At 73.7% G+C, this 56,078-nt stretch carries 55 protein-coding genes and 1 pseudogene (1 of these 56 running past the window's edge); 26 read left to right on the forward strand and 30 right to left on the reverse strand.

Going from position 1 to position 56,078, the window contains the following annotated elements:
• Positions 1-222 (forward strand): annotated as a pseudogene (locus tag B085_RS41955) (ABC transporter ATP-binding protein); the annotation flags it as partial.
• Between the two features lie 324 nt (positions 223-546).
• On the opposite strand, the gene B085_RS41960 reads toward B085_RS41955, so the two are convergent.
• Entirely contained in the window at positions 547-1,734 is a 1,188-nt protein-coding gene (locus B085_RS41960) for a PucR family transcriptional regulator (RefSeq protein ID WP_158689714.1), read from the reverse strand.
• Positions 1,735-1,972: 238 nt separating this feature from the next.
• On the opposite strand from B085_RS41960, the gene B085_RS41965 reads away from it, so the two are divergent.
• Positions 1,973-2,587, forward strand: a complete 615-nt coding sequence (locus B085_RS41965) for a TetR/AcrR family transcriptional regulator (RefSeq protein WP_018558531.1) — start codon at positions 1,973-1,975, stop codon at positions 2,585-2,587.
• Positions 2,588-3,019: 432 nt separating this feature from the next.
• Positions 3,020-4,222, forward strand: a complete 1,203-nt coding sequence (locus B085_RS0110540; RefSeq protein ID WP_018558532.1) for a sensor histidine kinase — start codon at positions 3,020-3,022, stop codon at positions 4,220-4,222.
• A gap of 123 nt (positions 4,223-4,345) precedes the next feature.
• On the opposite strand, the gene B085_RS0110545 is transcribed toward B085_RS0110540, so the two are convergent.
• Genes B085_RS0110545 through B085_RS0110560 form a run of 4 tightly spaced genes read right to left on the reverse strand, consistent with a single transcriptional unit; the run spans position 4,346 to position 7,975 of the window.
• A complete protein-coding gene (locus tag B085_RS0110545; RefSeq protein ID WP_018558533.1) occupies positions 4,346-5,584 on the reverse strand; it encodes an ABC transporter permease in 1,239 nt (412 codons plus the stop codon).
• Positions 5,584-6,369 carry an ABC transporter ATP-binding protein gene (locus tag B085_RS0110550; protein ID WP_018558534.1) on the reverse strand — a complete coding sequence of 262 codons (786 nt, stop codon included), beginning with the start codon at positions 6,367-6,369 and terminating at the stop codon, positions 5,584-5,586. The genes B085_RS0110545 and B085_RS0110550 overlap by 1 nt, the downstream gene beginning before the upstream one ends.
• Positions 6,366-7,433, reverse strand: coding sequence for a peptidoglycan-binding protein (locus B085_RS0110555; RefSeq protein ID WP_018558535.1), 1,068 nt, complete (start codon positions 7,431-7,433; stop codon positions 6,366-6,368). The genes B085_RS0110550 and B085_RS0110555 overlap by 4 nt, the downstream gene beginning before the upstream one ends.
• Complete coding sequence (locus B085_RS0110560; protein WP_158689715.1) at positions 7,430-7,975, reverse strand: hypothetical protein; 546 nt, start codon at positions 7,973-7,975, stop codon at positions 7,430-7,432. The genes B085_RS0110555 and B085_RS0110560 overlap by 4 nt, the downstream gene beginning before the upstream one ends.
• A gap of 304 nt (positions 7,976-8,279) precedes the next feature.
• Between B085_RS0110560 and B085_RS0110565 the strand changes: the two genes are divergently transcribed.
• Positions 8,280-9,452 (forward strand): sensor histidine kinase, encoded by a 1,173-nt coding sequence (locus B085_RS0110565; RefSeq protein WP_018558537.1) that lies wholly within the window; start codon positions 8,280-8,282, stop codon positions 9,450-9,452.
• Positions 9,453-9,538: 86 nt separating this feature from the next.
• On the opposite strand, the gene B085_RS41970 is transcribed toward B085_RS0110565, so the two are convergent.
• Together B085_RS41970 and B085_RS0110575 are read right to left on the reverse strand one after the other, a co-directional pair.
• The gene (locus B085_RS41970; RefSeq protein WP_158689716.1) at positions 9,539-11,542 is read right to left on the reverse strand and encodes a SpoIIE family protein phosphatase; all 2,004 of its coding nucleotides are present in this window, start codon (positions 11,540-11,542) and stop codon (positions 9,539-9,541) included.
• Between the two features lie 254 nt (positions 11,543-11,796).
• Positions 11,797-12,453, reverse strand: coding sequence for a response regulator transcription factor (locus B085_RS0110575; RefSeq protein ID WP_026250890.1), 657 nt, complete (start codon positions 12,451-12,453; stop codon positions 11,797-11,799).
• A 342-nt stretch (positions 12,454-12,795) separates the two neighbouring features.
• On the opposite strand from B085_RS0110575, the gene B085_RS0110580 reads away from it, so the two are divergent.
• Complete coding sequence (locus B085_RS0110580; RefSeq protein WP_026250891.1) at positions 12,796-13,608, forward strand: DUF3152 domain-containing protein; 813 nt, start codon at positions 12,796-12,798, stop codon at positions 13,606-13,608.
• Here the strand turns inward: B085_RS0110580 and B085_RS0110585 are convergent.
• A complete protein-coding gene (locus B085_RS0110585; RefSeq protein WP_018558541.1) occupies positions 13,560-14,054 on the reverse strand; it encodes a tautomerase family protein in 495 nt (164 codons plus the stop codon). The genes B085_RS0110580 and B085_RS0110585 overlap by 49 nt on opposite strands.
• Before the next feature lie 52 nt (positions 14,055-14,106).
• A complete protein-coding gene (locus tag B085_RS0110590) occupies positions 14,107-14,895 on the reverse strand; it encodes an acetoacetate decarboxylase family protein (protein ID WP_018558542.1) in 789 nt (262 codons plus the stop codon).
• A gap of 298 nt (positions 14,896-15,193) precedes the next feature.
• Here B085_RS0110590 and B085_RS0110595 point away from each other — a divergent pair, with 298 nt between their 5' ends.
• A complete protein-coding gene (locus B085_RS0110595; RefSeq protein WP_037731558.1) occupies positions 15,194-15,715 on the forward strand; it encodes a DUF1990 family protein in 522 nt (173 codons plus the stop codon).
• A gap of 76 nt (positions 15,716-15,791) precedes the next feature.
• Positions 15,792-17,162, forward strand: a complete 1,371-nt coding sequence (locus B085_RS0110600) for a GNAT family N-acetyltransferase (RefSeq protein ID WP_018558544.1) — start codon at positions 15,792-15,794, stop codon at positions 17,160-17,162.
• Here B085_RS0110600 and B085_RS0110605 read toward each other — a convergent pair.
• Entirely contained in the window at positions 17,116-18,291 is a 1,176-nt protein-coding gene (locus tag B085_RS0110605; protein WP_018558545.1) for a trans-sulfuration enzyme family protein, read from the reverse strand. The genes B085_RS0110600 and B085_RS0110605 overlap by 47 nt on opposite strands.
• Before the next feature lie 59 nt (positions 18,292-18,350).
• Here B085_RS0110605 and B085_RS0110610 point away from each other — a divergent pair, with 59 nt between their 5' ends.
• The 5 genes from B085_RS0110610 to B085_RS0110630 all read left to right on the forward strand — a co-directional run bounded on the left by B085_RS0110610 (position 18,351) and on the right by B085_RS0110630 (position 22,316).
• Positions 18,351-18,833 (forward strand): Lrp/AsnC family transcriptional regulator, encoded by a 483-nt coding sequence (locus B085_RS0110610; protein WP_026250893.1) that lies wholly within the window; start codon positions 18,351-18,353, stop codon positions 18,831-18,833.
• 48 nt (positions 18,834-18,881) lie between these two features.
• Positions 18,882-20,558, forward strand: coding sequence for a DUF885 domain-containing protein (locus B085_RS0110615; protein WP_026250894.1), 1,677 nt, complete (start codon positions 18,882-18,884; stop codon positions 20,556-20,558).
• A gap of 73 nt (positions 20,559-20,631) precedes the next feature.
• Positions 20,632-20,928, forward strand: coding sequence for an ATP-grasp domain-containing protein (locus B085_RS51875; RefSeq protein ID WP_018558548.1), 297 nt, complete (start codon positions 20,632-20,634; stop codon positions 20,926-20,928).
• Entirely contained in the window at positions 20,925-21,467 is a 543-nt protein-coding gene (locus tag B085_RS0110625) for a GNAT family N-acetyltransferase (protein ID WP_018558549.1), read from the forward strand. The genes B085_RS51875 and B085_RS0110625 overlap by 4 nt, the downstream gene beginning before the upstream one ends.
• Before the next feature lie 42 nt (positions 21,468-21,509).
• Positions 21,510-22,316, forward strand: a complete 807-nt coding sequence (locus B085_RS0110630) for an ATP-grasp domain-containing protein (protein ID WP_018558550.1) — start codon at positions 21,510-21,512, stop codon at positions 22,314-22,316.
• Between the two features lie 18 nt (positions 22,317-22,334).
• On the opposite strand, the gene B085_RS0110635 is transcribed toward B085_RS0110630, so the two are convergent.
• Positions 22,335-22,889, reverse strand: coding sequence for a rhodanese-like domain-containing protein (locus B085_RS0110635; protein ID WP_018558551.1), 555 nt, complete (start codon positions 22,887-22,889; stop codon positions 22,335-22,337).
• A 103-nt stretch (positions 22,890-22,992) separates the two neighbouring features.
• Here B085_RS0110635 and B085_RS0110640 point away from each other — a divergent pair, with 103 nt between their 5' ends.
• Positions 22,993-23,442, forward strand: coding sequence for an Lrp/AsnC family transcriptional regulator (locus tag B085_RS0110640; RefSeq protein ID WP_018558552.1), 450 nt, complete (start codon positions 22,993-22,995; stop codon positions 23,440-23,442).
• Here the strand turns inward: B085_RS0110640 and B085_RS0110645 are convergent.
• Together B085_RS0110645 and B085_RS0110650 are read right to left on the reverse strand one after the other, a co-directional pair.
• Complete coding sequence (locus B085_RS0110645) at positions 23,407-26,409, reverse strand: AAA family ATPase (RefSeq protein WP_018558553.1); 3,003 nt, start codon at positions 26,407-26,409, stop codon at positions 23,407-23,409. The genes B085_RS0110640 and B085_RS0110645 overlap by 36 nt on opposite strands.
• Complete coding sequence (locus tag B085_RS0110650) at positions 26,409-27,569, reverse strand: exonuclease SbcCD subunit D (RefSeq protein WP_018558554.1); 1,161 nt, start codon at positions 27,567-27,569, stop codon at positions 26,409-26,411. The genes B085_RS0110645 and B085_RS0110650 overlap by 1 nt, the downstream gene beginning before the upstream one ends.
• A gap of 191 nt (positions 27,570-27,760) precedes the next feature.
• Here B085_RS0110650 and B085_RS0110655 point away from each other — a divergent pair, with 191 nt between their 5' ends.
• Positions 27,761-29,401, forward strand: a complete 1,641-nt coding sequence (locus tag B085_RS0110655) for a serine/threonine-protein kinase (RefSeq protein ID WP_199789188.1) — start codon at positions 27,761-27,763, stop codon at positions 29,399-29,401.
• Between the two features lie 106 nt (positions 29,402-29,507).
• Here the strand turns inward: B085_RS0110655 and B085_RS0110660 are convergent, their stop codons facing one another.
• A complete protein-coding gene (locus B085_RS0110660) occupies positions 29,508-30,137 on the reverse strand; it encodes a YigZ family protein (RefSeq protein ID WP_018558556.1) in 630 nt (209 codons plus the stop codon).
• An 86-nt stretch (positions 30,138-30,223) separates the two neighbouring features.
• On the opposite strand from B085_RS0110660, the gene B085_RS0110665 reads away from it, so the two are divergent.
• Together B085_RS0110665 and B085_RS41975 are read left to right on the forward strand one after the other, a co-directional pair.
• A complete protein-coding gene (locus tag B085_RS0110665; RefSeq protein ID WP_018558557.1) occupies positions 30,224-30,631 on the forward strand; it encodes a CoA-binding protein in 408 nt (135 codons plus the stop codon).
• 64 nt (positions 30,632-30,695) lie between these two features.
• A complete protein-coding gene (locus tag B085_RS41975) occupies positions 30,696-31,226 on the forward strand; it encodes a GNAT family N-acetyltransferase (protein WP_018558558.1) in 531 nt (176 codons plus the stop codon).
• Here B085_RS41975 and B085_RS0110675 read toward each other — a convergent pair.
• Both B085_RS0110675 and B085_RS0110680 read right to left on the reverse strand, forming a co-directional pair.
• Complete coding sequence (locus B085_RS0110675; RefSeq protein WP_018558559.1) at positions 31,201-32,025, reverse strand: GNAT family N-acetyltransferase; 825 nt, start codon at positions 32,023-32,025, stop codon at positions 31,201-31,203. The genes B085_RS41975 and B085_RS0110675 overlap by 26 nt on opposite strands.
• Positions 32,022-32,579: a YbaK/EbsC family protein gene (locus B085_RS0110680; RefSeq protein WP_026250897.1), complete on the reverse strand. Its 558-nt coding sequence runs from the start codon at positions 32,577-32,579 to the stop codon at positions 32,022-32,024. Before B085_RS0110680 ends, B085_RS0110675 begins: the two co-directional genes overlap by 4 nt.
• A gap of 114 nt (positions 32,580-32,693) precedes the next feature.
• Here B085_RS0110680 and B085_RS0110685 point away from each other — a divergent pair, with 114 nt between their 5' ends.
• Positions 32,694-33,266, forward strand: a complete 573-nt coding sequence (locus tag B085_RS0110685; RefSeq protein ID WP_026250898.1) for a helix-turn-helix domain-containing protein — start codon at positions 32,694-32,696, stop codon at positions 33,264-33,266.
• A gap of 18 nt (positions 33,267-33,284) precedes the next feature.
• Here B085_RS0110685 and B085_RS0110690 read toward each other — a convergent pair whose 3' ends face one another.
• The 3 genes from B085_RS0110690 to B085_RS0110700 all read right to left on the reverse strand — a co-directional run bounded on the left by B085_RS0110690 (position 33,285) and on the right by B085_RS0110700 (position 36,184).
• On the reverse strand, positions 33,285-34,358 hold the full coding sequence (locus B085_RS0110690; protein WP_018558562.1) for an NAD(P)/FAD-dependent oxidoreductase: 1,074 nt from the start codon (positions 34,356-34,358) through the stop codon (positions 33,285-33,287).
• Between the two features lie 88 nt (positions 34,359-34,446).
• The gene (locus B085_RS0110695; RefSeq protein ID WP_018558563.1) at positions 34,447-35,223 is read right to left on the reverse strand and encodes an acyltransferase; all 777 of its coding nucleotides are present in this window, start codon (positions 35,221-35,223) and stop codon (positions 34,447-34,449) included.
• Positions 35,224-35,263: 40 nt separating this feature from the next.
• The gene (locus tag B085_RS0110700) at positions 35,264-36,184 is read right to left on the reverse strand and encodes a pseudouridine-5'-phosphate glycosidase (protein WP_018558564.1); all 921 of its coding nucleotides are present in this window, start codon (positions 36,182-36,184) and stop codon (positions 35,264-35,266) included.
• A 56-nt stretch (positions 36,185-36,240) separates the two neighbouring features.
• Here B085_RS0110700 and B085_RS0110705 point away from each other — a divergent pair, with 56 nt between their 5' ends.
• Positions 36,241-36,774: a gamma carbonic anhydrase family protein gene (locus B085_RS0110705; RefSeq protein ID WP_026250900.1), complete on the forward strand. Its 534-nt coding sequence runs from the start codon at positions 36,241-36,243 to the stop codon at positions 36,772-36,774.
• Between the two features lie 19 nt (positions 36,775-36,793).
• On the opposite strand, the gene B085_RS0110710 is transcribed toward B085_RS0110705, so the two are convergent.
• From B085_RS0110710 to B085_RS0110720, 3 genes are all read right to left on the reverse strand, one after another.
• Positions 36,794-37,453: a DedA family protein gene (locus B085_RS0110710; protein WP_018558566.1), complete on the reverse strand. Its 660-nt coding sequence runs from the start codon at positions 37,451-37,453 to the stop codon at positions 36,794-36,796.
• Positions 37,454-37,566: 113 nt separating this feature from the next.
• Positions 37,567-37,770, reverse strand: a complete 204-nt coding sequence (locus B085_RS0110715) for a hypothetical protein (protein ID WP_018558567.1) — start codon at positions 37,768-37,770, stop codon at positions 37,567-37,569.
• 167 nt (positions 37,771-37,937) lie between these two features.
• Positions 37,938-38,357: a DUF4442 domain-containing protein gene (locus B085_RS0110720; protein ID WP_051102028.1), complete on the reverse strand. Its 420-nt coding sequence runs from the start codon at positions 38,355-38,357 to the stop codon at positions 37,938-37,940.
• 106 nt (positions 38,358-38,463) lie between these two features.
• Between B085_RS0110720 and B085_RS45545 the strand changes: the two genes are divergently transcribed.
• Entirely contained in the window at positions 38,464-39,429 is a 966-nt protein-coding gene (locus tag B085_RS45545; protein ID WP_158689717.1) for a hypothetical protein, read from the forward strand.
• A 96-nt stretch (positions 39,430-39,525) separates the two neighbouring features.
• Complete coding sequence (locus B085_RS41985) at positions 39,526-40,860, forward strand: MFS transporter (RefSeq protein ID WP_018558570.1); 1,335 nt, start codon at positions 39,526-39,528, stop codon at positions 40,858-40,860.
• On the opposite strand, the gene B085_RS0110735 is transcribed toward B085_RS41985, so the two are convergent.
• The 4 genes from B085_RS0110735 to B085_RS0110755 form a co-directional block, all read right to left on the reverse strand.
• The gene (locus B085_RS0110735; RefSeq protein ID WP_026250901.1) at positions 40,800-41,654 is read right to left on the reverse strand and encodes a spermidine synthase; all 855 of its coding nucleotides are present in this window, start codon (positions 41,652-41,654) and stop codon (positions 40,800-40,802) included. The genes B085_RS41985 and B085_RS0110735 overlap by 61 nt on opposite strands.
• 128 nt (positions 41,655-41,782) lie before the next feature.
• The gene (tuf, locus tag B085_RS0110740) at positions 41,783-42,955 is read right to left on the reverse strand and encodes an elongation factor Tu (RefSeq protein ID WP_018558572.1); all 1,173 of its coding nucleotides are present in this window, start codon (positions 42,953-42,955) and stop codon (positions 41,783-41,785) included.
• Positions 42,956-43,472: 517 nt separating this feature from the next.
• A complete protein-coding gene (locus tag B085_RS0110750) occupies positions 43,473-44,120 on the reverse strand; it encodes a class I SAM-dependent methyltransferase (protein ID WP_018558574.1) in 648 nt (215 codons plus the stop codon).
• Positions 44,117-44,824 (reverse strand): DNA alkylation repair protein, encoded by a 708-nt coding sequence (locus B085_RS0110755; RefSeq protein ID WP_018558575.1) that lies wholly within the window; start codon positions 44,822-44,824, stop codon positions 44,117-44,119. The genes B085_RS0110750 and B085_RS0110755 overlap by 4 nt, the downstream gene beginning before the upstream one ends.
• A 56-nt stretch (positions 44,825-44,880) precedes the next feature.
• On the opposite strand from B085_RS0110755, the gene B085_RS41990 reads away from it, so the two are divergent.
• From B085_RS41990 to B085_RS0110775, 4 genes are all read left to right on the forward strand, one after another.
• Positions 44,881-45,549: a TVP38/TMEM64 family protein gene (locus tag B085_RS41990; protein WP_018558576.1), complete on the forward strand. Its 669-nt coding sequence runs from the start codon at positions 44,881-44,883 to the stop codon at positions 45,547-45,549.
• Positions 45,550-45,730: 181 nt separating this feature from the next.
• Entirely contained in the window at positions 45,731-46,570 is an 840-nt protein-coding gene (locus B085_RS0110765; RefSeq protein WP_018558577.1) for an oxidoreductase, read from the forward strand.
• 393 nt (positions 46,571-46,963) lie between these two features.
• Complete coding sequence (locus B085_RS0110770; protein ID WP_018558578.1) at positions 46,964-48,136, forward strand: sensor histidine kinase; 1,173 nt, start codon at positions 46,964-46,966, stop codon at positions 48,134-48,136.
• On the forward strand, positions 48,124-48,798 hold the full coding sequence (locus tag B085_RS0110775; RefSeq protein ID WP_018558579.1) for a response regulator transcription factor: 675 nt from the start codon (positions 48,124-48,126) through the stop codon (positions 48,796-48,798). Before B085_RS0110770 ends, B085_RS0110775 begins: the two co-directional genes overlap by 13 nt.
• 7 nt (positions 48,799-48,805) lie before the next feature.
• Here the strand turns inward: B085_RS0110775 and B085_RS0110780 are convergent, their stop codons facing one another.
• Positions 48,806-49,369, reverse strand: a complete 564-nt coding sequence (locus B085_RS0110780; protein ID WP_018558580.1) for a TetR family transcriptional regulator — start codon at positions 49,367-49,369, stop codon at positions 48,806-48,808.
• A 170-nt stretch (positions 49,370-49,539) separates the two neighbouring features.
• On the opposite strand from B085_RS0110780, the gene B085_RS0110785 reads away from it, so the two are divergent.
• Complete coding sequence (locus B085_RS0110785; protein ID WP_018558581.1) at positions 49,540-50,568, forward strand: aldo/keto reductase; 1,029 nt, start codon at positions 49,540-49,542, stop codon at positions 50,566-50,568.
• A 49-nt stretch (positions 50,569-50,617) separates the two neighbouring features.
• On the opposite strand, the gene B085_RS0110790 is transcribed toward B085_RS0110785, so the two are convergent.
• From B085_RS0110790 to B085_RS0110800, 3 genes are all read right to left on the reverse strand, one after another.
• Entirely contained in the window at positions 50,618-51,232 is a 615-nt protein-coding gene (locus B085_RS0110790; protein ID WP_018558582.1) for a flavin reductase family protein, read from the reverse strand.
• 257 nt (positions 51,233-51,489) lie between these two features.
• Complete coding sequence (locus B085_RS0110795) at positions 51,490-54,147, reverse strand: right-handed parallel beta-helix repeat-containing protein (RefSeq protein WP_199789189.1); 2,658 nt, start codon at positions 54,145-54,147, stop codon at positions 51,490-51,492.
• Positions 54,148-54,238: 91 nt separating this feature from the next.
• Positions 54,239-55,237 carry an aldo/keto reductase gene (locus B085_RS0110800; RefSeq protein WP_026250903.1) on the reverse strand — a complete coding sequence of 333 codons (999 nt, stop codon included), beginning with the start codon at positions 55,235-55,237 and terminating at the stop codon, positions 54,239-54,241.
• A 153-nt stretch (positions 55,238-55,390) separates the two neighbouring features.
• Between B085_RS0110800 and B085_RS0110805 the strand changes: the two genes are divergently transcribed.
• Positions 55,391-56,078 carry the 5' portion of an alcohol dehydrogenase catalytic domain-containing protein gene (locus B085_RS0110805; protein WP_018558586.1) on the forward strand. Its footprint extends 332 nt past the window's final position, so the window shows 688 of its 1,020 coding nt (coding positions 1-688); the start codon lies at positions 55,391-55,393; its stop codon lies beyond the right edge, outside the window.

The following is a 56,078-nucleotide window of genomic DNA, read 5'->3' on the forward strand; positions in this document are numbered from 1 at the left end:
GCCATCGCCCGCGCCCTGGCCAACCGGCCCGCCCTGATCATCGCCGACGAACCCACCGGCCAACTCGACGCCGACACCGGCCGCGCCGTCATGGAACTCCTGCGCGCCGTCGTCCACAGCGAAGGCGTCACCGCCCTCGTCGCCACCCACGACCCCCAACTCCTCGCCCTCGCCGACCGCGTCCTCGAACTCCGAGACGGCCACATCCTCACCACCGACTGACACCCGGCCGGAGAGGGAACGAGCCGCCTCTACGGCATGGTCGTGAGGCTGAGGGGCGGCGCGTTTCGCATGCCGCCGGGCGTTGACTGAGAGCAAGGCCGGACCTTCCGAGGACAGCGGGACCGAGAAGGCGGGCCGACCACCGGACATACCGATGCGACCCGCCCTTCACGAGTGCGCGTGCTTCCCGGCGCACTTCGTCCGAACCTAAGCAGGGCGTATGTGAGCAGGGCGTGAGCGACGAACGACCTGCCCAGCTCAGCCGCGGTGCGCGCCGCTGGACCAGGGCGCGGGGTTCAGGGCCCGGGGTTCAGGGCCCGGGGTTCAGGGCGCTGGGTTCTCCGGCGGGTACAGCACGATGGCGGCGAGGGAACGGGCCAGACCGTCCCAGCTGCGGGGGTCCCAGCCTGTGTGGTGGTGCCAGCGATCCAGCCGGTAGGACACGGTGTTGGGGTGCAGATGCAGGACCGCCGCGCTCGCGCTGATCGAGAAGCCGTTGTGCGCGAAGGCCAGGACGGCATCGGCGAGACGTGGATGGCTGCGCGGCACCGTGGAACGCACGAGAGGAGCCAACCGGTCGCGCTGGGGCAGGAGGGTGGCGATGAGCCACTTGTCGTCGAAGGACACGGGGCGTCCCCGCTCCCGCGCGACCACCAGCGCCCGTTCGGCGTCGCCGATGCTCTCCGCGGCGCCCGGCAGCCCGGCCCTGGGCATGCCGATCCCCACAACCGGATCAACTCCCGGAGGCAGCAGGTCCCCTGCGTCCGCGATGACCACGCCCTGCACCAGGATCACGACGCGCTCGCCGTGGATCACCGCGTGCAGCGTGCCGCCGTCCGTGCGAAGCTTCCGCCGCAGAAGGTCGAAGTGGCTGTCGGACCAGGCTTCGACGGGGGCGCACGCGGCCTGGAAGGAGGCGTGCGGATCGAAGTCCAGCGCCCGCGCCATGCACAGACCGTCCTCGCCCTGGGCACCGCCGGCGTGGAGGGCCTCGATGAACCGGTGCCGGAGTTCGACGAGGGCCGATTCCCGGACCCGGCTCGTCTCGGAGTAGCCGTCGGCCACGGCGCCGCACATGTGCTGCACCCACGCCCAGGTCCGGTCCACCGATTCGAGCAGGGCGAGCAGGGCCGCCGTGTTCCGGCCGCCGGCCTCGCGGCGCAGCCTGCCCCACAGATGCCGGTAGCCGATGTGGAAGCCCGTGATGACCGCTTCCATGGGGACGAACTGCCGGGCCCGCCTTCGTCCGAGTTCCCGCGCGGCCTCGATCTCGCGTCCGGTGGGCGGCCGTTCCTCCTGAAGGGAGGCGAGGAACGCCTGGTACTGCTCCAGCACCGTGTTCTCGTGGTCGGCGCGCGGCATCGCTTCGAACCATCCCACTTGGCCGCGGATGTCGTCCACGATGGCGGGCACCAGCACCTCCGTCTCCCGAACCGCCCACCGGTAGAGGGCGGAGAGCTCCGCGGCAACCGCGTCATCAGTGCTCGGGTGATCCGCTTGTCGTGCGCTCACGAGAATCCTGACCCTTCGAACGGATGACGTTTTCCACGGTACCGCAGCGCCACACGTTCCCTCCCCGCAGCGGAAATGCGCAATCCGTCTCCGATTCTCCGCGTGAATCCGTCCGGAGAATCCGAGGGACCGAGAAACAATCCCGGTATTCGGGCCGGGGCCCTGAGCACGGCCCCCGCGCACCACGGCTGCGGCGCGTGTCCTTGACGCCAAACGAAACGATACGTATCGTCCTTGTATGGCACTGGCATTCTCCTCAGGGCCGCCGGCCGGCGGGCCGCGGTCCGCCGCGAAGATCCTCGACGCGGCACGGGACGTCCTGTCGGCACAGGGCTACCCGGCACTGACCATCGAAGCCGTCGCGGCCGCCGCGGGCGTCGGCAAGTCGACCATCTACCGCTGGTGGCCGAACAAGGAAGCCCTGATCGCCGACGCGCTCGCCGAGATCTTCCGCGCCGAGGAGATCCCCGACCTCGGCGACACCCACGCGGAACTGCGCCACGCGGTCGACATGACCATCGACAACTACACCAACGAGGACATCGCGGCCTCCCTGCCCGCCCTCGCGGCGGGCCTGCTCCCCCACCCCGAGCTGATGTCCCGCTTCCGCGAGACCTTCCTCCACCGCAAACGGGAGAACATCGCCGCCGCACTGCGCCGCGGCGTGCAGCGCGGCGACCTCCCCCACGACCTCGACACCGACCTCGTCCAGGACGTCTGGGCCGGCACCATCCTCTACCGGCGCCTGATGACCGACACCCCCACCGACACCGCTCTCGCCGAGCACCTCACGCGGCTCGTCACCGAGAACGGCTCCGGCTTCGCCGCGCGCGCGAGCAGATCCTCCACGTGAGCCCGGCCCGATGCCGACGCGCCCCGAAGCCGGGGGCTCCCGAGGCCCTGTGATTTCCACAGGAACAGGTGCCAGGATTCCTCGCTCCTCCCTCTATCCCCGGTACGGGAGGTGCGAAAAAATGAGGTGGAAGCCCTTTTCCACCTGACTGCCGGTTTCCCCCTGGGACTGGCGGCCGGGAATTTCGGCTTCCCCCTGTCGCGATACCGCCGGTGGCTTTCACCGTCGCGACGGCCGCCTTTCCGGATTCGCGTCGGCACGCTCGGCCGTCCGTCGGTCCTGGCGATCGGGTTCTCCGCCCGATCCACCGGTGCGACCGATTCCGGAAGGGCACGCCAGAGAAGTCGAACCGGGAGCAGGTGCATGTCCCCCCTTCCTCCGCGGCCTCAACCCGGCTCGGACGATCCCGGCCGGCGCCCCCGGCCGGAACCCGTGAACGTTGCCACCCGCTGGCTCGCCGAACACCGGGGGAGCATGCGCCTCCGGCTCACCTGCATCTTCGGCGTGATGTTCTTCCTGGCCGTCGCTGTGGTGCTGGGTGTCACGGTGCTGCTGGTGCACCGCTTCCGGCAGGCCCACCCCGACGTGTCCGTCCCCCCCTACCTCAAGGTTCGTCCGGCACTCACCCCCGAGCAGCTGGCACAGGTCCAGGAGCAGGCCCGTTGGCTCGCGGTGGCCCAGGGTATGAACACCCGCGCCGACATGATGTGGATGCTGAAGTGGGGATCGCTCGTGGCCGCCGCGGTGGGGGCCGCGGCCACCGCGGCGGGCTGGGTGGCGGCCGGCCGGCTGCTGCGACCGCTGACGCACATCACCGGAACCGCCGAGCGCGTCGCCGAGCGCACGCTGCACCAGCGGATCGCGCTGAAGGCCGGCCCCGGCGAGGTCAGGAGACTGGCCGACTCCTTCGACCGGATGCTGGCGAGACTCGACGAGTCCTTCGCCGGTCGGGGCCGCTTCATCGCCGACGCGGCACACGAACTCAAGACCCCGCTCGTCATCAACCGCACCCTTGTGGAAGTCGCCATGAACCGGCGCAACGCCCCTATGGAACTGCGCGATCTGGCCGAGGACCTGCTCGCGGTCAACGCCCGCCACGAGCGGCTGATCGACGCCTTGCTGGCCCTGGCCCGCTCCGAGAACGGCACCGTGGAACGCCTGCCCTGCGATCTGGCCGAGGCGGCCGCCTCGGTCATCGAGGCCTCGGCCCGAGCGGCCGAAGAGGCCGCGGTGACGGTCCGGGCGGATCTGCGTCCCGCGCCACTGCACGGAGACCCGCTGCTGCTGGAGCAGGTGGCCCGGAACCTCGTCGACAACGCCGTCCGCTACAACGTCCCCGGCGGCACGGTCGGCGTCCTCACGGCACAGGTTCCCGGCGGGGTGCGGCTCACCGTCACCAACACGGGGCCCGTCGTCGACGCTCATGAGGTGCCCGTCCTGTTCCAGCCCTTCCGCCGGCTGACCGACCGGGTCGGCGCGGCCAAGGGCAGCGGTCTCGGCCTGTCGATCGTCCGGGCCGTCGCCCACGCCCACGGCGGAGACGTGGGCGCCGCACCCCGTCCCGGCGGCGGCATCACCGTGACCGTGACCTTGCCGACGCGGGTCCCGGGCAGCAGCACGGGAGCCCACGTGTGACGGCTCATCGAACCTCCGCATGCCTTGGCTCCCGCCCTCCACCGGGCCGGCGCGCCCGGCCGGGCTCCATCGTTCGGCTCACCCGTCCGGCCTCGCGGGAGCCTTCCGTCTCGGGCTCGGCTGTCACGTGCCCGCCAGTGCCTCGGTCGGTGACAGGCGCGCCGCACGGACGGACGGGTACAGGCCCGCCAGGCCGCCGATGACCAACGTGGCGGCGGTTCCTCCGGCGGAGACCCAGACCGGTACCGTCGTGGGCCATCCCTGGGTCGTCGCGTACACACCGGTCACGATGATGCCGAGGAGTACGCCGGCCACCCCGCCGAGTGCGGACAACAGGAGCGACTCCGCGAGGAACTGCAGTCGGATCTGCCCCTGGGTGGCGCCCAGGGCGCGGCGCAGGCCGATCTCGGTGCGGCGCTCCAGCACGGAGATGACCATGGTGTTGGCCACTCCGATCCCGCCCACCAGGAGCGCGACCGAACCCAGGCCCAGCAGCAGCCCCGTGAAGGCCCGCTCGGACGCGGTCTTGGCTACAAGGGCGTCGGAGGGTCTCGAGACGGACACGAGTTCCGGGTGCTCGGGGTTGGCCGTGGGGGCGAGAACCCCGTGCACGGCGGTGACCGCGTCGTCCCGGACCCGGGCGTAGACGGTCGTCGGGTGGCCGTCGAAGCCCAGCCCTGCTCGGGCGACGTCCCAGCCGACGAGCGCGCCCCGGTCGAGTTCGGGCGCGAGACGGGCTGGGGCGAGAATGCCCACCACCGTGAAGCGGCCGCCGCCCAGCACGACCTGAACGCCGTTCGGGCCGTCCGCGGTCGATGCGCCGCGCAACCGGTGGATTCCCAGGGTGTCGGCGGTGCCGGCGCCGAGGACCACCACGGGCAGTTCGCTCTGCGCCGCGTTGGGCCAGCTTCCGACGGCCAAGGGGACGTGGAGTGCTTCGGGCAGCCCCTGAGTCGCCGCGTACACGGCGATGCTGCCGCTGAGCGCCGTGGGGATGTGCTCGTTGCGGTACACGCCGGCGCGCGGCAGCCGGGCGACCGCGGCGACCGACTCCACGGGGCCGACCCTGCGGATCATGGCCGGGGCCGTGTCCGGGAGCGCCACTGTCCGCCCGGAAGCGTGGTCCTTGCCCGGACCCACGGTGAGCAGGTTCGTTCCCAGGGCGGCCAGCTCCTGGTCGAGTGCGGTGCGGCTGGAACTGGAGATCCCGACGACGGCGATCATCGCCGCGATGCCGATGGCGATGCCGAGTGCGGACAGGACCGCCCGCACGGGTCGGTACCGCAGTCCGGTCCCGCCGACTCGCAGAACGTCGCGGGGCCGCAGTCTGAACGGAGTCAGCGGGGGGCGGGTCATCTGCATCACTGAGGTACCTCCGTGGCGGTGGGGCTGCCGAAGTCGCCGTCATCGGCGCAGGCTTCCCGGCCGGTGAGCCGTCGGTCCCCTCGCGAGGCCGAACCGCCCGGGCCGGTCGCACGATCACTGACGATGACGCCGTCCCGGAACTCGATCCTGCGCGGCAGCCGCGCCGCGACCTCGGCGTCGTGGGTGATCAGCACCAGGGCCGTGCCGGAGGTGTGCAGCTCGTCGAGGAGCCCCATCACCGCTGCGCCGGAGGCCGTGTCGAGGTTTCCGGTCGGTTCGTCGGCGAGCAGCAGCGGAGGCTCACCGACGATGGCGCGGGCTATCGCCGCCCTCTGCCGTTCGCCTCCGGACAGTTCGTGCGGACGGTGGTCGGTGCGATGACCGAGCCCGACCCGGGACAGGGCGGTCAAGGCACGACGGTTCCGTTCCCTCGGCGGCACGCCGCCGTAGAGCAGGCCGTCGGCCACCGCCTCGACGATCGGGAATCCGGCGGGCAGGTGGAACTGCTGGAAGATGAACCCTATGTACCTGGCGCGCAGCGCGGACAGGCGGCGGTCGCTGAGCTGGGACACCTCGTGCCCGGCGATGGCGACCCGGCCCGAGGTGGGCCGGTCCAGTGTGCCGATGAGGTTGAGCATCGTGGACTTCCCGGATCCCGACGGACCGACGACGGCCACCGCTTCACCCGGCCCCACCGTCAGGCTGACGCCCCGTACGGCGGCGACGCCTCCGGCGTAGCTGCGGCTCACCCCGTCCAGGACCACGACGGGTTCGGCGCTCATCGTGCGGCTCCGACCCTGGTGCCGGGAGACAGCCCGTCTCCGCTCACCTCGACGCGTCCGTCGACGAACAGCCCGAGACGTACGGCGACGACGTGGCTCCTTCCGTTCCCGTCCAGTACCTCCACCCCGTAGCCGCCGCCTGCCAGCGCCAGGACCGCAGACACCGGGACGGTAAGGACCTTCTCGTGCCGTCCGGCGAGGTACCGGCCTGTCAGGCCGCCGGCGCCGCCACCGGTCACAGCCGAGGGACGGGTCAGCGAGGCGGCGACGTCCTGGACTTGTTGGCCGCTCTCGTCGGTGTGCGGAATGCCGACCGTGGTGACCGTGGCGTCGCTGCTCTTGCCGTCGGCAGCGGACACCTTCAGGCGTACGCCTTTGACGGCCAGCTCGGAGTCCTCGGCCGGGACGGCGAATCTGGCCCGCGGGGTGGTGCCGGTCACCGTCAGCAGGTCGGGTACGGCGGCGCCACCGACCGTGGCGCCTCGCCGGGCGACTCTGCGCGGCCCGTCCGCGTACACCACGTCACCGAGGCCGATCTTCCCGGACTCCGGTACACCCAGGGCCTTCTGCCAGCGTTTGACGGCCGCCTCGACGCCTTCGGTGTACGTCTCGCCGGGCGTGAAGCCCCCGTAGCCCAGGGCAGCGAGGTTGGTGGTGAACGCCAGGACGTCCTCACCCTTCACACCTCGCGCCAGCTCCCGGTAGGCGGGAAGGTCGCTGTAGAGCAGCACAACGGGGCGGTCGTCGATCCGGGCCAGCTCATCACCGCGGCGCAGCACGGTGCCAGGCGCGGGCAGCCAGGTGACGGTGCCCTGCGCGTGCCCGGTCAGGGGCCGGGCGGCGCCGTAGGTCACGGTGCCCTCGACCGTGATCCAGCGCTCCATGGTCTTCCGTGTCACCTCCGCGGTCGCCGGAGGGGACGCGGCGGGTTCGGAACTCGTGGAGCGGCCTCCGAGATGTCCCAGCGAGGCGGCACCGGCCAGCGCGACCACAGCCGCGCCGGCCGCACCGCCCGCGGCGAGCCGTGCGCGGCGTCCCCTGCCCGGCTCCTTGCGCCGGCTCATCCGGCGACGCCGTCGTTCTCGGACTGCGGGTACAGCTTGTAGCACGCCTCCTGGGCCTTCTTGGCCTTCGGATCGAGCTTGAGGTTGTACGTCGAGTCGGCGGGCTGCTCGCCGGTCTCCGGGTCGGGATCGGGGTAGTCGGAGGCCCCGTGCTCACGCATGCACACGGCGTACTGCTTTAGCAGCCCGATCTCCTCCGCGTTCCACAGTGGTCCCGTGTTCTCGTCCGCCGGCCACTTCGAATCGCACGCCTTGAAGCCGGGGTCCGTGATGGGCAGGGCACGCCCGTCGGCCATGGAGACGATCCCGTGTTCATCGTTCGGGTCGGGGTCCTTGACATCGAATCCGTGCTCGCGGAGGCATTCCACCACAGGCTTGTAGCGGGCCAGGTCATCGCCTGCCGAGGGGCTGACGCTCGACGTACCGTCGGGCACGTTCGCCACCTGCGCGCCGTTCGCGTCACCACCGCCGCATCCCGTCAGGGTCGCCACGGTGGCGACGACAAGCGCCGAGGTGCCGAACACCTTTGTGATCGTTGCCATTGCTCGCATTGCTGTTTCTCCCATGACCGATGACGGACGGCGGCCCAGGCGTGACCCGCGAAGTCCCCGGTCACGCCGCCGGTGCCATCCGAGCAGGTCGCGGGTGAGCCGGGGGTGAGCACTCGTGCTCACCCCCGGCTCACCCGCGAGCGCGGACACTGGGGCGGTGACAGCCGATCCAGAGCGAAGGCGGGCAGACGGGATGCGCCCTCCCACGGCACGACGGCGGTCGACCTCGCCCGGCCCTCCGCCCGCCCCGAGGCCCGGCCGGTCCGCGCCCGACGGCGCCCGCCGCCGACGGCCGATGCCGCTCCCCGTCCGATGGATCGCCGCGCACCGCGGCAGTCTTCGGCTGCGGCTGACGGCGGTGTTCGGCCTGATGTTCTTCATCGCGGGTTCGGCCGTACTGGCGGCCACGGTGCTGCTGGTCGTCCGCTACTGGCACTTCAACTACGCCACTCCGTCGCCGCGGGTGAACCGGCACGACATGAACGCGGACATGCTGTGGATGCTCAAGTGGGGATCGCTGGTCGTCACGCTCGTCGGTGTCTCGGCCACCGCCGCGGGCTGGGTGGTGGCGGGACGCCTGCTGCGCCCGCTCACCGACATCACGCACACCGCCGAGCGGATAGCCGGGCGCACGCTGCACCGGCGCATCTCCCTCGACGCACCGCCCGGCGAGGTCAAGACCCTCGCCGACTCCTTCGACCGCATGCTGGAACGTCTGGACGAGTCGTTCGCCGGTCAGGGCCGCTTCATCGCCAACGCGGCGCACGAGCTGAAGACACCGCTCGCGGTCAACCGCACGCTCGTCGAAGTGGCCATGAACCGCCGCGACGTCACGGCACCCCTGCGCCACCTCGGTGAGGACCTGCTGAAGGTCAACGCCCGCCAGGAGCGTCTGATCGACGCCCTCCTCGCGCTCGCCCGCTCGGACAACGGCACCGCGGAGCACCTGCCCACCGACCTCGGCCGGGTCGCCGAGGAGGTCGTCGACGCCGCCGCGGCAACGGCACGGGAGGCCGGCATCGCCCTGTCCTGCGATCTCGACGCCGCGCCGCTGCACGGTGACCCCACCCTGCTGGAGCAGCTCGCGCGGAACCTCGTCGACAACGCCGTCCGCTACAACCACCACGGCGGCGCCGTCCGCGTCACCACCCGCTCCACCCCCGAAGCGGCGGTGCTGGCCGTCACCAACACCGGGCCCACGATCGGTCCGCACGAGGTGCCCACCCTCTTCGAGCCCTTCCGCAGGCTCACCGACCGCGTCGGTTCCGCCAAGGGAAGCGGCCTGGGCCTGTCCATCGTCCAGGCGATCGCCCACACGCACGGCGGCGAGGCCGACGCCACCCCGCGCCCGGAGGGCGGGTTGACCGTCACCGTCACCCTCCCCCATCGACAGGTCCGGGACCAGGAGGACCAGCCCGCTCCGGCCGGACGGCCCGATCCGGGACTCGGACAGGCCGGGCAGGCGTGAGCCGTCTCCGGCAGGACTGCCCGAACGGCCGTCAGGCGGCCGTCATGCGGCCGTCAGGCGGCCGTCAGGCGGCCGTCATGCGGCCGTCATGCGGCCGTCAGCATCTGCTCGGCCCAGATCGTCTTGCCCACGTCCTCGTAACGGGTGCCCCAGCGGTCGGCGAGGGAGGCGATCAGGAACACCCCGCGGCCGTCCTCGTCCTGCAGGCGGGCGTGACGCAGACGGGGGGTCGTGTCGGCGTCGTCCGCGACCTCCACGGTCAGCACGCGGTCTCGTATGAGGCGGAGCCTGATGTCTCCTTCGGCGTGCTCGATCACATTGGTGGCGAGTTCGCTGACGATCAGCTCCGTGAGAGGGGAGTACTCCTCAAGTCCCCACTGCGCCAGCCGGTCCCGGGCGGCCCGGCGTGCCTCTGGCACGGAGACCGCCCGGGCGGGGAGGGACCAGGAAGCGACACTGCCGGCGTCGATGGACCGGGTTCTGGCCACCAGCAGCGCCGCACCGTCCTGGGGAGTGCTGCCGCGCAGGACCTGGTACGACACCTGGTCACAGACCTCGTCCGGGTCCGCGAGGGGTCGGGCCACCGTGCTGCGGAGCCGGTCGACGCGGTCCCTGGCCTCCGACGGATGGCGGTCGGCGCTGCCGTCCGAGTAGAGCGACAGCAGACTGCCCGGTGCCGGCTCCACGCTGACCATCTCGTGCGGCTCGCCCTTGCCCAGAGCCGCTCCCCGGGGCACTTCGAACGTAGCGACGACGCCCTCGGGGCTGGTGATGAGCGGGCTGTCATGACCGGCGGACGCAGCCGTGCAACGGAGGGTGACCGGGTCGTAGGTCATGTACAGGCAGGACGCGGTGAACGGCGGGCGTGCACGGTGGAGTGTGGCCGGGTCCGCTTCCTGCTCGTCGGCGAGTCGCTGGGCGACGTCGTCGAGATGTGCCAGCAACTCGTCCGGCGGCAGGTCCATCGCGGCCAGGGTGGAGGCGGCCGTCCGCAGACGGGCCATGGCCACGGACGCCTGCAGGTCCTCTCCCGGTACGTATCCGATGATCAGACCCACCCGGCAGCTCGACAGCGGGAGCACCTCGAACCAGTGGGCGCCGTAACGGCCGACCCGGTAGCAGTGGGAGGCTTCCACGGCGGTGAGCCGCGGTGTCTCGCGGGGCAGCAGGGTGCGTTGGAGTGCCGTCGCGACCACGTGCTCGCGGGTGAAGCGGCGCGCGTTGTCGATGCAGACCGCCGTGCAGGACGCGAGCTGCGCCGCCAGCGACAGATCGTCCTCGCCGAAGGGCTCGAGGGTGGAGCGGGTCCGGTAGAAGCCCGCCAGGCCCAGGACCAGGCCGTGCACGGTGAGCGGTGCCACGATCATCGAGTGCGCCCCGGAACGGACGATGAACTCGGCCCGCATGCGGTCGTGCACCAGCCAGGCACCCGACTCCTTGGCCAGGTCGACCAGCCGCGGCCGCAGGTCCGCCAGAGCCCGCGTATAGGGCGTGTGGGAGGTGAACTGGCTGGCGCCGCCCACCGGATAGGCCCCGTACTGCCCCTCGTGGGAGGCGAAGGCGGCACGCCGCATCGGAAGGTGTGTCGTGACGGGCCCTATGGGGGCGTCGCCGTCGAACACGGACTCCGCCAGGTCGACGGCGACGGCGTCGGCGAAGCCGGGGACCGCCATGTCTGCCAGTTCCTGGGCGGTGCGACCCGCGTCGAGTGTGGTGCCGATCCTGGACCGGGCCACGGCCATCAGATCCGTCGCCTTCTGCCTGCGGACCTGCTCGGTGACATCGTCGACCATCGCCGCTACGGCGCCCGGCACGGGACCGTCGCACCGCAGCGGGTAGCCGGTGACGGAGTACAGGTGACGGTTGCCGGGGTCGTCGGCCGGGACCGCGGCGACGGTACGCTCCCGGACCACGTCATGGGTGTCCAGGACCTCGCGCATGATCGGCGACAGTGCGATCCGGGTGTCCAGATCACCCAGGCGCGCTCCGACCACTTGCGCCTCGGGCAGGCCCCGCAGGGTGAGGAGGGCGGCGTTGGAGCGCAGGACGCGCAGATCCGGACCGTACACCTCGAGGCCTGCTCGGGCCATGCCGAACAGTTCCTTCTCGAACGCCTCCGCTTCCCGTTCCGAGGGCGCCTTCAGGCCGGGTTGGGCGTGTCGGTGTCCACGAGGCATGGTCGACCTCATCTTTCCTCGACACCGTCAGTAAACCCGTCTCCGCGGCGATGGGCCACCGGGATGGGCGGCGTACGGCGTCCGCTGCGGGCAGGCGGCCCGAGGTGTGCTCCTTGCCGGCTGTCGCCGGCGCGCGCAGGCGTCCGCCGGGCACCACCGCCGCGCGGTCAGCGGATGCGGTATCCCACTCCGGTGACGGTCTCCACCACGGCCGGCTCGCCCAGCTTGCGCCGCAGGCTGCGGATGGTGACCCGCACGATCGTGGTGAAGGGGTCGATGTTCTCGTCCCACACCCGTTCCAGCAGTTGCTCGGCCGAGACCGGGCCGCCCTGCCCCCGGAGCAACTCCTCCAGGACCGCGAACTCCTTGCGCGACAACTGCACGAAGCGGCCGTCGCGGTAGGTCTCGCGCAGGTGCGGGTCGAGACGGATTCCCGCGCGCTCCAGGACCGGCGGTGCCGGTGGCCGCACCCTGCGGCCCAGCGTCCGGATCCGGGCCACCAGCTCGGCGAACGCGAAGGGCTTGACCAGGTAGTCGTCGGCCCCGAGGCTCAGCCCGGCGACGCGCTCGGCGACCGTGGTCGAGACGGTCAGCATGAGGATCTTGGTCTCGGCCCCTTCTGACGCGGTGCGCCGGCACACTTCGTCGCCGTGCAGCTTCGGAAGGTCGCGGTCGAGCACCATCACGTCGTACTCGTTGACCGCCAGCCGTTCCAGGGCCGCCTCACCGTCGTGGACGACGTCCACCGCGAACGCCTCCTGCCGCAGACCCTCGGCTATGGCACCCGCGAGCATCTCCTCGTCCTCCACGACCAGCACCCGCACCTTGCGTCTCTCCCATCAGCCCTTTTCTGAACCGTCTGCCTCGCAGCGGCCGTTTCTCCGTCTGCGCCGGCGGCGCTTCCCCGGCCTCACCGGCGGCGGCCCCGGCCCCCCTCGTGCGCCGGATCGAGGGCGGCCGGCGGTGCGGCCCGGGCGTACAGGAGTGCCTGTGCGACGCGTCCGCGTTCACCGCCTGCCGCGGCCCGTGTCCCGGACCCGGAGAGGTCGTGTGGAAGCCGGCAGCGGTTCCGGCGCTCCGCTGCCACTATGCACCGCGCCGCGTGAGGACCACGTGAGTCCGGGTGCTCACCGCTGCTTCACCGCGGGCCTTGTTCAGTTCGGGGCATGAAGCACCGTCGCAGCAGACATCGCCGGGCGAGAAGGCGGCGCGGGCCTCTTGTCGGCCTCGTGATCCTGGGAGCGTGCTCCGCGGGGGTGTTCGCCGTCGCGCACCTGAACGCCTCGAAGCCGGCCCTCCCCGCGGCGCACAAGAGCCGCCCCTCGCCCCCCGCGGCCACCTCGGAGTCTGCGCAGGGCTCACGGCCTCCGACGGCACCGCCCAGTCCCCGGCGCAGTCCGCCGCCCCCGCGGATACCGCGGCGCGGGGCCGGCACGTTCACCTCCGCCGGTGGCTCGTCGGAGGCCGTCGGGCACGGCAGGACACTGCGGTACGTCGTGCAGACCGAGGACGGCAGTGGGCTCACCGCGGCGTCCGTGGCCGCCGAGGTCGAGCGCGTACTGGCCGACGAGCGGGGCTGGACGACGAGCGGTGTCGCGTTCCGGCGTGTGGAGGAGCCGCCGTACGACTTCCGGGTACGGGCGGCGACGCCCGACACCGCGGACGCCCTGTGCGCCGAATACGGTCTGGACACCCAGGGTGAGCTGAACTGCAACGTCGCCCAGACCGTCGTGGTGAACATCAGGCGCTGGATCCTGCTCAGCCCCCAGTACGCGGGCAGGCCCGCGGACTATCACGCGATGATCATCAACCATGAGGTGGGGCACTTCCTCGAACGGGGACACCGGGGATGTCCTGGACCGGGCATGCCGGCTCCGGTGATGATGCAGCAGATCAAGGGGCTGCACGGTTGCGTCGCCAACCCGTGGCCCTACGACCGCCTGGGAAACCTGGTCACCGGGCCGCGCGTGTACCCCTGAACCGCGAGCGGCCCGCGGTGGCGACCGCGGCGGAGCCCGCGCCGCCACCTCTCCTGCCGGCTCATCCATTCCTTCTCGTGGCCGGGGTCCGGCAGGACACGGCCGCCTTCGACCGCCGACCGCGCGGGGCTGTCCTGGATCACCACCAGAACGCGGGGCTCGGGAATCCCGGTGACGCGGGAGGCGGCCGCCGACAACTCCGGCGCCAGGCGGGTGGTCTCCTCCTGCGGGTGCCCTCGTCGCGCCCATCCGGTGATCAGCAACGGCGCTCCGGGCTCTCCGCCGACGTAGACGCTGTCCCGGGGCGGTTCGGTGAAGACCACGTTCACGTACCCGGGCGGCACATGGTTGATCTCCGAGTGGATCCGGGTGATCTCCGCGGCCAGTTCCGCCTTCGTCGCGACTGCCGGCGTCCCCTGAGCGGTGGTGCAGGTGTGGATGGGCACGTCGGCTCCTGAGGGGTGAGGGCCACGGACAGGGCCCGCGGGGGGGCGGGGGTCAGTCGGTGAGGGTGGTGAGGTCGGTGACGGTGTAGGCGAGGTCGAAGTGGAAGCCCCTGCCGGTGCGGCGGACGGGCAGGTCGGCGAGTTCCTCCCCGTGGGCGGCGAGGAAGGCGAGGTCGGCGGTGCCGGCCCAGGCGTCGCTGACGGCGGCATCGTCGAGGACGGCCATGACGAGTTCGTGGACGGCGGGCTTGTCGTGCTGTCCGGCGGTCAGGTTGGGGAAGTGGCGGAGGTTGACCAGCGGGCGGCCCATGAGGGCGGCGGGGTCGGGGACGGGCTGCTGGAGGGTGATGGACGCTTCGGCGATGCGCTGCCCGGCGGACGAGGCGGTGGCGGCGAATCGTCCGCCGGGGCCGAGGACGGGCGTGCCCGGGCCGCCCACGGAGTAGGCGCGGGTCTGGTGGACGGCGCCGAGCTTCTTGGGGAAGCCCTGGACCCAGCCGCGGGCCATGGCCGAGTCGTTGTCGACGTAGATGTAGGGGCACCAGGAGACGGGGGTGCCGCGGTGGTGGGCGTCCAGGGTGACGAAGAACTCGCGGTACTGGGAGCGCGCGGGGTCGAGGTACTCCAGGCCGGTGGAGGAGTACTGCCAGTCGATGAACAACGCGACCCCGCGGCCGGCGGAGTCCGGGTCGGGCGTCAGGCCCTCGGGAAGGGTCGCCGCCGCCGCGTCGGGGTCGGTGAAGAACTCCACGGCGACCGCGGTCCCCGCGTAGTGCCACGGCGGGGCCGGCGCCAGGTTCGCGATGCCGCGGGGCGAGAGAGGAACGGTGTAACCCTTCATGACGCGCACTCCTTCACGGGACTCAACGAAACGATACGTATCGTTTCGATCCATGCCACGACGCTAGCAGGCGTCCGTCGAGAAGTAAAACGATACGTATCGTTTCGGTCCCGGCGGGCCACCGCCTGCTTCAAAGATCCTCGACACGGCGATGGATGTCCTGGGCAGCGGAGGGCGGGCGGCGTCCCGCAGGGCTTAGCATGTGCAAATCAGCCGGGCAATACGGCGATTTCGAGACCTCGTGGGGCGGCCGGGGCGGGTGCTCCGCGGCGTCCCGACGGACTGGGAGGACGGCGCCGTGACGGGTGGCTTCAGCTACGAGCAGGTCGGGGTGACCCGGACCGGCGGGCCCACCCCGCCGGGGTTCCACCACCTGCACGAGCGGATCCGGATCGGCGAGGGCCCCGAGGTGCTGGCCGCGGCCGGACGGGCGTTGACGGGGTGGCGGATGCACCGGGCGACCGGACTGCGGGTGCCCGCCGGCACCCCGGACGCGGCGCCGGGGGTGCGGGTGCCCCTGCGGATCGGCCCGCTGCGCGCGCCGTGCGAGGTGGTGTGGGCGGAACACGGCGCGGACCGCGTCGGGTTCGCGTACGGGACGCTCCCCGGTCACCCGGAGCGCGGGGAGGAGGCGTTCGTGGTCAGCCTCGCGCCGGACGGGTCCGTGTGGCTTGATGTCACGGCCTTCAGTGGACCGGGGGCGTGGTACGTGGGTCTACTGGGCCCGCTGGGACGCGTCACTCAGCGTGGCATCGCGCGCCGCTACGGCCGGTGCCTGCGCCGGTTGTCGCAGGATGGAATTGTTGAAAGGGGGAGTTAAGCGACATGGACCACGCTTTACCCGTCGGTCACAACGCGTTCGTGATCACGCAACACCCGTTCGGCATGGTGTTCGCATGCGAGACCTGACTTCCGCCACGACGGCCCCCGCCGCCCTCCCGCGGCGGCAGCACCATTGGCGCCGCGACGTCATCGAACTCGCCGCGCTCTTCGTGGCCGTGGCCACCGCCGACCTCATCGCCAACCTCGTCGGGCACGCCCCCGACGGCCCCGCCCTGCTGTGCCTGTCGGCCGCCGCGCTCGCCGCGACCGCCGGCTTCCACACATGGTGGGCACGCCGGCACGTTCATTCGCCCCCACCCGCCGGGAGCCACGCCCGGGACCGTACGACGGAGCCGGGGGAGGGCTCCGCCGCCCACGGACCCGACGCCGGGACCGCGCTGTGGCGGGTGCGCACCACCGTGCGCGACACTCCGGGCAGCCTCGCCGCACTCTGCACGGCGCTGGCCGGACGGGGCGTGGACATCCTCACCCTCCAGACGCACCCGCTGGCCGACGGCACCGTGGACGAGTTCCTGGTCCGCGCCCCGGCCGCACTCGCACCGGGCGAGCTGACGCGGGCAGCCGCCGACGGGGGCGGGCGGGACACCTGGATCGAGCGGGCCGACGCCCACGACCTCGTCGACACCCCGACCCGGGTCCTCAGCCTCGCCACCCGCACAGCCATGGACGCCGCCGAACTTCCCATGGCCCTGCGCCAGTTGTTCGGCCGCTGCACCATAAGGTCCACCCCACCCGGTACGGCCGGCCCCGACCCGGCCGAGGACACCCTGGAGGGCACGATCATGCGGCTGCGCGACCCGGCCGGGGGCACCATCTCCGTGGAACGGGCCTACCTCCCGTTCACCCCGACCGAGTTCGCGCGGGCCCGCGCGCTCGTCGAGCTCGACGCGCAGCTGGGCACCAGGGTCCCGGAGGGCCGGACGGTGCTCACCCTGCCCGAGGGCAACGAGTTCACCGTCCGACGGGTGGGCCCCGAGGACCTCGAGGCCGCCCGCGAGCTCCACGACCGGTGCTCCCCCGCGACCCTGGCGCGCCGTTACCACGGCCCGGTCGCGGACGTGGACCGCTATCTGACCCACCTGCTCAGTCCCCGCTTCGGGCGGACGCTCGCCGTGCAGACGGTCTCCGGCCGGCTCGTCGCCCTCGGCCACCTGCTGTGGGACGGCGACGAGACCGAGGTCGCCCTGCTGGTCGAGGACGCCTGGCAGCACCGCGGCATCGGCCTGGAGCTGCTGCGCCGCCTGGCCGCGCAGGCCTCCGACGCCGGGTGCGAGAGCGTGTACGCGGTGACCCGGGCGACCAACACCGCTATGGTCGCGACGATGCGCCGCCTGGGTCTGCCGCTGGACTACCAGGTCGAGGACGGCACGCTGGTCATCACCGCGACGCTGTCACCGGCCGACGCGAGCGCTCGGCTGCGCTGAGCGCGATGTCCAGGTCCTCCCACAGGTCCTCGACGTCCTCCAGGCCGACCGACAGGCGCAGCAGCTTGTCGCTGACACCCGCGCTGTGCCGGTCGCCCTCGTCGACGATGCGGTGGCTGATCGAGGCCGGGTGCTGGATGAGGGTGTCGACGCTCCCGAGGCTGACCGCCGGGGTGATCAGCCGGACGCCGGCGATCACCTCGTGCGGGTCGCCCTGGACCTCGAACGCGACCATGGCGCCGCCGATCCGCGGATAGTGCACCTTCGCCACCCGCGGGTCGGCGGCCAGCCGCCCGGCCAGCGCGGCCGCCGTCGCCGAGGCGGACGTCACCCGGACCGGCAGCGTGGACAGCCCGCGCAGCAGCAGGTACCCCGCCAGCGGATGCAGCACCCCGCCGGTGGCGAAGCGCACCTTGCGCAGCACACGGGCGAACTCCTCGTCGCAGGCGATGACTCCGCCGAGGACGTCGCCGTGGCCGCCGATGTACTTGGTGGCGCTGTGCAGCACGATCCTGGCGCCGCTCTCCAGGGGGCGCTGCAGGACGGGCGTGGCGAAGGTGTTGTCGACGAGCAGCGGCACCTCGCCGCAGGAGTGGGCGACGGCCCGCAGGTCGACCTCGGCGAGCGTCGGGTTGGCGGGGGTCTCCACGATCACCAGGCCGGTGTCGGGGCGGATGGCGTCAGCGATGCCGGCCGGGTCGGTCCAGGTCACCTCGGTGCCGATCAGGCCGCCGGTCAGCAGGTGGTCGCTGCAGCCGTACAGCGGGCGGACGGCCACCACGTGGCGCAGCCCCATGGAGGCGCGGGCCAGCAGGGTGGCGGTGAGGGCGGCCATGCCGCTGGCGAAGGCCACGGCGGCCTCGGCGCCCTCCAGCCGGGCCAGCGCGGTCTCGAAGCGGGCGACGGTGGGGTTGTCGAGCCGGGAGTAGACCGGCGGGCCGGTCAGCGCGGCACCGGTCACGGCGAAGTCGTCCAGGCGGGCGGCCTCGGCTCGGCTGTCGCGCGAGGGGTAGGTGGTGGACAGGTCCAGGGGAACGGCGTGCAGGCCGAGGTCGGCGAGGTCTTCGCGGCCGGCGTGCACGGCCTCGGTGGCGAGGGCGCGGGTGGGCGCCGATGCTGTCGTGTCCATGGCCCGATGCTGAACAGCTACCGGGCCGTAGCGGGAAAGACCCGTGTTAACTTCGGCCGATGTCCGATTCTGTGCTTCTGGATCCGGTCGACCTCGAGATTCTGCGACTCCTGCAGAACGACGCACGGACGACCTACAAGGACCTCGCCGCCGCCGTCGGCGTGGCCCCGTCCACCTGCCTGGACCGGGTCGGCCGGCTGCGCCGCACCGGGGTGATCCTCGGCCACGAGCTGCGGGTCGACCCGGCCCGGCTCGGGCGGCCGCTGGAGGCGCTGCTTGCGGTGCAGGTGAGGCCGCACCGCCGGGAGCTGATCGGCCCCTTCGTGGAGCGGGTGCGGGCGCTGCCGGAGTCGCGGGCGCTGTTCCACCTCACCGGGCCCGACGACTACCTCGTCCACGTGGCCGTCGCGAGCACCGGCGACCTCCAGCGCCTCGTCGTCGACGAGTTCACCTCGCGGCCCGAAGTCGCCCGTGTGGAAACCCGGTTGATCTTCCAGCACTGGGACTGCGGACCACTGCTCCCGCCCACGTCAGCAATATGATCGTCAATGGTGATGACGGAGCGGGCCGCTCCGTACCAGGATGTGACCATGCCCGACACCACCGGCAGCGCGCTGCCCCGCCGGATCGCCGACGCGTACGTCGACGCGGTCACCGAACTCGATCCCATCACCGCCACGTACCTGGGGGTGCGGACCGGCCAGGACCGGCTCCCCGACTTCAGCCCCGCCGGGCTGGAGGCCCAGGCCGAACTCGCCCGCCGCACCCTGGCCGACATCGACGCGGCCGAGGTGCCGGACGACGACGAGCGCCGCTGCGCGCGGCTGCTGCGCGAGCGGCTCACCGCCGAGCTGGCCGTGCACGAGGCCGGTGAGGGCCTGCGGGCCGTCAGCAACCTGCACTCCCCCGTCCACTCGGTGCGCGGTGTGTTCATGCTGATGCCGACCGAGACCGATGAGGACTGGGCCGCCGTCGCCGCCCGGCTGCGCGCGGTCCCGCAGGCCCTGGCGGGCTACCGGGCCTCCCTGGAGGAGGGCGTCGCCCGCAAGCTGCCGGCCGGGCCGCGCCAGGTCGACACGGTCGTCGGGCAGCTCGGCGAGTGGCTGGGCGAGGACGCGGGAGCGAGCTGGTTCGCGCAGTTCGTCGCGGAGGGTCCCGAGGCCCTGCGGTCCGAGCTCGACGGCGCCGCCGCCGAGGCCACCGCGGCCGTCGCGGGCCTGCGGGACTGGCTGCGCGACACCTACGCGCCCGCGGTGGAGGGCACTTCCGACGCGGTCGGCCGCGAGCGGTACACCCGCTGGGCCCGCTACTGGACGGGCTCCGACCTCGACCTGGACGAGGCGTACGCCTGGGGCTGGGACGAGTTCCGGCGCATCGAGGCCGAGATGCGCGTCGAGGCGGAGAAGGTGCTGCCCGGTGCCACCCCGATGGAGGCCCTGGCGCACCTGGACGAGGCCGGCGAGGCCATCGAGGGCGTCGACGCGGTCCGCGAGTGGCTTCAGGGGGTGATGGACGAGGCCATGGCGGCGCTCGACGGCACCCACTTCGACCTGGCCGAGCCCGTCAAGCGCGTCGAGTCGCGCATCGCCCCGGCCGGCAGCGCCGCCGCGCCGTACTACACCTCGCCCTCGCTGGACTTCTCCCGCCCGGGCCGCACCTGGCTGCCCACCCTGGGCCGTGAGCGGTTCCCCGTCTGGGACCTGGTCAGCACCTGGTACCACGAGGGCGTCCCCGGCCACCACCTGCAGCTCGCGCAGTGGGTGTACGTCGCGGACCGGCTCAGCCGCTACCAGGCCACGCTGGGCCAGGTCAGCGCGAACGCGGAGGGCTGGGCACTGTACGCGGAGCGCCTCATGGACGAGCTCGGCTTCCTGACGGACGCGGGCCGCCGCCTCGGCTACCTCAACGCGCAGATGCTCCGGGCCACCCGCGTCATCCTGGACATCGGCATGCACCTGGAGCTGGAGATCCCGCAGGACAGCCCGTACCGCCCGGGCGAGACCTGGACGCCGGAGCTGGGACGCGAGTTCTTCGGGCGCTTCAACGGGCTCAGCGACGCCATGCTCGACAGCGAGATCATCCGCTACCTCGGCATGCCGGGCCAGGCCATCGGCTACAAGCTGGGCGAGCGCGCCTGGCTCGCCGGGCGCGAGGCCGCCCGCAAGGCGCACGGCGACTCCTTCGACCCGAAGGCCTGGCACATGGCCGCGCTGTCGCAGGGCTCCCTGGGCCTGGACGACCTCGTCGACGAGCTCTCCAAGCTCTAGGCGGGCGGTGCCCGTGGGTGGCGGGGCTGCGGCCGGCCCCGCCGCCGGCGAGCCGGCCGGATATGGTTCCGGTATGGGGGTGTTGTTCGTCTTCCGCGCCGACGCGCCGCGCCCCCTGGTACGCGGCCTGGACCGCCCCCTCGTCACCACCGATCCGGCGCTGCACGAGGACGGCCGGTGGCGGGTGGTGGAGGTCGGCGACGGTCAGGTCTCGGACCTGCCCGCGGGCGCCTGCCCGAAGACGCTCGCCGCGGCGCTCCGCGCCCTGGCCGGCGAACCCGGCGGTCACGCCGCGTCCGACCGATCCGACCGATCCGACCGACCCGGCCGACCCGACCGACCCCCGCTGCGAAACGGTGCCTCTCGATGATCCCTCAGGCCTCCCACCTCCACGGCCGTCTGGTGCTGACGCACGGGCGGCTGACCCTGCGGGAGCAGCTTCCGGGGGAGGCGGCGCAGCTGGCCGACGGGAAGCGGGCCGGGCTGGCGTGGATCGACGGGGGGCCGGGCGAGGGCACGATCATCGCGGCCGGGATGATGACGATCGCGGCGGCCGCCGAGGTGTACGCCCCGGGGTGGGGGCTGTTCGTGATCCAGCGGTCGGACGACGGCCTCGCGCTCGGCGGTATCGGCTTCCACGGCCCGCCCTCCGCCGTCGACGGCCGGGTGGAGATCGGCTACGACCTGTCGGAGTCCGCGCGCGGCGAGGGCTGGGCGACGGACGCGGTGCTGGTGCTGTCCCGGTGGGCACTGAGCCGTGCCGAGGTGCGCACGGTGCTGGCGACCACCGACCCCGGCAACCGCGCCTCGCAACGGGTGCTGGAGCGGGCCGGCTTCGGGCGCATCGCGGACCGGGACGCCCAGTGGGCCTACGAGTTGGGGCCGGCCGGGCGGGGTGTGAGCGGGTAATTCGCTGTCGCTTCACCCGCCGGTTCGGCCACCATCGGGACCGTGAACACCGCTCCCCCGTCCCGGACCCTCTTCCTCTCCCCTCGCGTCACCGAGACCGGGCACGCGCTGGCGGCGGCCGCCCACCGGCGCGGCATGGCGGCGCGCACCCTCTCCACGTGGCGGGCGCCGCAGGACGCGGCGGACGCGGTGGGCCCGTCGCTGTACGCGGGGCCGCTGTTCGCCGACGCCGTGGCGGCGGACCTGGGCCTGGGGCTGCTGGAGGCCGACGAGGACTGGCTGGCCCGGCTGCCGTTCGAACTCGCCGGGCGGGACGTCCGGTTCACGACCCTGGCGGAGGCCCGCGCGCTGCGCCGGCCCGCCTTCGTGAAGCCGCCGAACGACAAGAGCTTCCCGGCCAGGGTGTACCCCGACGGCAGCGGTCTGCCCGGCCCGGACGCGGTGGACGACGACGCTCCCGTGCTGGTGAGCGACATCGTGGCGTTCGCCGTCGAGTACCGGCTGTTCCTGCTGGACGGCGAGGTGGTGACGGGCAGCCGCTACGCGACCCGCGGCGGCCTGGACGTGGCGCCGCTGGACGGTGACCCGGCGGCCCGCGAGGTGCGGGAGTTCGCCGGACGGCTCTTCGCGTCCGGCGTGCCGGAGCTGCCGGGCGCGATCGTGGTCGACGTCGGCCGGACCGGGGACGGCTGGGCGGTTGTCGAGGCCAACGCGGCCTGGGCGAGCGGTCATTACGCCTGCGACGCCGACGCCGCGCTGGACGTCGTCCTGCGGGCGGCGGCGCCGCTCGCGGGGTTCGGGCCGCGGGACCGCCGGTTCCTGCGGCCGGAAGTCTCCGTCGTCCGCTGAGGCCGACCCGCGGCGGCCTCAGCAGCCGCAGTCGTCCGCGCCCACGGGTGCGGTCAGCGGGTCGGCGGGGCGCCGTTCGGTGCCGTCGGCCGTCTCGTGGGCGAAGCCCTCGCGGATCCAGTACTCCATGCCGCCGAGCATCTCCTTGACCTGGTAGCCGGCGCTCGCCAGGGCGAGCGCTGCGCGGGTGGCGCCGTTGCAGCCGGGGCCCCAGCAATACACGACGACGGGCACGTCGCGGTCGAGGAGGGCGCCGGCGAGCCGCGGGACGTCCGCGGTGGGCAGGTGGACGGCGCCGGGGACGTGGCCCTGCTCCCAGGCCCGGGTGGAGCGGGAGTCGACGACGGCGAAGCCCGGCCCGGCGCCGGTCTCCGCGGCGGTGGCGAGGGCGGCCGCGACGTCGGACACGTCGGTGTGGAAGGCGAGGCTCGCGGCGAAGTACGCGGCGGCGGCGGCCGGCGCGACGGGCGGCACGCGCAGCACGGGGTGGCCGGCCGGGGCGGGGGTGGCGGCGGTCTGTGCCGTCGTGGTCGACATGCTCGACTTGCTCGTCTTGCTCGTCATGGTCGTCATGGTCGTCATGGCGGCAAATCTATGAGCGCCGGCCGGTCGCCTGAAGGGCCGTTCCCCGGCGTCCGCCTTGCCCGGCCGGGGAAATCCCTGGTAGCCAGGGGGCATGACCGTGGATTCCCTCGACGCCACCGACTGGCGCATCCTGGACGCCCTGCAGCGCGACGGCCGGGCCAGCTACGCGGACCTGGCGCGTGCCGTGTCGATGTCCCCGAGCGCCGTGACCGAGCGGGTCCGGCGGCTGGAGGAGGCGGGGGTGATCACGGCGTACACGGCCGTGGTGGACCTGGAGCGGACCGGCCGCCCGATCCTGGCGTTCGTCCGGCTGCGGTATCCGCACGGCAACTACAAGCCGTTCCACGATCTGCTGGAGTCGTCCCCGGAGATCCTGGAGGCCCACCATGTGACGGGCGACGACTGCTTCGTGCTCAAGGTCACCGCCCGTTCGATGCGTCACCTGGAGCAGATCACCGGCCGCGTCTCGGGCCTGGGTTCGGTGACGACGAGTGTCGTCTACTCCTCACCGCTCCCCCGCCGTGCGGTGGCGGAGGGCTGACCCGCGCTGCCCCTTGACGACCTGCAGCTGGGCGGGGACGCGCTGCCTGAGCTCGGCGACGTGGCTGACGATGCCGACGGCGCGGTCGCGTTCGCGCAGGCCGTCGAGGACGTCCAGCACCTCGTCGAGGGTCTGCTCGTCGAGGCTGCCGAAGCCCTCGTCGACGAAGAGCGTGTCGAGGCGGGCGCCGCCCGCCTCGTCCGTGACGACGTCGGCGAGACCGAGGGCGAGGGCCAGGGAGGCGAAGAAGGTCTCGCCGCCGGAGAGCGTGGCGGTGTCGCGCTCGGTACCCGTCCAGGAGTCCACGACCATCAGCCCCAGGCCCGACTTGACGTTGCGTGAGGCGCGGGCGTCGGTGTGGACGAGGGTGTAGCGCCCGGAGGACATGCGGTGCAGCCGGACGCTGGCCGCGGCCGCGACCTGTTCCAGCCGGGCGGCGAGCACATAGGTCTCCAGCTCCATGCGCAGCGTGTTCTCCCCGGCGCCGGTCGCGAGGTCGGCGAGGCGCCGCAGCCGCGCGTACTCCTCCCGGGCCGGGGCGAGCGCCCTGGTACCGCGCAACGCCTCGGCCCGCAGCCGGTCGAGGGCCTCGCGGGCGGTGTGCGCGGCGGACTGCCGGGCGGTGACCCCGCGCAGCCGTGCGGTCGCGGTCTCGACGGCCCGGCGGGCCGCGTCGGGGTCGGCCGGGGGCAGCGCGGCGGCCTCGGCAAGGTCCAGGGCGGTGAGTTCCGCGGTGACCGCGGCCTCCTCGCGGCGCCACTCCTCCGCCCGCTGCCGCAGCCGCCGCGTTTCCGACTCGGGCAGTACGGCGTCGGCCGCGGCCTCGGGCGTGGGGAAGCCGGCCTTGTAGGCGGCGTCGGCCAGGTCGGAGTCGGCCTCCTTCAGCGCGCGGGCCGACTCCTGGGCCGCGCGGGCCGCCCCGGCCGCGGCCGCGGCGAGCCGTGCGTCCGCCGCGAGCCGGGCGCGGCGCTCGGCGACGGTGGCATGGGCGCCGCGGGCCCGGGTCAGCCGGGCGGTGAGTTCGGCGGCCTCCTGCTCGAGGAGTTCCCGGCGGGTGGTGAGGGAGGCGAGCCGGCTCTCGGCCTCGCTGCGGTCGGCGGTGCGCCGGGCGTGCTCCGCGAGGGCCCGGTCGAGTGCCTGGCGCGCCTCGGGCGCTCCCGCGGCGCTGCGGACGGCGGCCTGGTACTCCTCCTCCAGCGCGGCCTGCGCGGCCGCGAGTTCGGCCGCCGGCTCCGGTCCCGCGGCGGCGAGGGCGGCGTCACGGGCGGCGGCGAGGTGTACGACCTGCTCCTGCGCGGCGTCCCGTGCGCCGGCGGCCCGCTGCTGGGCCTCCTGGGCTGCCTCCTCGTCAGCGCGGCCCACCTGGCGGGCGGCGGGGCGGGCCGGGTGGGGGTGCTCGGTGGCACCGCAGACCAGGCAGCCCTCGCCGGGGCTGAGCTGTGCGGCCAGCTCGGCGGCCATGCCGTTGATGCGGGCCTCGCGTACGTCCTGCCAGTGGTCGCGGGCGTCGGCGGCCGCGTCGCGCGCCGCGCGCAGCCGGTCCTGAGCGGCGAGCAGCGCGGCGGCGTGCGTGTCGCGTTCGCGGGCGGCGTCATGGCGGCGCCGGGCCCGGTCGAGGGCGCCGGAGAGCTCGGCGGCGCGGGTGGCGGCGGACTGGGCGGTGTCCACGGCGCGTTCACGGCCGAGGCGTTCGGTCTCCCAGCCGTCGAGCCAGGCGGCGGTGTCGGCGGTCAGCCGTTCGTCCTCGGCGGCCTCGCGCTCCACGCGCCCGCGGTCGTGGGCCAGTTCCGCGGCCCGCCGCTCGTCCCGGTCGGCGTCGGCGAGGCCGCCCAGCTCCTCGCGGAGCCGGTTCTCGTACTCGGCGAGCTGCTCGGCGCCCGCCTCGTACTGCTCGGCGGGCAGGCCCGCGCGGGCGGTGCGCTCCTCGGCGGCCGCACGTGCCTGCCGGCCGGCGGCGCGCTCGCGCAGCTCCAGGGCGGGCGCCACGGTGGCGGCCCGCTCCGCCGTAGCCAGCAGCTCCTGTTCGCGGGCGCGGGCCTCGCGCTCGCCGGCCATGTCGCGGGCCCGGCGCTCGGCCGCGGCGTGGCGGCGCTGCCGTACGGCGAGTTCGCGTACCGCCTCGGCCTCGCGCTGGGCCTGCTCGTGGGCGCCTTCGGCGGCGGCGACCGCCAGGTCGGCGATGTCGGCGCGTTCGCGGGCGGTCGCGGCCAGGACGGCCGCCCAGCTCAGGATGTGGGCGGCCAGTTCCGGGTCGCCGGCGGCGGCGCCCTCGGGCAACGGCCCGGCGAGGGCCTCGGGGTCGTCTCCGGCGGCCTGGCCCATGCGTTCGGCGAGCCGCAGCAGTTCGCCGTCCCCGGCAGCCACCCGCTGCTCTGCGGCCCGCCGCTCGGCCCGCAGCCACTCCTCGACGGCCTTGAAGCGGCGGGTGTCGAAGAGTCTGCCGAGCAGGGCGGCCCGTTCGGTGGCGGTGGCCCGCAGGAACGTGGCGAACTCGCCCTGGGGCAGCAGCACGACCTGGCAGAACTGCTCCCGGCTCATGCCGATGAGCTGCCTCAGCTCCTCGCCCGCCTCCTGGTGGGACTTGCTGAGCGCCCGCCACTGGCCCGCGGTGTGCTCGCGCAGCAGGGTGACGGCCTTCTCCATCGTCCAGCCGCTGCCGCGTTTCTTGGGCCGCGGCTGCTCGGGCCGGCGGGTGATCTCCAGACGCCGGCCGCCCACGGTCAGGTCGAGCACGACCTCGGTGAGCGTGTCCTGTCCGGCGTGGTCGCTGCGCAGCCGGTTGCCCTGCCGGCTGCCGGGGACGCCGCCGTACAGGGCGAAGCACACCCCGTCGAGGACGGAGGTCTTGCCGGCGCCGGTCGCGCCGTGCAGCAGGAACAGCCCGGCCGCGGACAACTCGTCGAAGTCCACGGTGTGGCTGCCGGCGAACGGCCCGAAGGCGGTCAGGGTCAGGCGGTGCAGGCGCATCAGTCGGTCTCCGCCCTCGCGGCGTCACTGCGGACCGCGTCGAACGCGTCCCGCAGGACGCCCCGCTCCGCGGTGTCGGGGCCCGTGCCGCGCACGTGGGTCACGAAGTCCTCGGCGATCTGCCGGTCGGTACGGCCGCGCAGGCGCTGCGCGTACGAGGCGTGGGCGCCGGCGTCGGTGCGCTCCGGCTCGAAGGCCAGCGCGAGGGCGTGCGGGAACCGCTTGCGCAGGCGGGCCATGGGCTCGTGCGGGCGGTGCGGGTCGGTGAGCGTGGCCTCGACCCAGGAGCCCTCGTGCCGTGCGTGCGCCGGGTCCTCCAGCAGTTCCTCGAGGCGGCCGCGGAGCCGGGCCAGCGGCCGGGGCACGGGGCAGTCGACCCGCTCGGCGGCCACGGAGCCGTCGGCGCCGAGGTCGACCAGCCACATGCTCTTGCGGTGGTCGGCCTCGGAGAAGGAGTACGCGAGCGGCGAGCCGGAGTAGCGCACGCGGTCGGAGATCGTCTGGCAGCCGTGGAGGTGGCCCAGGGCCACGTAGTCGATGCCCTCGAAGACGTCCGCGGGCACGGCCGCCACGCCGCCGACCGTGATGTCCCGCTCACTGTCGCTGGGCGCGCCGCCCGCGACGAACGCGTGCGCCAGCACGACGGAGCGGGTGCCCGCGGGGCGGGCGGCGAGGTCGGCGCGGACCCGCGTCATGGCGGCGCTCAGCACCTCGGCGTGCCCGGCCCGGTCGAGGGTGAACTCCTCACGCACCAGGGCCGGTTCGAGGTAGGGCAGCCCGTAGAGGGCGACCGGTCCGTGCTCGTCGGCGAGGACGACCGGCGTCGCGCAGCCGGCCGGGTCGGTCCGCAGGTGGATCCCGGCGCGGTCGATCAGGCCGGAGGCCACCCCCAGCCGGCGGGCGGAGTCGTGGTTGCCGGAGATCATCACCGTGGGCACGCCGAGGGCGGCGAGCCGGTGCAGCGCGTCGTCGAAGAGCTCGACGGCGGGCAGCGACGGCAGCGCCCGGTCGTAGACGTCGCCGGCGACGAGGACGGCGTCGACGCGCTCCGCCCGTGCCGTCGCCACCAGGTGGTCGATGAACGCCGCCTGGGCGTCGAGCAGTCCGACCCGGTGGAAGGACCGCCCCAGATGCCAGTCGGAGGTGTGCAGCAGCCTCACCGCGGCTCTCCCGCCCGCATGTCCCGTCCTCCGCCTCACGTTCCGCATGCTCCGCGCGGGCCCCGGTGTCCCCACCGGTCCCGTGCGCTCCGGTAGCAGGCTATCGGCCACCACTGTCAGCGCGTCGCGGGAGTCCGAACTCGGGCAAGGTCGGTCAAGCCGTGTCCCCGCCCACCCGTACGATGACCGCCATGACGGCGAGCGACTCCGGCAGACGACTGATCGACGGCCGCTTCGAGCTGCTGGAACGGCTGGGCGGCGGCGGCATGGGCCTGGTGTGGCGGGCCCGGGACACCGTTCTGCAGCGCGAGGTCGCCCTGAAGGAAGTACGCCCGCCCGAAACCGACTTGGCGGATGCCGACCCCGAGGCGGCGGCCAAGATGCGCGAGCGCGTGCTGCGCGAGGCCCGCGCGTTGGCCCGGGTGCACCACCCCAATGTCGCGACGATCCACCACATCGTGGACGAAGCGGACCTCCCGCACCCCTGGCTCGTGATGGAGCTGGTGACCGGCGGTTCCCTCCAGGACCGGCTGGCCCGCGGCCCGCTCACCCCGCCGGAGGCGGCCACGGTCGGCCGCGGCGTCCTGGCGGGGCTGCGCGCCGCGCACGCGGTCGGCGTCCACCACCGCGACGTGAAGCCCGCGAACGTGCTGCTGCGGCCCGACATGACTCCGGTGCTCACCGACTTCGGCATCGCCACGCTCCGCGACTCGACGCGGCTGACGACCACCGGCGGCCTGATCGGCTCGCCCGAGTACATCGCCCCCGAGCGCATCCGCGGCGAGGAGGGCGACCCCGCCTCCGACCTGTGGTCGCTCGGCATGCTGCTGTACGTCGCGGTGGAGGGCGTCCACCCCCTGCGCCGCGAGACCAGCATCGCCACGCTCGTCGCCGTTCTCGAGGAGCCCCTGCCGCCCCCGGCGCGGTCGGGACCGCTGGCCCCCGTGCTCACCGCCCTGCTCGTGCGGGACGCCGCCGCGCGGCCCGGCGCCGACGCGCTCGACCGGATGCTCGCCGACGTGGAGCGCGACGCGGCGCCCGCGCCCCCGTCGTCCCCGTCCCCGGCGTCCCCGTCCCCGGCGTCCGTGGCCGCGGCACCCCCCGGTTTCGGGCCCGCCCCGGCGTCCTACCAGCCGATGGCGCCCCACCCGTACCACCCGCCGCAGCAGCCGACCCGCCCCACCCCTTTGCCCGCGCCCCGCCGCGGCGGCCGGGCCGGCCGGGTCCTGGCCGCCGCCGGGGCGGTCGCGGCGGTGGGCGTCGCGGGCGTCCTGCTGTGGACCCTTCTCCCGCAGCTCCACGACGACGGGGACGCCGGCGCCGCGGGGAAGGGCGGCACGGGCACACGGAAGAGCACGCGATCCTCCGGCGCCCCGAGCACGGCGGCGCCGGAGAAGCTGCTGTCGCCGGCCGGGGGCCGCTCCATGGCGGACGTCGTGAAGTCCGTCTCGGGCGGCACCAAGGTGGTCGAGCTCACCCTCTACGAGGACTACGCGAGCTTCAAGGCGCCCAAGAAGACGGACAAGGCCGTCTTCGACAGCTACTCGTACCGCGACGGAAAACTCGAGGACGGGATCATCAAGGGCACCATCGACCCCGACGACGCGGTCGTCGACCTGAAGGCCGTCAACTGGGAGGCACTGCCGGCCCTGATGAGCCGGGCGGACACGGAGTGCACGGTCAAGCACCCGAAGACCAGCTACGCGGTCGTGAAGCCCGACATCATCAGCAACGAACCGTCCCTGTACTACTACCGAGTCGACAGCTACCGCACCTGCTTCCTCGAGGCCACCCTCGAGGGCGAAGTCACCAACGTCATCGACGAGAGCTGACCTCCCGGACGGGCGAACCGCATCGTGCTCGGGTGACCGGCCGCGCCCGCGACGGCCGGGTGCGTCCCGGCCCGGGCGCCCGCCCCGGCCGCCGCTCCGGCCCCGGTCAGACGTCCACGAAGGCGCTGCCCGAGACCTCCACGCCCGCGGTCCCCGCGGACGCGTCGGCGAGCCAGGCCCGGAAGGCGGCCAGTTCCTCCTGCGGCACGCCCAGTTCGATGCGCACCTCCGCCGCGCCGTAGGCGACACCGCGCACCGCGCGGCCGGCGGCGCGCAGGTCGTTCTCGATGCGCCCGGCCCGCTGGTGGCCGGCGACGACGGTGACCAGGGCGAGCTTCTGCCGCTCCACCGTGCCGACCTCGTCGAGCGCCGCCGAGACCGCGCCCCCGTAGGCGCGGACCAGGCCCCCCGCGCCGAGCTGGACGCCGCCGTAGTAGCGGGTGACGACGGCGACGACGTCCCTGACCTCGCGGCGCAGCAGCACCTGCAGCATGGGGGTGCCGGCGGTGCCGCCCGGCTCCCCGTCGTCGCTGGCCCGGTGGATCCGGCCCTCGGCACCGATCACGTACGCGAAGCAGTTGTGCGTCGCCCCGGCGTGCTCCTTGCGGACGCGGGCGATGAACTCCTGCGCCGCCTCCTCACCGGACACCGGCGCCAGCGCGCACAGGAACCGCGAGCGCTTGATCTCGCTCTCGTGGACGTGCTCGCGCCCGATCGTCAGATACCGCTCCACCACCCCGCCACCCTACGGGAACAGCCAGGTGCGTCCTCTGGTTGACTGCTGCGGACCGGAACGAGGGCGCCGGAACGAGGGAGGACGACGTGCACGCAGACGACGCGGCGGTTCGGGAGATCCTGACCGGCCTCGGGGACACCTGGGCCGTGGTGGGGCTGTCCGGCAACGCCTCGCGGGCGGCGTACGGCGTCGCCGCGGTGCTGCAGCGCTACGGCAAGCGCGTGGTACCGGTGCACCCGAAGGCCGAGACCGTGCATGGCGAGCAGGGCTACGCCTCGCTGGCCGACATCCCGTTCCCGGTCGACGTGGTGGACGTCTTCGTCAACTCCGACCTGGCCGGCCCCGTCGCGGACGAGGCCGTCGCGATCGGCGCGAAGGCGGTCTGGTACCAGCTCGGAGTGATCGACGAGGACGCGTACCGGCGCACCCGGGACGCGGGGCTGCTGATGGTCATGGACCGCTGCCCCGCGATCGAGATCCCCCGGCTCGGGTAGGCCCCCGGCCGCCGGGCGGGGAACCGGCCGCGTACGGTCCGGCCCCCTGTTGTAGCGTGCGCGCATGCCCGGTCCCGTACGCCCCGCCCGACCCGATGACGCCGCCGAGCTGGTACGGCTGCGGCGGCTGATGTTCCTGGCCATGAGCGGACGGGACGAGCCCGGTCCCTGGGAGGCCGCCGCCGCGGAGCGGGCGCGCGAACAGCTCGCCGTGGGCGGTGCGCGGTGGCTGGGGGCGTTCGTGGTGGACGGCGATCCGGCGGCCGCGGACGGCCCGCACCTCGCGGCGTGCGCGGTGGGCCGGATCGAGGAACGGCTGCCCGCCCCCGGGCACCCGGCCGGCCGGTTCGGCTTCGTCTTCAACGTCTGCACCGACACCCGCTACCGGGGCCTGGGGTACGCCCGGGCGACGACGGAGTCCCTGCTCGCGTGGTTCGCCGAACAGGGCGTGACCCGCGTCGATCTGCATGCGACCCCGGAGGCCGAGCCGCTGTACCGCAGCCTCGGCTTCGCCGAGCACTCGATCCCGCTGTCGCTGGACCTGTCCCGGCGGCCGGGCGGTGGCCCCGTCAGTGGGCGGGCGGCTCCGCGATGAGGGCCGTGCCGACCCGGCGGAAGCCGAGCCGGGCGTAGATCCGGGCGACGTCCTCGTCCCCGGCCGAGAGGAACACCGTGGTCAGCCCGCGTTCGCGGGCGTCGGCGACGAGCGCGCCGGTGACCGCGAGGGCCAGACCGCGCCGGCGGGCGCTGGGCAGGGTGCCGACGCCGACGATCTCGCAGACCTCGCCCACGGGGTTGTACTGGCCCGCGCACAGCGCGGTGCCGCCCTCGACGGCGGCGGCGTGCACGGTGAGCCCGGCCCGCACCCGTGCCTCCGCGGTCGCGACGAGACCGGGGGCCGCGTGCAGCGGGAGCGCGGCGGCGAGTTCCGCCCGGCCGGCGGTGCCGATGGCGGTGCCGGGCTGCGCGAAGGCCAGGTGCGGGACGGTGAGGGCGCTGGGCAGCGCCGGGTCGCCGGGCCCCAGCGTCCGTACGCCGACGCCCGCGGGGAGTTCCGGTGGCGGCGGGGGCGGGGCGAGCGGATCGAGCACCATCAGCGGGTGCTCGTGCACGGCGAGGCCGGAGGCCAGCGCCGCCTCCCGCAGCCCGGGGCTGGTCTCCGCGATCCACTCGAAGCTCTCGGGCACGCCCAGCTCCCGCTGGCGGACCCGGACCCGGTCCACGTCGGCCCGGCCGACGGGGCCGCCGTCCGCGGCCGGCGCGGGGCGGGCGTAGAAGGGCCAGCCGACGCCCTCGCGCACGAAGAGGGTGAGCGGGCCGTGCTCCTCGGCGCGCGCGCCCGCCCGGGGCACGGCGTCGTAGTAGCGCTCCAGGCGGTCCAGCAGTTCCGTCACGCGGGGAGTCCCAGCCCTTCGAGCAGTTCCGCACCGGGCAGCGACGCCAGCGCCTTGCCCGGCACGAGCAGCTTGCCGCGCCGCCGGCCGCTGCCGATGATCACGTAGGGGGCGTCCGCGACCGACGCGTCCACCAGCAGCGGCCAGGCGGCCGGCAGCCCGATCGGGGTGATGCCGCCGTACTCCATGCCGCTCTCGCCCACGGCGGTGTCCATCGGCGCGAACGAGGCTTTGCGGACCCCGAGATGGCGCCGCACGAGGCCGTTCACATCGGCCCGCGTGGTGGCGAGGACGACGCAGGCGGCGAGCGTGACCTCCCCGCCGCGCTTGCCCGCGACGACCACGCAGTTCGCGGACTGCTCCAGGGCGACCCCGTACGTCTCGGCGAAGACGGCGGTGTCGGCCTTGTCCGGGTCGGTGTCGACGAGCAGCAGTTCCTCGACCGGCACCTGCCCGCTCCACGCCGTGAGCGCGGCGGCGACGGGGGCCGGCAGCAGGTCGAGCCGTTCCACGGCGGGGTGGACGTCGGTGAAGGTGCCGATGGGTGCGCGCATGTCCGGCACGCTAACAAATCCACGGAGCCGGCGGCGGGCCGTCTCGCGGAGGCGTGAGCGGGGCGGCGGTCGCCTCGGTTGCGCCGGCCCGTGCCGTTTCGGCAACCTGGGGACGTGGGAGCCACGAGGAAAGAGGTGCTGGACGCGGTCGGGCCCCGGCTGCGCGAGCTGCGGCGCCGGCGCGGCATGACCCTGGCCGAACTGGCCGGGCGGACCGGGATCAACGAGAGCACCCTGTCCCGTCTGGAGGGCGGCGGGCGAAAGCCGACCCTTGAGCTGCTGCTGACCCTGGCGGAGGTCCACGCGGTGCCGCTCGACGAGCTCGTCGGCGCGCCCCGCACCGGCGATCCCCGTATCCACCTGCGCCCGGTCACCCGCGACGGCCTGACGTACGTGCCGCTGAGCAGACCGGGCGGGATCCAGGCGCACAAGCTGCTGATCCCGTCGCAGCCTGGGACGGAGCCCGAGTTGAAGACCCACGAGGGCTTCGAATGGGTCTACGTCCTCGCCGGCCGGCTGCTGCTGCTCCTCGGCGACCGGCGCGTGGTCCTGAAGCCGGGCGAGGCCGCGGAGTTCGACACCCACGTCCCGCACTGGCTCGGTCCCGACGGCGAGGACCCCGTCGAACTGCTCGTCCTGTTCGGGCGGCAGGGCGAGCGGGCCCATCTGCGGGCCCGCACCGCCTGAGACCGGCGCGCCCGCGGGTCACCTCCCCGGCAGCGGGTCCACACCGTGCGCCCGCGTACCGAGCACGCGCCGCGTCACCTCCGCCTCCATCCGCGCGCCGAACACCTCGGCGTCACCGGCCCGGCGGGACCGGGCCGCCGCGCGGGCGTCGTCCGCCAGCAGGTCCATGACGATGGCCGCCGCCGCTGTCGTCCCGGCCGCCGCGGCTGCCGGGACACCCGCCGTCAGGTCGCCGACGTTCCCCGCGGCCCACACGCCCTCGACGCCGGTGAAGCCCGAGGCGTCCACGGTGAGCTGCTCCCCGAAGCCCGCCGGATGCTCCCGCACGGCCAGGCCGAGGCCGCCGAGGAAGGACGCCCGGGCCGTGAAGCGCGGGGCCACCGCGAGCACGCGGACGGGCACCGTGCGCCCGGTGGTCAGGCGCACCCCCGCCAGCCGGCCCGCGTCGTCGGTCGCCAGGCCGCTCACGGCGCCCTCCACGACCCCGACGCCCAGCCCGGCGAGCTGTTCCCACTGATCGTCCGTCAGATCCGTTCCGAGGTGCAGGAACAGCGTCACGTCCTCGGACAACTGCCGGAACAGCAGCGCCTGGTGGAAGCTGCCCAGCACCCCGACCGCGGTGTCGCGGACCTCCCAGCCGTGGCAGAACACGCAGTGCACCACGTCCCTGCCCCATCGCTCCGCCAGGCCGGGCACGTCCGGCAGTTCGTCGACCAGACCGGAGGCCACCAGGACCCGCCGGGCCGCCGTGCGCCGTCCGTCCGCGCACTCGACCAGGAAGCGGCCGCCCTCGCGGTGGATCGCCGTGACGCGTCCGGCGACGACGCGGCCGCCGTAGGCGGTGACCTCGTCCCGCCCCTTCCGCAGCAGTTCCAGGGGGGCGATGCCGTCGCGTCCCAGCAGTCCGTGTGCCGCGGCGGCGGGGGCGTTGCGGGGCTCGCCCGCGTCGATCACCAGCACCGGCCGCCGTACACGTGCCAGGGTCAGCGCGCCGGACAGTCCGGCGGCGCCTCCCCCGACGACCACCACGTCCCACACGCCGCCCGGTGCGTCGATTGCGTTGCCGCCGATGTCGCTGTTGTTCTCGTCCATGGCGGCACGATCACTCCGGCCGCCGGCGGGAGGCAACGTTTCATGCCGTTTCGGCAAGATGCGCCGCGCGCGCCGCCCGCCCGGCCGGTCAGGCCTCGGAGGCGAGCTTCTCCTCCAGCCCCGCGAGGAGTTCGGGCTCCAGGCCCGCGAGCGCGGCCAGCTGCTGATGGGTCGCCCCGGCGGGGACGGGGCGCGGCGCGGGTGTCCGCAGCGGCGGCTCCCATCCCCGCTCGGGCGTCCAGCGCCGGACCACCCGGGCCGGAGCGCCCGCCACCACCGAGTGGTCGGGGACCTCGCCCCGCACGATGGCGCCCGCCGCGACGACGACGTTCCGCCCGATCCGGGCCCCCGGCAGGATCACCGCGCCCGCGCCGAGCCAGCTCCCCGAGCCGATCTCGACGGGCGCCGAGCGCGGCCACTGGCGGCCGATGGGCTCGTGCGGATCGTCGTAGGAGTGGTTGTCGCTGGTGACGTACACGTACGGCCCGCAGTAGACATCGTCGCCGAAGACGACCGGCCGGGAAGCGATGACGTGGCTGCCGCGGCCGAGGACGACGCCGTTGCCGAGCCGGACGACGGGGTCGGGGCCGAGGTCGAGGCCGGGCATCATCCCGGCGGTGAGGGTGACCTGTTCGCCGATGATGCAGCACTCGCCGAGGTGGATCCACCGCTCGCCGAAGATCGTGCCCTGCGGGAACGCCAGCCGGGTGCCCGCGCCGATCCGGCCGAAGCGCAGCGGGCCGGGGCGGTCCGCGGAGACGGAACCCGCGTTCTGGGCCCACCGCCAGCCGCGGTGCACCAGTCGCGAGACGGCGCGGCGGCGCCAGGCCGCCGCGGAGGAGAACAGGTTCTCGTTTTTCGGCACCCGCTCACCGTACCGAGGGGGCGGGGGCGCGGCGGGGCGATCAGATGTGATGTGCGCCGCGTTCCGTCCACGCGACGGCGACCTGTGCGGCCAGGCGGACGTTGCCGCGGACGGCGGCCAGGTTCGCCTCCAGACTGGCGCCGCCGGTGTGCTCCACGAGGTGCCCGAGGAGGAACGGCGTGACGGCCTGCCCGGTGACGCCCTCGCGTTCGGCGGCGGCCAGCGCCTCCGCGAGGACCCGGTCGTGCAGGGCCGGGTCGAGCTGCTCGTGCTCCGGCACGGGGTTGGCGAGGATCACCGCGGACGGAGGGCCGTCGAGGTCGTCCTGGGCGGCCATGACGCAGGCGGCCTCGTCGGGCGTGCGGACCGTCCAGTCCACGGGCTGCCCGGAGCCGCTGAGGTAGAAGCCGGGGAACTCCGTCGTCCCGTAGCCCACGACCGTGACGCCCAGGGTCTCCAGGCGCTGCAGGGTGGCGGGCACGTCCAGGATCGACTTCACCCCGGCGCAGACGACGGTGATCCGGGTCCCGGCGAGCAGCCGCAGGTCGGCGGATTCGTCCTGCTCGTCGGTCCAGCCGCGGTGCACGCCGCCCAGTCCGCCGGTGGCGAAGACCCGCAGCCCGGCACGGGCGGCGAGGTAGGCGGTGGCCGAGACGGTGGTGGCGCCGCTCGCCCCGGTGGCGACCGCGACGGGCAGGTCGCGGTGGCCGAGCTTGCGCATCCCCTCGTCGCCCGCGATGCGCTCCAGGACCTTGCCGTCGAGCCCGATGCGGGGCACGCCGTCCAGCACCGCGATGGTCGCGGGGACGGCGCCGGCCTCGCGCACGACGGCCTCCAGCTCCAGCGCCACCACGTGGTTGCGGGGGCGGGGCAGGCCGTGGGAGATGATCGTCGACTCGAGGGCGACGATCGGGGCTCCCGTTTCCAGCGCGATGATCACGTCATCGGAGAACTTCAGCACGATCTACGCGCTACCCGCCACGCGATCGGCGCAATCACCGGACTACGGTGATCCCCATGACGGAGAGAGCCTTGATCGCGGACGTCGCCGGACGCGCGCCCCGGCTGGACCCCGCCGCCTTCACCGCGCCGACCTCGGTGGTGCTGGGCGACGTGACGATGGCGGCCGGCGCGAGCGCCTGGTACCACGCGGTGCTGCGCGGCGACTGCGAGTCGATCAGCGTCGGCGAGGGGAGCAACATCCAGGACAACTCCACGGTGCACGCCGATCCCGGGTTCCCCGCGGTGATCGGCGCGGGTGTCACGGTGGGGCACAACGCGGTACTGCACGGCTGCGTCGTCGAGGACGACGTGCTGGTCGGCATGGGTGCCACCGTCCTGAACGGCGCGCACATCGGCACCGGCTCGCTCGTCGCGGCGGGCGCGCTCGTCCCCCAGGGCATGCGGGTGCCCCCGGGGTCGCTGGTGGCGGGCGTGCCGGCGAAGGTGCGCCGCGAGCTCACGGCGGAGGAGCGCGAGATGGTGCGGATCAACGCCGAGCACTACGTCCGGCTGGCCGACGTCCACCGGGCGGCCTTCGCCCGGGACTGACCGCCCCGGACCCGGCCGCTCAGTCGGCGGCGGTCGCCGCCACGGCGTCCGCCTCGGGCGCGGCCGCCTCGTGGGCCTTCGCGGCGGCCTTGGCCCGGCGGCGTACGACGAGGAACGAGCCGAGGCCGATCAGGACGGCGGCCACCAGGCCGAGCCAGGAGAAGCGCTTGAGCCACGGCTCGGCGACGATGCCCACGTAGTAGATGACGGCCGTGGTGCCGCCCGCCCACACGACGCCGCCGAGGACGTTGGCGGTGAGGAACTTCCAGTACGGCATCTTCAGCACGCCCGACAGCGGGCCGGCGAAGATCCGCAGCAGTGCCACGAAGCGCCCGAAGAACACCGCCCACATGCCCCAGCGCGTGAACGACGCCTCGGCGGTCGCGATGTGCGCCGCCGAGAAGTGCTTGGGGAAGCGCCTGCCCAGGCGGTCCAGCAGGGGCCGGCCGCCGCGGCGGCCGATGGCGTAGCCGATCGAGTCGCCCACGATCGCGCCGACCGAGGCGCAGACGCCGACCACCCAGGGGTCCACATGCCCCTGGGAGGCGAGCAGGGCCGAGCTGACGAGGATGATCTCGCCCGGCAGCGGGATGCCCAGGCTCTCCAGGCCGATCACGAGGCCCACCAGCAGGTAGACGCTGACCGGCGGGATCGTGCCGAGCCACTCCTGGACGTGCAAGGCCGCTTCCTCCCCCTAGGGCGGTCGGATGTGAGGGCGCGCGCACGTGCGCGCGTCGTTGCAGCGTAGCCGACGTGCGGGCCGGCCCGTCGCCGTCGCCCGGGGCCGGGGGCTCAGCCCTGCTCCGTGACGAGGATCCCGTCCGCGAGCAGGAACACCCCGCAGGCGAAGCAGAGCCCCGCGAGGACGGCGAGCACCCCCGGCCGCAGGATCACCGACGAGGAGCGTGCCGCCTCGGGGCCGCGTTGCCGCCGTCGGAGCACCTGTGCCCGGGTGCCGACGTACAGGCCGGCGCAACCGGCGATCAGGTACGACACATCGGCGGCCCTCCAGGCTCTCGGTCTCCCAATGTCCGGCGGCCACGGCCGGGGCAGGGAGCCGGAACCGTTCCGGCCGCACGAAGACCACAAGATCCACGATCTTCGAACCGAACAGGTAGGGCGTCAACCGGCAGTTGCACCAGGGGCCCGGAACGCGTCAGGCGTCAGCCGTTGGGGCGCAGGGTCCAGACGATGCTCATCTCGCCCGTCACGGCGCCGTCCTCGCGCCGGATGGCGACGGTGACGGGGAACTCCGGGCGCTCGCCCCTGTCGAGTTCGGCGATGACGTCGGCCGCGGGGCGGCCGAGCCGGGCGGTGGCGGTGACCGGGCCCATGGCGAGCTTCCTGTAGCCGATCTCGGCGCGCACGGCGAGCGGTACGGCCTGGGAGAGCCGGTCGGCGAAGGCCGCGAGGACGACGGCGCCGCTGGCGGTCTCGGCCAGGGTGAACATCGCGCCGGCGTGGGGGCCACCCACGTGGTTGTGATAGGCGGGCCGGTCGGGGAGGCGGGCCACGGCGTGCTCCGCGGTGGTCTCCAGGAACTCGATGCTGAGGGTGGCGGCCATCGGCACGGTGGCCGCCATGAGTTCGCCTATCTGCGGCTGGTTCTCGGGCACGGAACGGATGTTACCAGCAAGTAAGCAACGCTTCCGTGGAACCGCGGCGGCTCAGCCCATAGTGTTTCGAGCCATGTGGCCAGGACAGCAGGAACCGGGGGGACCGCAGTACCCGCAGCAGCCCCCGCAGAACCAGCCCCCGTGGGGGCACCAGCAGCCCTCCCCTTACCAGCCGCAGCAGCACCCCGCCTACCAGCAGCCTCCGCAGACGTGGGGGCCGCCGCCCGGGCCGGGTGGGCCGCCGAAGCCGCCCGGGGGCCGGCGGGGCGCGGTCATCGCGGTGTCGGTGGTGGCGGCGGTCGCGGTGGTCGCCGCCGGCGCGCTGGTCGCCGTGAGACTCACCGGGGACGACGGGGACCCACAGGCCGGCCCGTCCAGCGGCGGCTCGCCGGTCGCCTCGTCGAGCGCGCCGGCATCCACCACCCCCACGCCGTCCGCCACCGCGAGCGAGGAGGGCCCCGGCCCCGACGACGCCCGCGGCAACCCGGGCGAGGACACGATCAAGCCCGTGGTGCCCGGCTGGCAGACCGTCGTGCGCAGTGACATGGGCGTCGCCTACGACCTCCCCAAGGACTGGACGGCCAAGGCACCGGGCCTGCTCATCGGCTACGAGTGGGACGGCAACCGGGTGGTCACCGGCGGCGCGGCCGTCCTCGACGAGAAGTGGTGCGGCACCGACGAACGCGGACTGGCCGGCGTCAAGGGCGGCAAGGGCGCCAAGAGTCTGAAGACCGAGGCCGTCAACGAGGCCTACAACTGGGCGTACGGCAAGTACAAGAAGGAGGGCGGCACCAAGCTCACCGAGTCCGCGCCGCGCGCCCACACCAACGCCCAGGGCCTGCACGGCTGGATCGCCTCCACGCGCGCGACCGGGATGAAGGGGAAGTGCGCGGCCGACGGCACCTCGTACAGCTTCACCTTCCTCGGCAAGGACAAGGAGGTCCGTTCCTGGGTGCTGCTCGTGGACAGCGGCTACGCGGGCGCGACCGACGCCGCGACGGTGGCGAGAATCCGCGACAGCGTCCGGCTGGTCGGCTGAGGCCCCCGCTCCGGCCGTGGCCGTGGCCCCGGCCCGCCCCGGTCACCGGCCGGAAACCGGTTTGCCAAGGACCGGGCGAGCGACGATAGTCCCCGGGTGAACCGCGACATCTCGCACCGGCCGCACTTCCCGGACTGGGCCGGCCGCAACTTCCGGCTCCTCGCCGCCTCCGCCTTCGTGACCGGGCTCGGCGCCTCCGGCGCCGTCGTCGCGTCGGCGTTCGCCGTGCTGCAGGCGGGCGGCGGCGGCACGGAGATCGGAGTGGTGGCCGCCGCGCGGACGGTGCCGCTGGTCGTCTTCCTGCTCATCGGCGGCGCGGTCGCGGACCGGCTGCCGCGGCACCGGGTCATGGTCGCGGCCAACTGCCTCAACACCGTCTCACAGGGGCTGTTCGCGGTCCTGGTGCTGACCGGCCGGGCCGAGATCTGGCACATGGCGGTGCTCTCCGCGCTCGGCGGCACCGGGCAGGCCTTCTTCGCCCCCGCCAACGAGGGCATGCTGCTGTCGACCGTCGACTCCACTCACGCGGCCCGCGCGTTCGCGGTGTTCCGGCTCGGCGTCAACGGGGCGAACGTCGGCGGTGCCGCGCTCGCCGGAGCCCTGGTCGCCCTCGCGGGACCCGGCTGGGTGCTGGCGGTGGACGCGGCGTGCTTCGCGGTGGCGGCGGGACTGCGTTCCCTGCTGCGGGTGTCCCCGGCGGCGCTGCGCGACCGGGCGGAACACCGCGGCGGCGGTCTGCTGGGCGATCTGCGCGACGGCTGGCGGGAGTTCGCCTCGCGGCGCTGGCTGTGGGGCATCGTGGTGCAGTTCTCCGTGGTCAACGCCGTGTTCACGGCCGCCGACGCGGTGTACGGGCCGCTCGTCGCCCGCGAGCACCTCGGCGGAGCCGGGCCGTGGGGCGCCGCCCTGGCCGCCTTCGGCGCCGGGAACCTGCTGGGCGGGCTGCTGATGCTCCGCTGGCGGCCGCGCCGCATCCTGCTCGCCGGGGTGCTCTGCGTCTTCCCGTTCTCGCTGCCCGCCGCCGCGCTGGCCCTGGCGGTACCGGTGCCGCTGCTGGCCTGCGCGATGCTGGTGGCGGGCATGTCGATCGAAGTGTTCGGCGTGGCCTGGATGATGGCGCTGCACCAGGAGATCCCCGAGGACAAGCTCTCCCGCGTCGCGGCCTACGACTGGTTCGGCTCGGTCTCCATGATGCCGATCGGCACGGCCCTGGCCGGCCCGGCCGCGGACGCCTTCGGCCTGTACGGGGCGCTGTGGGGCTGCGCGGGACTGACGGTGCTGCTGACCGGCGCGGTGCTCACCGTGCCCGAGGTGCGGCGGCTGCGGCGGGTGGACGACACCGGGGGCGGCCGGACGGTCGCCCAGGGCGGTCAGCCGACGCCGAAGGAGCCGTCGGGCGGGATCGGCGAGGGCACCGCGTCCCTGTCGTAGACCGGCCGCGCACCCCGTCCGAACACCTCCAGGGCGTCGCCGTCCACCACCCGTGCGGGGAAGACGTCCGACGCGGTGCGCCGGGCGATCCGGTCCACGGGCAGCGGGGCGCGGCTCGCGGCCAGCACGGCGTTGCCGAAGCGGCGGCCGCGCAGCACCCCGGGCTCGGCGATCAGGCACACCTCGCCGAACAGCTCGCGCAGGCCCGCGATCTGCGGCCGCAGGAAGTCGAAGGGCGCCGAGTCCGCGAGGTTCGCCAGGTACAGCCCGCCGGGGCGCAGCACACGGGCCGCCTCGGTGACGAACTCGTACGAGGTCAGGTGCGCCGGCACCCGGGAACCGCCGAAGACGTCCGCCACGACGGCGTCCGCCGACGCGTCCGGGGCGCCCTCCAGCCAGGCGCGGGCGTCGTCCGTCGTGATCGCCACGCCGTCCCCGCCGCGCCCGAGCGGGAGCCGCGCGGCCACCAGCGCCGCCAGCGCCCGGTCGGCCTCCACGACCCGCTGCCGCGAACCGGGCCGGGTGGCGGCGGTGTAGCGGGGCAGCGTCAGGGCGCCGCCGCCCAGGTGGACGACGCCCAGCGGCGCGCCCTCGGGCGCGGCCTCGTCCAGCACGTACGCCAGCCGCCGGACGTACTCGAACTCCAGGTGGGTGGGGTCGTCGAGGTCCACGTACGACTGCGGGGCCCCGTCGACCGTGAGCAGCCAGCCCGCGGGCCGGTCCACGTCGGGCAGCAGCCTGGCCGCGCCGAAGTCCACGTCCTGGGTCACGGGTATGCGTCCGTCGTCCTCCACGCGGTGATTCTCCCAGCACACGCGGGGGTCCGGGGGCGGAACCCCCGGACCCCCGCGCTCGGGCGGCCCGGCTCAGCGGACCCGGCTCAGCGGGCCCGGCTCAGCGAGCGCTGCTCAGTGGGCCCGGCTCACTCGGCGAGCGCCGTCACCGTGCCCGCGCCGACGGTGCGGCCGCCCTCGCGGATCGCGAAGCCGAGCCCCGGCTCCAGCGGCACCGCCCGGCCCAGCTCGACCGTCATCTCGACGGTCGCCCCCGGCAGGGCCACCCCGGCCCCGCCCAGGTCCACGTCGCCGACGACGTCGGCGGTGCGGACGTAGAACTGCGGCCGGTACCCGCTGGCGATCCCGGTACGCCGCCCGCCCTCGGCGGCCGGCAGCAGGTAGACCCGGGCCCGGAAGCGGCGGCTCGGCGTGACGCTGCCCGGCGCGGCCACCACGTGGCCCCGGCGGACGGTGTCCCGGGCCACGCCGCGCAGCAGCAGCGCCACGTTGTCACCGGCCTGGGCCTCCTCCATCGGCTTGCCGAAGGTCTCCAGACCGGTCACCACGCTCGCCGTGTCCGCGCCGAGCACCTCCACGCGGTCGCCGACCCGGATCGTGCCCCGCTCCACGGCGCCGGTGACGACCGTGCCGCGCCCGGTGATGGTCAGCACGTTCTCGACCGGCAGCAGGAACGGGGCGTCGGTGTAGCGGTGGGGCATCGGCACATGGGTGTCGACCGCGTCGAGCAGCGCCTCGATCGCCGCCGTCCACCGCGGGTCGCCCTCCAGCGCCCGCAGCCCCGATACCCGTACGACCGGCAGCGTCTCGCCCGGGTATCCCTGGGCGGACAGCAGCTCACGCACCTCCAGTTCGACCAGGTCGATGAGCTCGGGGTCGCCGGCGTCGGCCTTGTTGAGCGCCACGACGATGTGCTCGACGCCGACCTGGCGGGCCAGCAGCACGTGCTCCGCGGTCTGCGGCATGACGCCGTCGAGGGCCGAGACGACGAGGATCGCCCCGTCGAGCTGGGCCGCGCCGGTGATCATGTTCTTCACGTAGTCGGCGTGTCCCGGCATGTCGACGTGCGCGTAGTGCCGGGTGTGCGTCTCGTACTCGACGTGCGCGATGGTGATCGTGATCCCGCGCGCGGCCTCCTCCGGGGCCTTGTCGATCCGGTCGAACGGCACGAACGCGGCGGAGCCGCGGGCGCTGAGCACCTTGGTGATGGCGGCGGTCAGCGTGGTCTTGCCGTGGTCGACGTGACCCATGGTCCCGATGTTGAGGTGCGGCTTGGTGCGCACATACGCCTGCTTGGGCATGCTGCTTCCTCGGTAAGTCGATTCATCGCCTTGCGTGCGGGACCCCTGGACCGCGCCGACCCTCCCCCTGCGGGGTCCGCCGGACTGTCCGGGAAGGGTCAGATTCGGGCGCCGTCGAACGCGTCGGCCGAGAAAGCCGGTGCCGGGGCAGCCCGCAGCGCGTCCGCGACTGCGGACGTATCTGCGCTGAGGGCGTACCGGAACATGCCGTCGATGATCGGGCACACCACAGCCGCTGGTCGAACCATTTTCCGGCGGGGCGCGCTCCGGCCCGGTGAACCGCGCGTCCGCGATGCTCCGGTGCCACCCGGCGCCGGCCGGTGCCGGCCGGTGCCGGCCGAGGGCGAGTCGGGCCCGCCCTACGGCATCGGGCCCATGGAGGACGACGAGGAGAGGACCGGCCCGGTGGTCTTCGGCGGGTTCGCCGACGCCCTGCCCGGGGACGCCCGGTCGTCCTGGGCGCAGGGCGACCCGTGGGACGTCGCGCTGCGGGAGAAGCCCGGCGAAAGGGCCCGCTTCATGCCCCGCCGGCGCGGGCGAGGACGTAGACGCGCCGGGTCTCCGCCTCCTGCGGGTACGGGGCCCGCTCCATCCTCGCCTCGATCTCGAACCCGGCCCCGGTCAGCGCCCCGGAGACCGTCGCGGCGTCGTGGAAGTGGAAGTCGACGTCGACCTCGTGCCCCCACCACTGCGTCACCCGCCGGGTCTCCTCCCCGGTGTGGAAGGCCACGAGCGCCCGGCCGGACGGCCGCAGCACGCGCCGCATCTCGCCGAAGGCGGCGCCCAGTTCACCCGGCGTCAGGTGGATCACCGAGTACAGGGCGGCGACCGCCCCGAACTCGCCCTCCGCCGCGGGGAGACGCAGCAGGTCGCCCTCGCGGAAGTCCGCCCCGGGGTGCTCGCGGCGGGCGAGCGCGATCATCCCCGGCGACAGGTCGATCCCGACGGCCCGCACCCCGCGCGCCGCGAGCCACGCGGTGACGTGGCCGGGGCCGCAGCCCAGGTCCGCCACCGGCGCGCCGTCCGCGGCCTGTTCGGCGAGGGCGGCCAGCAGAGCCCGGTCCAGGGGCTTGTGGGCCAGCTCACCGCCGACGCGCTCCCGGTACTCCTCGGCCACGGTGTCGTAGCTGCGGCGCAGACGGCCGCGCCCGCCGGTCCCGTTCACAGGTGCTTGCCCGCCTCCCGCACCGACAGCGGTGACAGCCGCTCCCCCGCCTCGGCTAGGAACGCCCGAACGGCGCCGGGATCGGTGCGGGCGTACTCGCGCAGGGCCCAGCCGATCGCCTTGCGGACGAAGAAGTCCCGGTGGTCCGCCTGCCGCAGGCAGTAGCGGAACAGCCGCCCGGGGTCGGTGTCCGCCTTGTACGTCAACTGGTGCAGCAGCGCGGTGCGGGCCAGCCAGAGGTCCTCGTCCTCGATCCACTCGTCCATCGCGCCCACCAGGGCGGGGTCGGCGGCGACGAGCCGTCCGACGACGTGCGCGGCGAGCAGGTCGACGGTGTCCCACCACGGTTCCGTCGTGATCAGGTGCCGGGCCGTGGCGAGGAAGTCCGAGGAGCAGCGACCCACGTGGCGGCGCAGGTAGTCGACGGCGAAGTAGCGGTACTCCCGTTCGGGGAGCGCCCAGCAACGCAGGCCGACGGCCGTGCAGTCGGCCTCGTCGGGCCGCGGTGTGCCGGTGAGCACGGCGCGGGACAGGGTACGCCGGGCGGGCGTGGCGATGCCGAGGAACGGGAACGCGTCCCGCATGTACGCCGCCGCCGAGGCCGCCCGCTCCGGATCGGCGGCGGCGCCGTACGCCGAGGTCAGACGCGGCAGCACGAGGTCCGCGAGGGCGCTGTCCGGCACGACCGGGGCGTCAGGGGCCATGGCCCCACGGTACGCGGCGGCACCGGAGCGACATCCTCCTCCGCTAGGCTCGCGGGATGTCCGAGGTCACCACCCTCTCGCGCCCGCGCCCGGCGTCGTGGGCCCGGCTGGCGCTGCTGGTCGTCCTCCTGTCCGGGGCTGCCGCCTCGGTGCTCGTCTGGGAGCCGCAGCGGCTGCTCGCGCACGGCTGGCCCGCCCGACTCACGGGCGCCGCCGCCGTGGTGCTCTTCGCCGCGGGCTACGGGCTCTGCGCCCTCGCCTTCGTGCCGCGCCCGCTGCTCAACGTCGGCGCCGGGGCGCTCTTCGGCGCCCAGGCGGGACTGCCGGCGGCCCTCGCCGGCACGGTGCTCGGCGCCGGTCTCGCCTTCGTGCTGGGCCGCGTCCTCGGTCGGGACGCGCTGCGTCCTCTGCTGCGAGGACGGGTGCTGCTCGCCGCGGACCGCCAGCTCAGCGAGCACGGCTTCCGCACGATGCTGGCGATGCGGCTCTTCCCCGGCGTGCCCTTCGCGGCGGCCAACTACAGCGCCTCGCTCTCGCGGATGCGCCTCGCGCCCTTCCTGCTGGCCACGGCGCTCGGCAGCGTGCCGAACACGGGGGCCTACGTCATCGCCGGCAGCCGCGCCGCGACGCCGACGTCACCGGTCTTCCTCGTCGCGATGGGCTTCATCGCGGTCACCGGCCTCGCCGCCGTCGTCGTCGCCGCCCGCACCCGCCGCAGGCGGTGACCCCGGGCTGGACCCCGGGCTGGGAGGCTCCGCCTCCCAGCAGGGAGGGAGCCGGTCGTGGCACCGGTGCCGCCTCCCGGCCCATGATCGGCATGCGGACTCCGGCGCGGGGCACTCCGGCGCGGGCCGGCACCCGGCCGGACGGATCCCCGCACATCCGTCGTCGCCGAGGAGTTGCGCTGTGCACCGGACGTTCTTCATCACCGCCGTCGGCAGCGGCCTGGGCCGCGCCTTCGCCCAGGAGGCGCTGGGCGCCGGTCACCGGGTGATCGGCACCGTCCGCAGGCCGGACCAGGTCGCCGGGTTCGAGGCCCTCGCCCCCGGCCGCGCCACCGGCAGGGTCCTGGACGTCACCGACGAGGACGCCGTCGTCTCGGTGGTCGACGAGGCCGAGCGGAACATCGGCCCCATCGAGGTGCTGATCAGCAACGCCGGCTACGGCCTGGAGGGCACCGTCGAGGAGTCCTCCATGGACGACCTGCGGCGCCAGTTCGACGTCAACGTCTTCGGCAGCGTCGCGGTCATCAAAGCCGTGCTGCCCCACATGCGCCGGCGCCGCGGCGGCCACATCTTCTCGGTGTCGTCCATGGCGGGCCTGACCGCACTGCCCGGCGTCGCCTTCTACGGGGCGAGCAAGTTCGCCATGGAGGGCGTCGCCGCGTCCCTGGCCCAGGAGGTCGCGGGCTTCGGCATCCACGTCACCTCCCTGGCGCTCGGCTCGTTCCGTACCGACTGGGCCGGCCGCTCGATGGTCCGCGCGCCGCGCACCGTCCCCGACTACGACGCCCTCTTCGAGCCGATCCGCGCCGCCCGCCGTGCCAAGAGCGGCAAGCAGACCGGTGACCCGGCCCGCGCCGCCCGCGCCGTGCTCCGGGTCCTGGAGTCCGACGACCCGCCGCTCCACCTCGTTCTCGGCACCGACGCCCTGCGCCTGGTCGAGCAGGGGCAGCGGCGACTGGCCGGCGACCTCGCCGCGTGGAGCGACGTGACGGCGTCCACCGACTTCCCCGCCGACGCCTGACCCGCCGAACCGCCGGCCGGCGCCTCGGGCAATTCCACGGCTTTCCCGCGCCGGGCGCCGGCCTTTCGCCGGACAAAGAACGTGGCGTCGACGTGGGCACTCTTTTCCACGAGAATGTCCGGCGGTTTCGGTGCGGGCGCGCCGGGCCCGCCGCCGAAGATGAGCGCGGTATGTCTCCGCACCTGGCGTCCGTGACGGAGCCGCGGATCCCCGGCCGTCGGAGATCCGGCGCGGATGAAAGGCCGGTGAATTCCCGAATTCGGCGGCGGCGGCGGGATTTCCCGTTCCGAAGAACGATGCGCGCCCGGGCCTCCCTATACTTTGGTATAGAAGTCCTCCGAGGCGGCCCGTGTTTTTTGTCGCGGGCCGGGAGGGGCGCTTACGGTTGCGTGCGTGATCGATGTGAGACGGGCCCTGCAGGGGCATCCGCGGGTCGCGGACGCGTGCGTGGTCGCCGCGACCGCGGGGCTGACGCTCTTCGTCATCCGGGTCCAGCAGACCGGCCTGCAGGTGTACCCGCGGTTCTCCAGCGGCGCCTACGTCCTGTCACTGCTGCCGCCGGTCTGGCCGCTCCGGGCGTCCCTGATCCCGCTGCTGGCGTGCGCGGCCCTGTTCTGGCGCCGGCGTCACCCGGTCGCGCTGGCCTTGGCCCTCGTGGCCTCGGCACTTGTCTGGCCCGTGGTCGTCCCACTGCTGGTGGCGCTGTTCACCGTGGCCGCCACCTGTGCGCCGCGCACCACCGTCCAGGTCACCGGCGTGGCGCTGCTTCCGGTGCCGGCGCAGTTCGTGTTCACCTCGTACTCCGGGCCCCTGCCCTCGGCCACGGCCGTGTCCGCCGTGGCGTTCGTGGGCGGCGCCGTCGGCTGGGGCCTGTACGTGGCCGGGGTGCGGGAGCGGGCGGAGCGGGCGGAGCGGGAGGCGGACCTGCGGGCGGAGCAGGCGCGGCAGCACGCCCGGGAGGAGATCGCCCGGGAGATGCACGACGTGCTGGCCCACCGGCTGACGCTGCTCAGCGTGCACGCGGGGGCGCTGGAGTTCCATCCCACCGCGTCCGCTGACCAGGTCGCCGAGGCGGCGGGGGTGATCCGGCAGAGCGCGGGCCAGGCCCTGGAGGACCTCCAGGACGTGCTGCGGGTGCTGCGCACCCCCACGGTCAACGCGCACGCCGAACCCCCGCAGCCGGCCGTGGCCGACCTGGACCGGCTGGTCGAGGAGTCGCGCGCGGCGGGCGCCACCGTGGAGGTGCACCGCGACACGGAGGACCTGACGACCATGGACCCCGCGACGAGCCGGGCCGCGTACCGCATCCTGCAGGAGGCCCTGACCAACCACCGCAAGCACGCGCCGGACGGCCCGCTGCGGCTGTCCCTGACCGGCGGGGCCCGTGCGGGGCTCACGATCACCGCCCGCAACCCGGTGCGGCAGGACCACCCCGAGCGCCCCGGCGCCGCGGGCCAAGGCCTCGTCGGGATGAACGAAAGGGCGGCCCTGGCCGGCGGCAGCATGCGCCGTACCCGCACCGCCACCGGCTTCTCCCTGGAGATCTGGCTGCCATGGACCCGGTGACCCGCGTACTGATCGTCGACGACGACCCGCTGGTGCGCTCGGGCCTGCGCATGATGCTGTCAGGGGCGGCGGACATCGAGGTGGTCGCCGAGGCGGCGGACGGTACGGAGGTCCTGCCGCTGGTCGAGGCGCACCGGCCCGACATCGTCCTGATGGACATCCGGATGCCGCGGATGGACGGTCTGGCGGCCACCGCCGAACTGCGGCGCGGGCCGCGGCCGCCCGAGGTGCTGATCCTGACCACGTTCACCACGGACGGCTACGTCCTGGAGGCGTTGCGGGCCGGGGCGGCGGGCTACGTCCTCAAGCACACGCCCCCCGCCCAGATCGTCGCCGCGGTGCGGAACGTCGTGGCGGGCGAACCGGTCCTCTCACCGGCCGCCGTCAAGCAGCTCATCGGCGCCGTCACGGCCGCCGGCGACGACGCCGGGGCGCGCCCCGACGACCGGGGCGGGGCGGAGCGGCTGCTGGGGCTCCTGGGGGACCGGGAGCGGGAGGTGGCGCTCGCGGTGGCGCTGGGCAGGACCAACGCCGAGATCTCGGCGTCGCTCTACATGAGCGTCCCCACGGTGAAGGCGCACGTCTCGCACATCCTCACCAAGCTCGACCTGAACAACCGGGTCCAGATCGCCCTGGTGGTGTACCGGGCGGGCCTGGTCTGACAGCGGCTCAGTCCGCCTGGCGCAGGCCCGCGACGAGGAGGCCGACCAGGCGGCGCGCGTCGTAGCGGGGATCGCTGTCCGCGCCGATGCAGAGGTTCCCGACGCCGCGCATGAGCGCGTACGCCTCCACGTCGGAGCGGATCTCCCCGGCAGCCGCGGCGGCGTCCAGCAGTTCGGCGCACACGGGCAGGAGGCGGTCGAGGAAGTAGGCGTGCAGCGTCTCGAAGCCGGCGTTGTCGGACTGCAGCACGGCGGCGAGCCCGTGCTTGGTCACGAGGAAGTCGACGAAGAGGTCGATCCACCGCGCCAGCGCGGTGTGCGGGGTCGCGCCGCCCGCCAGCAGCGCGGGGCCGGCCTCGGCGCAGGCGTCGACCTGGTGCCGGTAGACGGCGATGATCAGATCCGCCCGGGTCGGGAAGTGGCGGTAGATCGTGCCCGTCCCGACGCCCGCGCGGGCCGCGATGTCGCGCACCGGGGCCTCCACTCCCGACGCGACGAAGGCCGCCGCGGCGGCCTCGAGCAGGCTCTCCTCGTTGCGCCGGGCGTCCGCCCGTCTGGACCGCTCCACCACGGTGCCGCTCCTTCCACGATCCGCCCTTGCTAAACGGAACCGCGTTCCGTATCGTTAACGGAACAAGGTTCCGCTTCCTCATGATGCCAGGGCGCACGCCCCGGGACCAAGTCGCGCGCGCTTGTGCCGCGCAGTGCCACCACACCCCACCCGCAAGGGAGAACACCGTCATGCAGTACCGCACCCTCGGCCGCACCGGCGTACAGGTCGGTTCCCTCGCGCTCGGCGCCATGAACTTCGGCAGCATCGGGCGCACCACCCAGGACGAGGCGACCGCCCTCGTCGACGCCGCGCTCGAGGCCGGGATCAACGTCATCGACACCGCCGACATGTACGGCGCCGGGGAGTCGGAGGAGATGGTCGGCAAGGCCCTCGCCGGCCGCCGCGACGACGTCGTGCTGGCCACGAAGGCCGCCATGCCGATGGGCGACGGGCTCAACCACCGCGGCGGTTCGCGCCGCTGGCTGGTCACGGCCCTGGAGGGCAGCCTGCGCCGGCTCGGCGTCGACCACGTCGACCTCTACCAGATCCACCGGTGGGACCCGGCGACCGGCGACGAGGAGACCCTGTCGGCCCTGACCGACCTGCAACGCGCGGGCAAGATCCGCTACTTCGGCTCCTCCACCTTCCCCGCGTACCGGATCGTGCAGGCGCAGTGGGCCGCCCGCGAGCACCACCTGGGCCGGTACGTCACCGAGCAGCCCGGCTACTCCATCCTGCAGCGCGGTGCCGAGACCCATGTGCTGCCGGTGACCGAGGAGTACGGCCTCGGCGTGCTGGCGTGGAGCCCCCTGGCCTCGGGCTGGCTGTCCGGCGCGATCCGCGAGGGTAGGGAGATCACCACCAGCCGCTCCGCGTTCATGCCGGAACGCTTCGACACCGCGCTCCCCGCCAACCGGGCCCGGCTCGACGCCGTGGAACGGCTGGCCGCCGTCGCCGCCGAGGCCGGCCTGACCATGATCCAGCTCGCCCTGGGGTTCGTGACCGCGCACCCCGCCGTGACCGCCGCGATCATCGGCCCCCGCACCCCGGACCACCTGCGGGCGCACCTCGCCGCCGCGGACACGGTGCTCACCGCCGACGTGCTGGACGCGATCGACGCGATCGTCGCCCCCGGCCTCGATCTCGCGCCGCACGAGAAGTTCGACACGCCGCCGGCCCTGCTCGACCCGTCCCTCCGCCGCCGGCACCGCGCCTGACGCCCGACGGTCCGGCCCGGCCGGCCCGTACGGCCGGCCGGTGCGCCGGTCAGCCCTGGGTGACGCCGGGCCAGTCGGCGTAGCGGATGCGGGAGATCTCCAGGACCTCGCCGGTCGTGCCCCATTCGTCCTTGCCGAGGCGGGCCAGCGGGCGGAGCCTGCGGACGTCGGGGTGGCCCTCGACCATCGCGGCCTCGGAGACCGCGGCATGGACGACGCGGCCGAAGACCACGGTCGAGTCGCCGAGGGTGACCGTGCTGTGGAGCTCGCATTCCAGGGCGACGGGCGAGGCGGCGACGCGGGGCGGCTTGACCGCGCGGCTGGGCTCACGGGCGATGCCGACCGCGTCGAACTCGCTGACGCCGCGCGGGAAGTCGGTGCCGGTGGCGTTGATCTGCTCGAAGAGGTGCTCGGGCGCGAGGTTGACCACGAACTGCCGGGTCTCCTCGATGTTGCGCAGCGAGTCCTTCCGCCCCACCGAGGTGAACTGCACGACCGGCGGGCTGACGCAGGCGACGGTGAAGAAGGAGTGCGGTGCGAGATTGGCCGTCCCCGACTCGCTGAGCGTCGAGACCCATGCGATGGGGCGCGGGACGACCACCGAGGTCAGGAGCTTGTAGAACGGGGTCCGGCCCATGGCCTCGGGATCGAAGTCGATACGCATGGCGCCCAGTATCCCCCTCGGCGGGTGCGGCCGCTGTCGTGGCACCATGCGATGCGAGCACGCGCCGCGGGAGCCGCCGATGAGCGGATCCGCCGCGGCCGGGCGCCCCCGCGAGGGAACTGCGTCCTCGGCCGACCCGCCGTCACGAACGCTTCAGGGGCGCGGGTCGCGACCTCGGCCGCATGCGGCCCACCGCACCGGGCCGGAAGGCCGTGCGGGGCGGGCGCAGGCCCGCCCCGCACGGCTCGCGGCCGCTGCTACATCGTTGCGGCCTGGAAGGAGGCCGAGTCGAACTGGTTGATCGCCGACTGGGTGGTGTCGTGGGACGTGGAGAAGATTCCCGCGTCCTGCGTCGCCGCGGCCGAGGCCAGCGTCACGGGCTGACCGATCGGGACGTAGTTGGCGCCGTCGTAGGAGTACGAGGCGCTGAACGCGGTGCCCGACCGGGTGAGCTTCACCCAGATCGGGCGGTAGACGTCGACGGCGGCGCGGGCGTCGGTGTCCAGGTAACCGTCGCCGTTGGCGTCCCACTCGAACACGACGCCGTTGCGGGCGGTCACCGCGACGACGGCGTACCCGGCCGACTGCCCCGCCTTGGTCATGTCGTTGCGGACCATGACCCCGGACTTGGCCCAGGCGTTGGCGTCGTTGACCGACACGACCCGGGTGGACACGCTGGAGTCGGCCTTGAACGAGCCGGACCGGTAGATCGAGCCGAACTGGTCGTCGCGCTGACCGCCGGCACCCCACACGTCGGCGCCGGCCGCCGCGATCCCGAACGCCTCGCCGCTCTGACCGAAGTACGAGCTGACGGCCGAGCCCCCCGCGGTGCGCAGGCCCGGTGCGACCGGTCCGCCGGCCGGGCACCCGCCGAAGCCGAACTGGTTCGCGTTGAGCGACGTGCGGTACTGCGGCGCGACACCCGCCTGGCAGATCACGTCCCGTGCGCCCGCGGGCCAGCCGGCACCGGCGACCTTCACATTGTTGATCAGCTGGTTGTTGTGCGCCGCGGCGTTCGGCGTCGAGGCTCCGCCCGAGTTGTACCAGTTGTTCTGGATGACGTTGTCACTGGTGTTGTTGCGGAGGCTGTACGCGTTGGTGAAGAGGAAGGAACCGCCCTGGACCACGTTGTTCTCGTACGTCGTGGAGCGCGTGCCCTCGTCGAGGTAGAGGCCGACTCCCGAGATGTTGAACAGGTAGTTCCTGGAGACGACGGTTCCGGGGCTCGCGGAGAGGTTGTAGACCGATCCGCCGTCGGCGAAGCGGGCCTTGGTGTTGTGCACGAGGTTGCCCTCGACCCGGTTGTCCTTGAGCGTCGTCGGCGTCGTGTACTGCGTGTTCCACTTGTAGTAGCCGCGGTCCACGTAGTCGTTCGATCCCCCGGCGTCGTTGATGCCCCAGCCGTAGCCGGTGTCGATGCCGTCGTAGGGGACGTTGGAGACCTCGTTGTGCAGGATGCGGGCGCCCGTGACGTAGGTGCTGAGGATCCCGCTGTTGTCCTTGTAGTCCACCGCCACGCGGTTGATCGTGTTGTTCTCGATCAGGATGTCCCGGTTGGTCATCCTCGGGTCGCTGGGGTGGTGCGCGTCGGGCAGTACGCCGCCGACCGCGACGCCGTGCCCGCTGTTCTCCATGAACCGGTTCCCGACCACGTCGATGTCGCTCGCGCCCAGCCCGACGCCGGTCGCCGCGGCGTTGGCGTCGTTGCCGATGCCCAGCGCCGACTGGCCGAGGTTGGTGAACGTGTTGCCGGTGAACGAGACGCGGCTCGCGGCGGAGACCTGCACGGCGGCGGGCTCCTGGTACCAGCTGGTGCGCGCCCGCTCGAACATCTCGCAGCCGCGCGAGCAGTTGGTGAAGGCGTCGGCGGGGCGGTAGTCGTAGGCGCCCTTGATGAACAGGCCGTTCTGCTGGTCCGCGTACCCGTCGGTCGAGGGGCCGAGCCAGGAGGTCCCGGAGAACTGGATGCCCTCGAAGGCGAGACCGGTCACCGGCTCGTCGTACGTCCCGCCGATGCTGACCAGCGTCTCCAGGCGGGGCAGCTCGATGTCGAGCCGGTTGGGGTCGACCCCGTCCGCCGGCTTGTAGTAGAGCTTCCCGGCGTCCGGGGATATGTACCACTGGCCGACCTGGGTGAGGAAGCTCAGTGAGTTGTCGAGGTACCAGCTCGGACCGGCCAGGAACGAGTTCTGGACGGTGTCCCAGCCCCACGTGTTGTTGTCCCAGGCCGGCTGCGCCATCGTGATCTCGGTGGCGCTGATGCTCTGCACCGGCGAGTAGCGGTTGGTGAAGTCGCCGAGGGACTCGAACTCGATGCGCCCCTGGTCGGGGAGCGTGGCGAGGTAGCTCAGGGCCGGGTTCTTGATCGTGAGACCGGTCGCGGTGGGGGTGACGTCCGCGTTGGCCAGGCGGATGGCGGCGCGAGGGGCGATCACGCCGTTCACGTAGAGCTGGCGGGTGTCGAGGCCGCTGGGGGTGTCCGCCTCCCAGATGCCGGACCCCGCCTCGGACTTGGACCAGCCGGAGACCTTCGAGGCACCGGTGACGACGGGATGGGCGCCGGGTGCGGCGGTCCAGTGGACCGTGTGGTCGCCGCCGTCGTCACCGGGTCCGAACCGCAGGGGCTCGGAGAGCCGGTAGGTGCCGTCGGCGAGGTGGACGACCACGTCACCGTGCTTGACGGCGGGGCGGACGACATGCTGCGCCCGCTCCAGCGAGCACGGCTGCGACTGACTGCAGTGCCCGGCGTCCTTGCCGTCCGGCGCCGCGAAGTACTCGGCCCGGGGTGCGGCTTGAGCCTGGAGAGGAATGAGCGCCGATGCGATGACGGCGCAGGCGCCGAGGACCGCGAGGGTGCCCGTCCGCCGTCTCCATCGTCTGCTCACCGAGCGTGTCGAGTCTGACGTCGATGTCATGTTCGATCGCTTCCTGTGATGGGGGCGTTGATGCCCGCCACAGAGGTAGCATACGTATGATGTTTGTTACAAGATACGTATGACGTTTAACTCAGGTCCTGGAGAAGCGACTTGTCCGGACCGGGTCGGGGACGAGCCCGGTGACATGCAGTTCCTCCCACAGCGCCTCCGGGATCACCGCCCGGTACCGCGCGACGTTGCTTCGCACGTGTTCCCGAGTGCGCATCCCCGTCACCACCGAGACGACCGCGGGATGGCGCAACGGGTACTGGACGGCGGCCGCGGGAAGCTCCACACCGTGCCGCTCGCAGACCGCGGCGATGCGGGCGGCACGTTCGACGAAGGCCCGCGGCGCCACCCCGTAGTCGTAGGGCGCCGAGCCGTCCACGGCCGCACTGCTCAGCAGTCCGGAGTTGTACACCGCCGCGGCGACGACGCCGACGCCGCGGGCGCCGGCGACGGGCAGCAGATCGTCCAGCGCGGACTGGTCGAGAAGGGTGAACCGCCCGGCGACCATCACCACGTCGACGTCGGTCCGCCTCACGAACTCGGCCGGCATGGCGGCCTGGTTCATGCCGACGCCGATGGCACCCACGACACCCTGGTCCCGCAGCTCGGCCAGAGCGGCGATCCCGCTCGACGACGCCGGCCCCCAGTGGTCGTCCGGGTCGTGCAGATACGCGATGTCGAGCCGGTCCGTCCCGAGCCGCGCCAGTGACTCCTCAACGGAACGAAGGACCCCGTCGCGGCTGAAGTCCCAGACCCGTCTCTTCGCCGCCGGCACGACGAACCCGTCGTCGTCGAGCCGGTGAGCCGTCTGTGGGCTGTCCACGAGCAGGCGGCCGGCCTTCGAGGAGATGACGGCGCCCTGCCGAGCGGTCCCGTGCAGGGCGTCGCCCAGGCGGCGTTCGGAGAGCCCGAGGCCGTAGTGCGGCGCGGTGTCGAAGTAGCGGATCCCCTCCTCGGCCGCGGCTTCGACGGCGTGACGCGCCTCGTCGTCGGTCGTCTCGGTGAACAGGTTGCCGAACTGGGCCGCGCCCAGGCCCAGTTCCGTGAGCCGGTGCCCGGTTCGCAAGGCCCGGGTCGGCAGCGTCTGCTTCGTGGATGTGTGGTCGCGCGATGGCGGCTTGCTGGTCACGGGGCCGACTATAGCGGCGACAGCATACGTATGATGTTTCCTGCTAGGGTGCGCGGGACTGTGGGCCGCCGCGGCCCGCGACAGAGCGAGGAGGGGCCGATCGGTATGTTGGCGGCGAGTTACGTGGGCGCACGCACGATGACGGTCGAGGAGCGGGAACCGGCTGAGCCGCGGGCGGGGGAGGTCCGGGTCGCCGTGGCGTACGTCGGGATCTGCGGCACGGACCTCCATGTCTTCCACGGGGACATGGACGGCCGGGTCAGCAGGCCGGCGACGATCGGGCACGAGATGTCGGGCACGATCGTCGCCCTCGGCACCGGCGTGGAGGGCTGGTCGGTGGGTGACGCGGTGACCGTCATGCCGCTGGCCTGGGACGGCACGTGCCCGGCCTGCCGCGCGGGGAACGAGCACATCTGCCAGAACCTGGACTTCATCGGCATCGACAGCCCCGGAGCCCTCCAGGAGTACTGGAACGTACCGGCGTCGACACTCGTGCGGCTGCCCCCCGGGATCTCCCTGCGGGACGCCGCGCTGGTGGAGCCCGTCGCGGTGGCGGTCCATGACGTACGCCGTTCCGAACTCGCCGCGGGCGACAAGGCCGTCGTCATCGGTGCGGGTCCGATCGGCGTTCTGATAGCGAGCGTCGCCGCCGCGGCCGGTGCCGAGGTCGTGATCGCCGAGATCGACCCGAACCGGCGGGCCGCCGCCGAGGAGATGGGGCTGACGACGCTGGACCCCTCGTCGGTCGATCAGGTCGCCTGGGTGAACGAGTGGACGGACGGCGCCGGAGCGG

Source organism: Streptomyces sp. BoleA5 (assembly GCF_000373665.1).
Taxonomy (GTDB): Bacteria; Actinomycetota; Actinomycetes; order Streptomycetales; family Streptomycetaceae; genus Actinacidiphila.

Coding starts and splice junctions, on each gene's coding strand:
- B085_RS41965 (WP_018558531.1), top strand. CDS start 1,973: ATGGCACTGGCATTCTCCTCAGGGCCGCCGGCCGGCGGGCCGCGGTCC.
- B085_RS0110545 (WP_018558533.1), bottom strand. CDS start 5,584: ATGCAGATGACCCGCCCCCCGCTGACTCCGTTCAGACTGCGGCCCCGC.
- B085_RS0110550 (WP_018558534.1), bottom strand. CDS start 6,369: ATGAGCGCCGAACCCGTCGTGGTCCTGGACGGGGTGAGCCGCAGCTAC.
- B085_RS0110555 (WP_018558535.1), bottom strand. CDS start 7,433: ATGAGCCGGCGCAAGGAGCCGGGCAGGGGACGCCGCGCACGGCTCGCC.
- B085_RS0110560 (WP_158689715.1), bottom strand. CDS start 7,975: ATGGCAACGATCACAAAGGTGTTCGGCACCTCGGCGCTTGTCGTCGCC.
- B085_RS0110565 (WP_018558537.1), top strand. CDS start 8,280: ATGCCGCTCCCCGTCCGATGGATCGCCGCGCACCGCGGCAGTCTTCGG.
- B085_RS41970 (WP_158689716.1), bottom strand. CDS start 11,542: ATGGCCCGAGCAGGCCTCGAGGTGTACGGTCCGGATCTGCGCGTCCTG.
- B085_RS0110580 (WP_026250891.1), top strand. CDS start 12,796: ATGAAGCACCGTCGCAGCAGACATCGCCGGGCGAGAAGGCGGCGCGGG.
- B085_RS0110590 (WP_018558542.1), bottom strand. CDS start 14,895: ATGAAGGGTTACACCGTTCCTCTCTCGCCCCGCGGCATCGCGAACCTG.
- B085_RS0110600 (WP_018558544.1), top strand. CDS start 15,792: ATGCGAGACCTGACTTCCGCCACGACGGCCCCCGCCGCCCTCCCGCGG.
- B085_RS0110605 (WP_018558545.1), bottom strand. CDS start 18,291: ATGGACACGACAGCATCGGCGCCCACCCGCGCCCTCGCCACCGAGGCC.
- B085_RS0110610 (WP_026250893.1), top strand. CDS start 18,351: ATGTCCGATTCTGTGCTTCTGGATCCGGTCGACCTCGAGATTCTGCGA.
- B085_RS0110615 (WP_026250894.1), top strand. CDS start 18,882: ATGCCCGACACCACCGGCAGCGCGCTGCCCCGCCGGATCGCCGACGCG.
- B085_RS51875 (WP_018558548.1), top strand. CDS start 20,632: ATGGGGGTGTTGTTCGTCTTCCGCGCCGACGCGCCGCGCCCCCTGGTA.
- B085_RS0110625 (WP_018558549.1), top strand. CDS start 20,925: ATGATCCCTCAGGCCTCCCACCTCCACGGCCGTCTGGTGCTGACGCAC.
- B085_RS0110635 (WP_018558551.1), bottom strand. CDS start 22,889: ATGACGACCATGACGAGCAAGACGAGCAAGTCGAGCATGTCGACCACG.
- B085_RS0110640 (WP_018558552.1), top strand. CDS start 22,993: ATGACCGTGGATTCCCTCGACGCCACCGACTGGCGCATCCTGGACGCC.
- B085_RS0110645 (WP_018558553.1), bottom strand. CDS start 26,409: ATGCGCCTGCACCGCCTGACCCTGACCGCCTTCGGGCCGTTCGCCGGC.
- B085_RS0110655 (WP_199789188.1), top strand. CDS start 27,761: ATGACGGCGAGCGACTCCGGCAGACGACTGATCGACGGCCGCTTCGAG.
- B085_RS41975 (WP_018558558.1), top strand. CDS start 30,696: ATGCCCGGTCCCGTACGCCCCGCCCGACCCGATGACGCCGCCGAGCTG.
- B085_RS0110680 (WP_026250897.1), bottom strand. CDS start 32,579: ATGCGCGCACCCATCGGCACCTTCACCGACGTCCACCCCGCCGTGGAA.
- B085_RS0110690 (WP_018558562.1), bottom strand. CDS start 34,358: ATGGACGAGAACAACAGCGACATCGGCGGCAACGCAATCGACGCACCG.
- B085_RS0110705 (WP_026250900.1), top strand. CDS start 36,241: ATGACGGAGAGAGCCTTGATCGCGGACGTCGCCGGACGCGCGCCCCGG.
- B085_RS0110720 (WP_051102028.1), bottom strand. CDS start 38,357: ATGGCGGCCACCGTGCCGATGGCCGCCACCCTCAGCATCGAGTTCCTG.
- B085_RS45545 (WP_158689717.1), top strand. CDS start 38,464: ATGTGGCCAGGACAGCAGGAACCGGGGGGACCGCAGTACCCGCAGCAG.
- tuf (WP_018558572.1), bottom strand. CDS start 42,955: ATGCCCAAGCAGGCGTATGTGCGCACCAAGCCGCACCTCAACATCGGG.
- B085_RS0110755 (WP_018558575.1), bottom strand. CDS start 44,824: ATGGCCCCTGACGCCCCGGTCGTGCCGGACAGCGCCCTCGCGGACCTC.
- B085_RS41990 (WP_018558576.1), top strand. CDS start 44,881: ATGTCCGAGGTCACCACCCTCTCGCGCCCGCGCCCGGCGTCGTGGGCC.
- B085_RS0110775 (WP_018558579.1), top strand. CDS start 48,124: ATGGACCCGGTGACCCGCGTACTGATCGTCGACGACGACCCGCTGGTG.
- B085_RS0110785 (WP_018558581.1), top strand. CDS start 49,540: ATGCAGTACCGCACCCTCGGCCGCACCGGCGTACAGGTCGGTTCCCTC.
- B085_RS0110790 (WP_018558582.1), bottom strand. CDS start 51,232: ATGCGTATCGACTTCGATCCCGAGGCCATGGGCCGGACCCCGTTCTAC.
- B085_RS0110795 (WP_199789189.1), bottom strand. CDS start 54,147: ATGACATCGACGTCAGACTCGACACGCTCGGTGAGCAGACGATGGAGA.